This window comes from Amycolatopsis kentuckyensis, assembly GCF_041679295.1.
In the GTDB taxonomy this organism is placed as follows: Bacteria; Actinomycetota; Actinomycetes; order Mycobacteriales; family Pseudonocardiaceae; genus Amycolatopsis; species Amycolatopsis kentuckyensis_A.
In genome coordinates this window covers 55,430-112,210 of record NZ_JBGDMD010000018.1, presented here as the reverse complement: position 1 = coordinate 112,210, position 56,781 = coordinate 55,430, and the positions used below count along the sequence as shown (strand labels likewise).

General features: G+C 72.8%; 51 protein-coding genes (2 of these 51 only partly in view). 23 read left to right on the top strand and 28 right to left on the bottom strand.

What is annotated here, in order from left to right; genetic code table 11:
- The 5 genes in view from ACERZO_RS47185 to ACERZO_RS47165 are tightly spaced (at most 59 nt apart) and all read right to left on the bottom strand, a layout consistent with a single transcriptional unit that may run on beyond the window.
- Positions 1–146, bottom strand: the beginning of a protein-coding gene (locus ACERZO_RS47185; RefSeq protein ID WP_372672529.1) for a fatty acyl-AMP ligase. It extends 1,495 nt beyond the left edge of the window; the window shows 146 of its 1,641 coding nt (coding positions 1–146); the start codon lies at positions 144–146; its stop codon lies off the left edge, out of view.
- A 59-nt stretch (positions 147–205) separates the two neighbouring features.
- Positions 206–1,636 (bottom strand): MFS transporter, encoded by a 1,431-nt coding sequence (locus ACERZO_RS47180; protein ID WP_372672528.1) that lies wholly within the window; start codon positions 1,634–1,636, stop codon positions 206–208.
- A complete protein-coding gene (locus ACERZO_RS47175) occupies positions 1,633–2,070 on the bottom strand; it encodes a MarR family winged helix-turn-helix transcriptional regulator (RefSeq protein WP_372672527.1) in 438 nt (145 codons plus the stop codon). The genes ACERZO_RS47180 and ACERZO_RS47175 overlap by 4 nt, the downstream gene beginning before the upstream one ends.
- 48 nt (positions 2,071–2,118) lie before the next feature.
- On the bottom strand, positions 2,119–3,060 hold the full coding sequence (locus ACERZO_RS47170) for a sigma-70 family RNA polymerase sigma factor (RefSeq protein WP_372672526.1): 942 nt from the start codon (positions 3,058–3,060) through the stop codon (positions 2,119–2,121).
- 35 nt (positions 3,061–3,095) lie between these two features.
- Complete coding sequence (locus ACERZO_RS47165) at positions 3,096–3,611, bottom strand: bifunctional nuclease family protein (RefSeq protein WP_086683989.1); 516 nt, start codon at positions 3,609–3,611, stop codon at positions 3,096–3,098.
- A gap of 162 nt (positions 3,612–3,773) precedes the next feature.
- Between ACERZO_RS47165 and ACERZO_RS47160 the strand changes: the two genes are divergently transcribed.
- Entirely contained in the window at positions 3,774–4,244 is a 471-nt protein-coding gene (locus tag ACERZO_RS47160; protein WP_372672525.1) for an SRPBCC family protein, read from the top strand.
- 96 nt (positions 4,245–4,340) lie between these two features.
- Positions 4,341–5,774, top strand: a complete 1,434-nt coding sequence (locus ACERZO_RS47155; RefSeq protein ID WP_372672524.1) for an MFS transporter — start codon at positions 4,341–4,343, stop codon at positions 5,772–5,774.
- On the opposite strand, the gene pdxR is transcribed toward ACERZO_RS47155, so the two are convergent.
- Positions 5,702–7,105 carry a MocR-like pyridoxine biosynthesis transcription factor PdxR gene (pdxR, locus tag ACERZO_RS47150; protein ID WP_372672523.1) on the bottom strand — a complete coding sequence of 468 codons (1,404 nt, stop codon included), beginning with the start codon at positions 7,103–7,105 and terminating at the stop codon, positions 5,702–5,704. The genes ACERZO_RS47155 and pdxR overlap by 73 nt on opposite strands.
- Before the next feature lie 80 nt (positions 7,106–7,185).
- Between pdxR and ACERZO_RS47145 the strand changes: the two genes are divergently transcribed.
- Complete coding sequence (locus tag ACERZO_RS47145; RefSeq protein WP_372672522.1) at positions 7,186–8,394, top strand: MFS transporter; 1,209 nt, start codon at positions 7,186–7,188, stop codon at positions 8,392–8,394.
- Between the two features lie 160 nt (positions 8,395–8,554).
- Here ACERZO_RS47145 and ACERZO_RS47140 read toward each other — a convergent pair whose 3' ends face one another.
- Complete coding sequence (locus ACERZO_RS47140; RefSeq protein ID WP_372672521.1) at positions 8,555–10,003, bottom strand: helix-turn-helix domain-containing protein; 1,449 nt, start codon at positions 10,001–10,003, stop codon at positions 8,555–8,557.
- A 163-nt stretch (positions 10,004–10,166) separates the two neighbouring features.
- On the opposite strand from ACERZO_RS47140, the gene ACERZO_RS47135 reads away from it, so the two are divergent.
- From ACERZO_RS47135 to ACERZO_RS47125, 3 genes are read left to right on the top strand one after another with little or no spacing between them, the layout of a single operon-like run.
- Positions 10,167–11,180 carry an amidohydrolase family protein gene (locus ACERZO_RS47135; protein ID WP_372672520.1) on the top strand — a complete coding sequence of 338 codons (1,014 nt, stop codon included), beginning with the start codon at positions 10,167–10,169 and terminating at the stop codon, positions 11,178–11,180.
- A gap of 1 nt (position 11,181) precedes the next feature.
- A complete protein-coding gene (locus tag ACERZO_RS47130; RefSeq protein ID WP_372672519.1) occupies positions 11,182–11,856 on the top strand; it encodes an iron-sulfur cluster assembly protein in 675 nt (224 codons plus the stop codon).
- Entirely contained in the window at positions 11,853–12,878 is a 1,026-nt protein-coding gene (locus tag ACERZO_RS47125) for an NAD(P)-dependent alcohol dehydrogenase (RefSeq protein ID WP_372672518.1), read from the top strand. Before ACERZO_RS47130 ends, ACERZO_RS47125 begins: the two co-directional genes overlap by 4 nt.
- A 71-nt stretch (positions 12,879–12,949) precedes the next feature.
- Here the strand turns inward: ACERZO_RS47125 and ACERZO_RS47120 are convergent, their stop codons facing one another.
- The 3 genes from ACERZO_RS47120 to ACERZO_RS47110 all read right to left on the bottom strand — a co-directional run bounded on the left by ACERZO_RS47120 (position 12,950) and on the right by ACERZO_RS47110 (position 15,735).
- Positions 12,950–13,738: a hypothetical protein gene (locus ACERZO_RS47120; RefSeq protein ID WP_444843247.1), complete on the bottom strand. Its 789-nt coding sequence runs from the start codon at positions 13,736–13,738 to the stop codon at positions 12,950–12,952.
- Between the two features lie 90 nt (positions 13,739–13,828).
- A complete protein-coding gene (locus tag ACERZO_RS47115) occupies positions 13,829–15,331 on the bottom strand; it encodes a CehA/McbA family metallohydrolase (RefSeq protein ID WP_372672517.1) in 1,503 nt (500 codons plus the stop codon).
- Between the two features lie 86 nt (positions 15,332–15,417).
- Complete coding sequence (locus ACERZO_RS47110) at positions 15,418–15,735, bottom strand: hypothetical protein (RefSeq protein ID WP_372672516.1); 318 nt, start codon at positions 15,733–15,735, stop codon at positions 15,418–15,420.
- A 111-nt stretch (positions 15,736–15,846) separates the two neighbouring features.
- On the opposite strand from ACERZO_RS47110, the gene ACERZO_RS47105 reads away from it, so the two are divergent.
- Positions 15,847–16,086: a hypothetical protein gene (locus ACERZO_RS47105; RefSeq protein WP_372672515.1), complete on the top strand. Its 240-nt coding sequence runs from the start codon at positions 15,847–15,849 to the stop codon at positions 16,084–16,086.
- Between the two features lie 273 nt (positions 16,087–16,359).
- Complete coding sequence (locus tag ACERZO_RS47100) at positions 16,360–21,837, top strand: ATP-binding protein (protein ID WP_372672514.1); 5,478 nt, start codon at positions 16,360–16,362, stop codon at positions 21,835–21,837.
- Between the two features lie 23 nt (positions 21,838–21,860).
- Here the strand turns inward: ACERZO_RS47100 and ACERZO_RS47095 are convergent, their stop codons facing one another.
- Positions 21,861–22,322 (bottom strand): hypothetical protein, encoded by a 462-nt coding sequence (locus tag ACERZO_RS47095; protein WP_372672513.1) that lies wholly within the window; start codon positions 22,320–22,322, stop codon positions 21,861–21,863.
- A gap of 171 nt (positions 22,323–22,493) precedes the next feature.
- Here ACERZO_RS47095 and ACERZO_RS47090 point away from each other — a divergent pair, with 171 nt between their 5' ends.
- Positions 22,494–23,813 carry a M14 family zinc carboxypeptidase gene (locus tag ACERZO_RS47090; protein ID WP_372672512.1) on the top strand — a complete coding sequence of 440 codons (1,320 nt, stop codon included), beginning with the start codon at positions 22,494–22,496 and terminating at the stop codon, positions 23,811–23,813.
- A gap of 1 nt (position 23,814) precedes the next feature.
- On the opposite strand, the gene ACERZO_RS47085 is transcribed toward ACERZO_RS47090, so the two are convergent.
- From ACERZO_RS47085 to ACERZO_RS47075, 3 genes are all read right to left on the bottom strand, one after another.
- Positions 23,815–24,846: a class I SAM-dependent methyltransferase gene (locus ACERZO_RS47085; protein ID WP_372672511.1), complete on the bottom strand. Its 1,032-nt coding sequence runs from the start codon at positions 24,844–24,846 to the stop codon at positions 23,815–23,817.
- 156 nt (positions 24,847–25,002) lie between these two features.
- Complete coding sequence (locus ACERZO_RS47080) at positions 25,003–25,782, bottom strand: PadR family transcriptional regulator (RefSeq protein WP_372672510.1); 780 nt, start codon at positions 25,780–25,782, stop codon at positions 25,003–25,005.
- Between the two features lie 195 nt (positions 25,783–25,977).
- Positions 25,978–26,880 carry a LysR family transcriptional regulator gene (locus tag ACERZO_RS47075; protein ID WP_372672509.1) on the bottom strand — a complete coding sequence of 301 codons (903 nt, stop codon included), beginning with the start codon at positions 26,878–26,880 and terminating at the stop codon, positions 25,978–25,980.
- Between the two features lie 70 nt (positions 26,881–26,950).
- Between ACERZO_RS47075 and ACERZO_RS47070 the strand changes: the two genes are divergently transcribed.
- The 3 genes from ACERZO_RS47070 to ACERZO_RS47060 all read left to right on the top strand — a co-directional run bounded on the left by ACERZO_RS47070 (position 26,951) and on the right by ACERZO_RS47060 (position 30,188).
- Positions 26,951–27,919 carry a YeiH family protein gene (locus ACERZO_RS47070; RefSeq protein ID WP_372672508.1) on the top strand — a complete coding sequence of 323 codons (969 nt, stop codon included), beginning with the start codon at positions 26,951–26,953 and terminating at the stop codon, positions 27,917–27,919.
- Between the two features lie 120 nt (positions 27,920–28,039).
- Positions 28,040–29,536, top strand: coding sequence for a sialidase family protein (locus tag ACERZO_RS47065; RefSeq protein ID WP_372672507.1), 1,497 nt, complete (start codon positions 28,040–28,042; stop codon positions 29,534–29,536).
- A 130-nt stretch (positions 29,537–29,666) separates the two neighbouring features.
- The gene (locus ACERZO_RS47060; RefSeq protein WP_372672506.1) at positions 29,667–30,188 is read left to right on the top strand and encodes an STAS domain-containing protein; all 522 of its coding nucleotides are present in this window, start codon (positions 29,667–29,669) and stop codon (positions 30,186–30,188) included.
- A gap of 49 nt (positions 30,189–30,237) precedes the next feature.
- Here ACERZO_RS47060 and ACERZO_RS47055 read toward each other — a convergent pair whose 3' ends face one another.
- From ACERZO_RS47055 to ACERZO_RS47045, 3 genes are all read right to left on the bottom strand, one after another.
- The gene (locus ACERZO_RS47055) at positions 30,238–31,533 is read right to left on the bottom strand and encodes an MFS transporter (RefSeq protein WP_372672505.1); all 1,296 of its coding nucleotides are present in this window, start codon (positions 31,531–31,533) and stop codon (positions 30,238–30,240) included.
- A gap of 79 nt (positions 31,534–31,612) precedes the next feature.
- Positions 31,613–32,119, bottom strand: coding sequence for a flavodoxin domain-containing protein (locus ACERZO_RS47050; protein ID WP_372672504.1), 507 nt, complete (start codon positions 32,117–32,119; stop codon positions 31,613–31,615).
- A 109-nt stretch (positions 32,120–32,228) separates the two neighbouring features.
- Positions 32,229–33,380: a nitric oxide synthase oxygenase gene (locus ACERZO_RS47045; protein ID WP_372672503.1), complete on the bottom strand. Its 1,152-nt coding sequence runs from the start codon at positions 33,378–33,380 to the stop codon at positions 32,229–32,231.
- Between the two features lie 418 nt (positions 33,381–33,798).
- On the opposite strand from ACERZO_RS47045, the gene ACERZO_RS47040 reads away from it, so the two are divergent.
- Positions 33,799–34,791, top strand: coding sequence for a CobW family GTP-binding protein (locus ACERZO_RS47040; RefSeq protein ID WP_372672502.1), 993 nt, complete (start codon positions 33,799–33,801; stop codon positions 34,789–34,791).
- A gap of 67 nt (positions 34,792–34,858) precedes the next feature.
- Positions 34,859–35,140 (top strand): hypothetical protein, encoded by a 282-nt coding sequence (locus ACERZO_RS47035; RefSeq protein WP_372672501.1) that lies wholly within the window; start codon positions 34,859–34,861, stop codon positions 35,138–35,140.
- Here the strand turns inward: ACERZO_RS47035 and ACERZO_RS47030 are convergent.
- On the bottom strand, positions 35,137–35,697 hold the full coding sequence (locus ACERZO_RS47030; protein WP_372672500.1) for a TetR/AcrR family transcriptional regulator: 561 nt from the start codon (positions 35,695–35,697) through the stop codon (positions 35,137–35,139). The two genes, ACERZO_RS47035 and ACERZO_RS47030, sit on opposite strands and share 4 nt — an antisense overlap.
- 88 nt (positions 35,698–35,785) lie before the next feature.
- Between ACERZO_RS47030 and ACERZO_RS47025 the strand changes: the two genes are divergently transcribed.
- Positions 35,786–36,919: an MFS transporter gene (locus ACERZO_RS47025; protein ID WP_372672499.1), complete on the top strand. Its 1,134-nt coding sequence runs from the start codon at positions 35,786–35,788 to the stop codon at positions 36,917–36,919.
- Positions 36,920–37,158: 239 nt separating this feature from the next.
- On the opposite strand, the gene ACERZO_RS47020 is transcribed toward ACERZO_RS47025, so the two are convergent.
- The 3 genes from ACERZO_RS47020 to ACERZO_RS47010 are packed head-to-tail and all read right to left on the bottom strand — an operon-like array spanning position 37,159 to position 39,687.
- Positions 37,159–37,605 carry a GNAT family N-acetyltransferase gene (locus ACERZO_RS47020; protein WP_372672498.1) on the bottom strand — a complete coding sequence of 149 codons (447 nt, stop codon included), beginning with the start codon at positions 37,603–37,605 and terminating at the stop codon, positions 37,159–37,161.
- A 1-nt stretch (position 37,606) separates the two neighbouring features.
- Entirely contained in the window at positions 37,607–38,611 is a 1,005-nt protein-coding gene (gene ligD, locus ACERZO_RS47015) for a non-homologous end-joining DNA ligase (RefSeq protein ID WP_372672497.1), read from the bottom strand.
- On the bottom strand, positions 38,608–39,687 hold the full coding sequence (locus tag ACERZO_RS47010) for an ATP-dependent DNA ligase (RefSeq protein ID WP_372672496.1): 1,080 nt from the start codon (positions 39,685–39,687) through the stop codon (positions 38,608–38,610). The genes ligD and ACERZO_RS47010 overlap by 4 nt, the downstream gene beginning before the upstream one ends.
- A gap of 71 nt (positions 39,688–39,758) precedes the next feature.
- Here ACERZO_RS47010 and ACERZO_RS47005 point away from each other — a divergent pair, with 71 nt between their 5' ends.
- Positions 39,759–40,265 carry a DinB family protein gene (locus tag ACERZO_RS47005; protein WP_372672495.1) on the top strand — a complete coding sequence of 169 codons (507 nt, stop codon included), beginning with the start codon at positions 39,759–39,761 and terminating at the stop codon, positions 40,263–40,265.
- Positions 40,265–41,197, top strand: coding sequence for a squalene cyclase (locus ACERZO_RS47000; protein ID WP_372672494.1), 933 nt, complete (start codon positions 40,265–40,267; stop codon positions 41,195–41,197). The genes ACERZO_RS47005 and ACERZO_RS47000 overlap by 1 nt, the downstream gene beginning before the upstream one ends.
- Before the next feature lie 839 nt (positions 41,198–42,036).
- Here the strand turns inward: ACERZO_RS47000 and ACERZO_RS46995 are convergent.
- Positions 42,037–43,197 (bottom strand): DUF1015 family protein, encoded by a 1,161-nt coding sequence (locus tag ACERZO_RS46995; protein ID WP_372672493.1) that lies wholly within the window; start codon positions 43,195–43,197, stop codon positions 42,037–42,039.
- Positions 43,198–43,322: 125 nt separating this feature from the next.
- Between ACERZO_RS46995 and ACERZO_RS46990 the strand changes: the two genes are divergently transcribed.
- Complete coding sequence (locus ACERZO_RS46990; RefSeq protein ID WP_372672492.1) at positions 43,323–44,837, top strand: MDR family MFS transporter; 1,515 nt, start codon at positions 43,323–43,325, stop codon at positions 44,835–44,837.
- Here the strand turns inward: ACERZO_RS46990 and ACERZO_RS46985 are convergent.
- The 3 genes from ACERZO_RS46985 to ACERZO_RS46975 all read right to left on the bottom strand — a co-directional run bounded on the left by ACERZO_RS46985 (position 44,834) and on the right by ACERZO_RS46975 (position 48,211).
- Positions 44,834–46,792, bottom strand: a complete 1,959-nt coding sequence (locus ACERZO_RS46985; protein ID WP_372672491.1) for a HelD family protein — start codon at positions 46,790–46,792, stop codon at positions 44,834–44,836. The genes ACERZO_RS46990 and ACERZO_RS46985 overlap by 4 nt on opposite strands.
- A gap of 64 nt (positions 46,793–46,856) precedes the next feature.
- Positions 46,857–47,738, bottom strand: a complete 882-nt coding sequence (locus ACERZO_RS46980; RefSeq protein WP_372672550.1) for a TIGR03854 family LLM class F420-dependent oxidoreductase — start codon at positions 47,736–47,738, stop codon at positions 46,857–46,859.
- A gap of 35 nt (positions 47,739–47,773) precedes the next feature.
- Positions 47,774–48,211 (bottom strand): MarR family winged helix-turn-helix transcriptional regulator, encoded by a 438-nt coding sequence (locus ACERZO_RS46975; RefSeq protein ID WP_372672490.1) that lies wholly within the window; start codon positions 48,209–48,211, stop codon positions 47,774–47,776.
- A gap of 64 nt (positions 48,212–48,275) precedes the next feature.
- Between ACERZO_RS46975 and ACERZO_RS46970 the strand changes: the two genes are divergently transcribed.
- A complete protein-coding gene (locus ACERZO_RS46970; protein WP_372672489.1) occupies positions 48,276–48,668 on the top strand; it encodes a DUF5313 domain-containing protein in 393 nt (130 codons plus the stop codon).
- Between the two features lie 16 nt (positions 48,669–48,684).
- A complete protein-coding gene (locus ACERZO_RS46965; protein WP_372672488.1) occupies positions 48,685–49,677 on the top strand; it encodes an RluA family pseudouridine synthase in 993 nt (330 codons plus the stop codon).
- Here ACERZO_RS46965 and ACERZO_RS46960 read toward each other — a convergent pair.
- The gene (locus tag ACERZO_RS46960; protein WP_372672487.1) at positions 49,640–50,485 is read right to left on the bottom strand and encodes an LLM class flavin-dependent oxidoreductase; all 846 of its coding nucleotides are present in this window, start codon (positions 50,483–50,485) and stop codon (positions 49,640–49,642) included. The genes ACERZO_RS46965 and ACERZO_RS46960 overlap by 38 nt on opposite strands.
- A gap of 92 nt (positions 50,486–50,577) precedes the next feature.
- Between ACERZO_RS46960 and ACERZO_RS46955 the strand changes: the two genes are divergently transcribed.
- Entirely contained in the window at positions 50,578–51,480 is a 903-nt protein-coding gene (locus ACERZO_RS46955; RefSeq protein WP_372672486.1) for a LysR family transcriptional regulator, read from the top strand.
- On the opposite strand, the gene ACERZO_RS46950 is transcribed toward ACERZO_RS46955, so the two are convergent.
- Positions 51,446–52,324: an alpha/beta fold hydrolase gene (locus ACERZO_RS46950; RefSeq protein ID WP_372672485.1), complete on the bottom strand. Its 879-nt coding sequence runs from the start codon at positions 52,322–52,324 to the stop codon at positions 51,446–51,448. The genes ACERZO_RS46955 and ACERZO_RS46950 overlap by 35 nt on opposite strands.
- Positions 52,325–52,435: 111 nt before the next feature.
- Between ACERZO_RS46950 and ACERZO_RS46945 the strand changes: the two genes are divergently transcribed.
- A complete protein-coding gene (locus ACERZO_RS46945; RefSeq protein WP_372672484.1) occupies positions 52,436–54,373 on the top strand; it encodes a BTAD domain-containing putative transcriptional regulator in 1,938 nt (645 codons plus the stop codon).
- A 68-nt stretch (positions 54,374–54,441) separates the two neighbouring features.
- On the opposite strand, the gene ACERZO_RS46940 is transcribed toward ACERZO_RS46945, so the two are convergent.
- Entirely contained in the window at positions 54,442–55,410 is a 969-nt protein-coding gene (locus tag ACERZO_RS46940; protein WP_372672483.1) for a helix-turn-helix transcriptional regulator, read from the bottom strand.
- Between the two features lie 173 nt (positions 55,411–55,583).
- On the opposite strand from ACERZO_RS46940, the gene ACERZO_RS46935 reads away from it, so the two are divergent.
- Positions 55,584–56,781: the beginning of a S8 family serine peptidase gene (locus ACERZO_RS46935; protein ID WP_372672482.1), read on the top strand. The gene runs 2,219 nt beyond the window's last position; the window shows 1,198 of its 3,417 coding nt (coding positions 1–1,198); it begins with the start codon at positions 55,584–55,586; its stop codon lies off the right edge, out of view.

Below are 56,781 nucleotides of genomic sequence, written 5' to 3'. Positions count from 1 at the left end.
AACTCGGCCCACGTCACCGTGTGCTCAGCGGCGTGGGAGTGGTCCTGGTGGGTGAACAGCGGGCGCTCGTCGTCCGCGCGGGCGAACAACCGCTCCACGATCGAGACGCGCAGCACCGCCTCGGGCACGGTCGCGGGACGGGGCACGCAGCGAACCTACTGGACGTCCCGGAGGTCGCCGAGCCCGGCCACGTCGGTCCATCGCCTCACGGACGGTGCTCAGCACTTGCGCACCCGGATGTCGTCGCGCGGAGGTCGGCGGAAGCGGCGATCGGGGCGGTGCTCTTCGCGAGGGAACGGTCGAACACGGTGACGGCGAGGAAGACCGCGCCGATGCCGAGCAGGAGCAGCGCGAGGTCGTGCAGGCCGCCGGTTTCGGCAGCCGGTCCGTAGAAAGCGCCTTGCAGCGCGGAAGAGACGATCGCGCCGAGGTAGCCGGACGTGCGCAGCAGCCCGGCGGACGCGCCGATGTCGGCGGGATTCGCCTGGCGGTACACGGAGTTCTGCAGCGCGAGGCTGTTGAGCCCCTGCGGGATCCCGGCGACGAGCGCGACCACGACGAGCAGCCAGACCGCGGCGGAGGAGTCCAGCGTCAGCAGCAGCGCGCAGCCGGCGAGCTGCCCGAGCGCGGCGACGACCAGCTTGCCGCGCACCTGTTCGCGGCGCCCGCTGACCAGTGACACGAGGATCCCGGTGGCGAACAGCGGCAGCGTGGCGAGCCCGGCTTCGGCCGCCGACAACCCGCGCCCGTGCTCGAGCCACTGCGTGTAGCCGTAGAGGAAGCTGTACGCCACGACGTAGGCCAGCAACGAGCGGCCGTACGTCCGCAGCAGCGGGCCGTTGCGGCCGAGCAGCCGCAGGTCGATGAACGGGTGGGCGCAGGTCAGCTCGCGCACGGCGAAGCCCGCCGCACCCGCGACGGCGACGACCGCCAGGTACCAGTCCCCTGCGCCGGGGTGCATCAGGAACAGCAGCAGCGCGACGAGCGAGCCCGCGAACAGCGCCATGCCGGGCAGGTCGAGGTCGAACTTGCCCTCCGACGCCGGCTTGGGCGTCTTGGGGAAGCGGAGCGCGCCGAGGACGAACGCGGCCAGCGCGATCGGGATGTTCAGGGCGAAGGTCGCGCGCCAGCCGCCGACCCCGATCAGCAGGCCGCCCAGCGCCGGGCCGATCACCGAGATCGTCTGGGTCGAGATGGCCAGCACGGTGAGCACGGACGCGGGGCTGTCGCGGCCGGTGCGGTCGCTCTCGTCGCGGATCAGCCGCATCGCCGCCGGGTAGCCGGCGCACGTGCCGAAGCCGAGGACGACCCGGGCGGCGATCAGCCACCCCAGGTTCGGCGCGAGGGTGCCGAGCACGCCGGCGGCGCCGACCAGCGCGGTCGCCGGGAGGAACACCGGCCGCGGCCCGTAGCGGTCGATGAGCCGGCCGGCCACCGGCTGCCCGACGGCGGTGGCGAGGTAGAGCGCGGAGATCAGCCACGCGGTCGCCGACGCCGGCGCGCCGAACGCGACGCCGATCGGCACCAGCGCGACCGCGATGATGGTCGAGTTGACTGGGTTCAGCACCGCGCCCGAAACGAGCGGGGCCAGCAGCTTCCGGTCGAACCCGTCCCGCGTGCCCGGCCGGGCCGTCACGATTCGACGACCCGGCCGAGCAGGGCGACCGCCTCGGTCACCACCGCCAGCTCGTCCTCGGTGAGCCCCTCGGCGAGGGTCCGCGCCAGCCATTCGTGCCGGGACGCGCGGGCTCCTCGGGCGTACTCGCGTCCCTCGGCGGTCAGGAAGAGCAGCTGGCGGCGGCCGTCCTCCGGGTCGGCCTCGCGGCGGATCAGGCCGAGCTTCGCCAGCGCGGAAACGGTCGCGGCCATCGACTGCGGGCGCACCTTCTCGCCGCCGGCCAGCACGCTCGCCGTCGTCGGCTCGGTGATCGCGAGCCGGGCCAGCGCCGAAGCCTGCGCGGAGGTCAGGCCACCGACCGCCGTCGCGTCCATCATGCGCCGCCGCAACCGGCCGACGAGCACGCGCAGGTCCTGCGCGGCCGCCGCCGCGGCAGCCTTCTTCGAAGTCATATCGACAGGGTAGACTGATCAGGTAACCCTGTCGAATCTACTGTGGACTCAAGCCGGCCCGGCCGGGAAGTCGAACAGCGCCAGCACCGCGGGATCGGCGAACACGACGTTGTGCGCCACCCGCCCGCCGACCACGGTGAACACCTGCAGGGTGTGCAGCCGGTACACGCCGGTGTCGTCGCGGCAGTAGGCCACCAGCGCGGGCTGGCCGTTCGCGGCCGCGCGCGTCATGCGCCAGTCGCGGCCGCGCATCGCGAACAGTCGCTCCAGGAATCGGCCGTAGCCGTCCGGCCCGAGGTACCACAGCGGCACCGGCGGCATCTCCAGCACGACGTCGCCGGTCAGCAGCCCGACCAGGCCGGCGACGTCGGCGGCCTCGAACGCGCGGACGTACCGGTCCAGGACCGCTTCCACCGCCGAGTCGTCCGGCTCGGGCACTTCGTCCGCGGTCAGGCCGCCGAGACCCGCGCGGGCGCGCTGCAGGGCGCTGTTGACCGCGGCCGGCGTCGTCTCCAGGAAGCCGGCCACCTCCGCCGCGGTGAACTCCAGGACGTCACGCAGGATCAGGACCGCGCGCTGCTTCGGCGGCAGCGTCTGCATCGCCGCGAGCAGCGCCAGGCGCAGGGTGCCGCGGCGGGCCACGCGCAGGCCGGGGTCGTCGAGGCGCGCGTCCGGGAACGGGTGCAGCCACGGGATCTCGAACGACGGCGTCAGCGGCGCGGCCGGGTCGTCACTCGGCCGGCCGAGCCCGGACGGCAGCGGCCGCCGGGCCCGGCCTTCGAGCGCCGTCAAGCAGGCGTTGGTCGCGATCCGGTAGAGCCAGGTGCGCACGGACGCGCGGGCCGGGTCGTAGCCGTCCCACGCCTTCCACGCGCGGACCAGCGTCTCCTGCACCAGGTCTTCGGCCTCGTGCACCGAGCCCAGCATGCGGTAGCAGTGCACCACGAGCTCACGCCGGTGCGGCTCGGTGCTCGTCGCGAAGTCCGGCATGGCTCTCCCGTCGCTGGGGTACGGGAGCCGATTCTCTACAGGTCGTCGAAGTCCTCGGGACGCAGCCCGTCGAGTTCGGCGCGGAACCGGGCGACCTCGGCTTCGGTGTCCAGCACGTCGGCGGCGGGGCCTTCGGCCTCCTGCTCGACCTCCAGCTGCACCGACGCGACGTCGAGCACCTCTTCGGCGACGCTGATCGGCGCGCCCTGGCGCAGGCCGAGCGCGACGGCGTCGCTCGGGCGGGCCGACACGCGCGTGCCGGATGCGAGCACGAGGTCGGCGTAGAAGATCCCGTCCCGCACCTCGGTGAGCTCGACCGCGGCGACGCCCTGGCCGAACGCCGCGAGCACGTCGCCGAGCAGCTCGATCGTGCCCGGGCGCGGCTGCGCGATCTGCTCGCGCGCCCGCACGAGGGCCTCGGCCTCGCCGTACCCGATCATGATCGCCAGCCAGCGGCGGGCCCCGTCCGGCTCGCGCAGCAACATCAGCGGCGCCTCGCCGGGCACCGGGACGGCCATTCCCACCACCTCGATCGGGATCACGCTGACCACCGCACCCTCCGCTCGGGGACACTCCTCCGCGCGCGAGATACCCACAACCCGCGGTCGGCAACCCGGTTCCGCGCGGAAGTTTTTTCACCGCCGACTCTCCTCCGCTGCGGAGTCCCCCGGAACCCCTTGCCGGGGACTCGGGGGCGCTGTCACCGTCGGGGCGTGGAACCGACGATTTCGCGCGCCATCGACGTCCCGGCCGACGCGGGCACGGTGTGGTCGTGGGTCACCGACCTGCCCCGGATGGGCGAGCTGAGCCCGGAGAACATCGGCGGCCGCTGGCTGGACGAGCCGGGCCCCGGCGCGCGCTTCCGCGGCCGCAACCGCAACGGCGACCTGCAGTGGTGGACGCGGGTTCGCGTCGTGGCGTTCGAGGAGGACCGCCGGTTCGCGTTCGACGTGCGGACGCCGATCGGGTCGCGGGTGTCGAGGTGGGAGTACGTGCTGACCCCGACGGCGACGGGCTGCCGGGTCACCGAGAACTGGTACCGGATCGGCAGCTGGGTGGTCCGGAAGTTCATGGGGCCGCGGGTGACCGGCCGCGCCGATCGGCCGGGCTACAACGTGCGGTCGATCGAGCACACCCTCGCGGCGCTCAAGGCGCGGGCGGAGGAGCGAGCCGCGGCGGCGTGAGCCGCCTCGGCGTGACCTCCGTCGCGCTCAATTGGTCAGTCTCTTGTTGAGACCCACCTCATCCGGCTAGGTTGCTTTTTCAAACCTAGGAGGACCATGACCGACACCGCGCCGAAGCCCGGACTCGTGCTGCTGGTCGTCTCGACGGCGGCGTTCCTCGCCAGCCTCGACACGTTCATCGTCACGATCGCGTTCCCCGGCATCCGGGCCGCCTTCCCCGGCGACGACCTCGCCACGCTGTCGTGGGTCCTCAACGGCTACACCGTGCTGTTCGCCGCCTGTCTCGCGCCCGCCGGGCGGCTCGCCGACCGGTACGGCCGGAAGCGGCTGTTCCTGCTCGGCGTCGCCGTCTTCACGCTCGCCTCCGCCGCCTGCGCCGCCGCGCCGTCCATCCCCCTCCTCATCGCCTTCCGCGCCGTGCAGGCGGTCGGTGCCGCGCTCGTCATGCCGACGTCGCTGGCCCTGCTGCTGACCGCGTTCCCGGCGCACCGGCGGCCGATGGCGGTCGGCGTCTGGGCGTCCGTCGGCGCCGCGGCCGCCGCGCTCGGGCCGCCCGTCGGCGGGCTGCTCGTCGAGGCGTCGTGGCGCTGGGTGTTCCTGGTGAACCTGCCGATCTGCGCGCTGACGCTGCTGGCCGGCCCGCGCGTGCTGCGGGAGTCGCGCGACACCACCACCGGCGTCCCGGACCTGCTCGGCGCCGCGGGCCTGCTCGCGGGCGTCGGCGCCCTCGCCTACGCGCTGGTCGAAGCACCCGACCACGGCTGGACGGCGGGGCCCGTCCTGCTCGCCTTCGCCATCGCCGTCGTCGCGCTGGCCTGGGTGCCGGTGCGCTCGGCCCGGCACGCCGTGCCGGTGCTGGACCTGCCGGCCCTGCGCGTCCCGACGCTGTGGCTGGCGTGCGTGACGACCGGCGTGTTCGCGGCCGGGTTCGCCGCGATGCTGTTCGGCAACGTCCTGTTCCTGACGTCCGTCTGGCACGACTCGATCCTGGTGGCCGGGCTGTCCCTGGCGCCGGGACCGCTGATGGTGGTGCCGGTGTCGATCCTGGGCGGCCGGTTCGTGCACCGCTTCGGCCCGGGCCCGGTGGTCGCCCTCGGCGGCGTCTCGTTCGGCGCGGGCGCGCTGATCTGGTTGCTGCGCATGGGATCGACGCCCGACTACGCCGCGTCGATGCTGCCCGGTCAGCTCCTCACGGGCATCGGGGTCGGCCTGATCCTGCCGAGCCTGTCGGGCGTGGTCGGCACGGTCCTGCCGCCGGCCCGCTGGGGCGCGGGCTCGTCGATGGTCAACACGACGCGCCAGATCGGCACGGTCCTGGGGACGGCGGTCCTGGTGGCGGTCTTCGCGGGCACGCCGGACCTGACGGACTTCCGCCACGGCTGGCTGCTGGTCCTGGCCACGGCGGTGGCGACGTCGGCCGGCGGGCTGCTCATCGCCGCGCGCCGCCGGGTCGACCACTACGTCGAGCCCCAGGCCGCGTCCAGTGCCGCCAGCCCGTCGTCGATCCGCTCCACCGGGATCGAGCCGTAGCCCAGCACCAGCCCCGGTGACGGCGATCCGCCGCACAGATCGGACAGCGTCTGCACCGCCACCCCCGCGACCGCCGCCCGCGCGGCGATCGGCTCCAGGTCGGCGTCGGCCAGCGCGCACAGGTGCAGCCCCGCCGCCGACGGCACCACCCGGAGCCGGCCCGCGAACACCCGGTCCACAGTGGACACCAGACGCTCGTGGCGTTCCGCGTACACCTTCGTCGCACGGCGGATGTGGCGGGCGAAGAGGCCTTCGTCGACGAACCGGGCCAGCGCCGCCTGGGCCGGGACGTCGCCGTGCCAGTCCGAGAGCCGGCGCGCGGTGCGCAAGGCGTCGCGCAACGACGCGGGAGCCACCAGAAAACCCAGGCGCAGCATGGGAAGCAGCGTCTTCGAGAACGACCCGACGTACGCCACGCGCCCGCCGCGGTCCAGGCTCTGCAACGGCTCCAGGGGCCGGTCGGAGAACCGGAACTCGCTGTCGTAGTCGTCCTCGACGACGACGGCGTCCGCCCGCTCGGCCCATGCCAGCAGCGCCGTGCGGCGGGCCAGGGACATCGGCGTGCCGAGCGGGAACTGGTGCGACGGCGTGACGTACACCAGCTTCGTCCGCGACGGCAGCGCGTCGACGTCGAGGCCTTCGCCGTCGACCGGCACCCCGACGACTTCGGCGCCGTGCGAGGCGAACAGCAGCCTCGCCTGCCGGTAGCCGGGGTCTTCGACGGCGACGCGGTCGCCCGGCGAAAGCAGCACGCGGCACAGCAGGTCCAGGGCCTGCTGCGCGCCTTGGGTGACGAGCACGTCGTCCGCGTCGGCGCGCACCGAGCGGGAAACGCCGATGTGGCGGGCGATCGCCGCGCGCAAACCCCCGTGGCCACCCGGGTCGGCGTAGTGCGCGAAGCCGGTCCGCAGTTCGCGCCCGAGCAGCCGTCGCCAGGTCTCGAGCGGGAACAACGCCGGGTCGGGGACGCCGACGCGGAAGTCGAACTCCGGCTCCCCCGCCACCGCGGCGGCCGGCGGCGGCAGCGAGCGCCAGATCGCCTTCGGCCGCGGCCCGTGCGGCGAAGGGGCCTTGCGCGGCTTGGGCGCGGGCAGCGAACCGCTGACGTACGTCCCGGCGCCGACGCGGCCGGTGAGGAACCCGTCGGCGGTCAGCCGGTCGTAGGCGACCGCGACGGTGTTGCGCGAGACGGCCAGCCGCCGCGCCAGCTCCCGCGTCGGCGGCAGCCGCTCCCCCGCCCGCAGCCGGCCGTCGAGCACCGCGTCCCGCAGCTGGCGGTAGATCCGGACGGACAGGTCGCCGCGCCCCGCCAGGCTGACGTGGAAGTCCATCCGGCGACCCTACATTGGCCCAATCCGATGCGGGAGAATTGGATCTGGGATCGGGCCAAGTAGCGATCTACGGTAGAGCCATGACGCTGACCCAGGACCGCCCCGCGCGGCTGCTCGCCGCCGCCCAGCTGGCCGGCTCGCTCGGCGACGGCGCCTTCCTGACCTGCTCGGTCCTGTTCTTCACGCGGGTCGCCGGGCTGACGCCGGCGCAGGTCGGGCTGGGCCTGACGCTCGGCTGGGCGGCAGGCTCGGTCGCGGGCGTGCCGCTCGGCCACCTCGCCGACCGCCACGGCGCCCGCGGCTGCGCGATCCTGCTGGCGCTGGCGACGAGCGCGTCGATCCTGGTGTTCCCGTTCGTGCGCACGCCGCTGCTGTTCGCGCTGGCCGCGTGCCTCTACGGCAGCTGCCAGACCGGCCTGGCCGCCGTCCGCCAAGCCCTGCTGGCGGCGCTCGCCGACCCGGACCGCCGGACGCGCATCCGGGCCCAGCTGCAGTCGGCGGGCAACGCGGGTCTGGCGATCGGCGCCGGCCTGGGCGGGCTCGCGCTTTCGGCCGACACGGCATCGGCGTACGTCACGGTCTTCGCGCTCGACGCCGCGGCCTTTGTCGTGACGGCGGTGCTCATGGTCGCGCTCCCGCCCGTGGCGGCGTCGGTGCCGCGCGCGGGCGAGCCGAAGCTGGCCGTGCTGCGCGACCGGCCGTACGCGCTGGTCACGCTGCTGAACGCGGTCCTGCTGCTGCGGATGCCCCTGCTGAGCGTCGCGATCCCGCTGTGGATCGTCGAGCGGACCGCCGCGCCGGGTTGGACGGTGTCCGCGCTGTTCGTGCTCAACACGGTCGTGGTGGTGCTGCTGCAGGTCCGCGTGGCGGGGCGGCTCGCGAGCATCGGCTCGGCGGCGCGGATGGTCCGCCGGTCGGGCGTGCTGCTCCTGGCGTCCTGCGTGGCTTTCGCGCTGGCGGCGGCCGGGACGTCGCCGTGGACGGCGTTCGCGGTGCTGGTCGTGGGCGCGGTGGTGCAGGTGTTCGGCGAGATGCTGCAGTCGGCGGGCACGTGGGAGATCGGCTTCGCGCTGGCCCCGGCGGACCGGCAGGGGCAGTACCAGGGGTTCTTCGGCACGGGCGTGTCGGTGGCGCGCGCGGTCGGGCCGGTGCTGCTGAGCACGGTGGTGATCGGGTGGGGTCTGCCGGGGTGGCTGCTGCTGGGCGCGCTGTTCCTGGCCGCGGGCGCGGCGATGGGCCCGGCGGTCCGCTGGGCCCAGACGACCCGCACGACGGTCGGCGCGCACTGACCTCGGGCCGGCTTCGGCCACCGGTCAGACGACATCAATGAGTCATTCATGTCGCCTGGCGAAGTGAATGACTCATTCACTACATCCGCGGCGGGGCTACTCGGGCCGGGCTCGCCCGGCGCCGGTTCCGGCTGCCTCGAACCACTGGCAACGCGCGACACTAGGACTTCAGCTGCCGTGCGTTGAGGCCGTACTGCGCCATCTTCCGGTAGAGCGTCGCCCGGCCCATGCCGAGCTTCGCCGCCGCCTGCACGACCGTCGCGCCGGGCTCGGACAGGCACCGCACGATCTCGTCCCTTTCCAACGCCTGCAGCCGGCTCAACCGGTGGCCCACCGCGCTGAACACCTCGGCCGGCAGATGCCCCACATCGACCACGTCGGACCGCGAAGCCGCTTCGCGCACAACCCGACGTAGCTGCTTCGCGTTCTCCGGCCAGTCGTAAGCCGCCAACGCCCGCGAAGCCGCCGACGTGAACGTCACGTCCCGCCCGCGGTCGCGGCGGGCGAAGTGGTGGGCCAGCGGCAGGACGTCGTCCGGGCGGAAGCGCAACGCCGGGACCTCGACCACCCGGTCGACCAGCGGCCGCAGCGCCGCCGGCAGCGAACCGGCGTCCCCGGCGGTGAGCACGAACGGCGGCGGCCCCTCGCCGCGGACCTCGGCGAACCGCCGCGCCAGCTCCTCCGCCGCCCACGCCGGCAGCGCTTCCACGCCGGACACGATCACGCACGTGCCGTCCTTGGCCAGCTCCGGCGTCCACAGCGTCAGCCATGTGTCGACGTCGTCGGGCGCCGGCGGGCGCGCGTTCAGCACGCGCTCACGCGGTCGCGACTCCCGCCGCGCCAGGGACGCCAGCGCCGTCTTTCCCGCGCCCGGCTCGCCGACGACCGCGACGGCCCGGCCCGCCGCGAAGGCCGCCTGCGCCGAACCGACCGCGGTCGTCCAGGCGGGCGACAGCCGTGGCAGGTCACCGGGGTCGACGCGGTCGGCGTAGACGCGGAAGACCTCGCCGCGCGGGGTCGGCCGGGCGGTGCGGCCGGACGCGCGGGCCAGCATCAGCGCCGCGGTGTTGCCGGCGGCGGCCTGCGCGAGCGCCAGCAGCAGCTCCGACGACTGCTCCGACCACGTGGTCAGGTTGACGCTGCCGGCCAGCGACCCGGTGAGCGGGTCGAGCACCGGCACCGCCGCGCAGGTGTACCCGCGCAGGTCGGTGCAGTAGTGCTCGCTCGCCCGGACCAGTGACGGCGCCCGGTCGGCGAGCGCCAGCCCGAGCCCGTTGGTGCCCGCGTTGCTCTCGGCGAAGTAGAAGCCGGGCGCCAGGTGCACCTTGTCGAGCGAGCGGTTGATGGACGCGTCCGTGCACAGCCGGCTCAGCACCAGGCCTTCGCTGTCGGTGATCATCAGGCTGATCGGCTCGTTGGCCAGCGTCGCCTGCAGGCCGCGCAGCACCTCGGTGCCGCACTCGTAGAGCAGCGACCCGGTGTCGACCGCGCCGGAGAACACCGGCAGGACCTCGTCTTCGGGGACGCCGTAGCGCTCGCTGCGCTGCCAGGACGCTCGCAGCCGGGCCGCGTCGAACGACCGCGTGACGGACATCTGCGGGTTCTCCACTCGACCTCCTCCGGACGCGCCGCTGCGTCGGACTCCGTCCAGCCTACGTCCGCCGCCCGGGTGACGGCGGCCCGAGCTGTCTCATATCGAGACACCCGGCGGGTCCCTGACCAGCCCCGACGTCCCTACCGTCCCAGCAACACACGAAGACGTGGAGGACCGCATGTACAGCAAGGACGGCGAGACGTACTTCATCGTGGACGCGCACGTGGCGCTCTGGGACGCGCGCCCGGAGAACCAGCGGAACGTCCACGGCAAGCAGTTCATCGACTGCTTCTACGACTACCACCGCAACCTCAGCCCCGAGTCCGAGGTCTGGCCGTACGAGGACTACCTCTACCAGGGCGGCGAGCGGCTGATGCGCGACCTGTTCGAGAACGGGTACGTCGACCACGCGATCTTCCAGCCCGCCTACCTGGGCGCGTTCTACGAAAACGGCTTCGGGCAAACCGAAGAAGCCTTCACGCTCACGCAGAAGCACAAGGGCAAGCTGACCTACAACCACTTCTTCGACCCGCGCTTCGAGCAGGCCGGGATCGACCGGCTGCGCCGGGACGCCGAGCGCTTCAACCTCAAGGGCGTCAAGCTCTACACGGCCGAGTGGCAAGGCGATTCGCGCGGCTACAAGCTCGACGACAAGTGGACGTACAAGTACTTCGAAGCCTGCCAGGAACTCGGGATCAAGAACATCCACGTCCACAAGGGACCGACGATCCGGCCCCTCGACCGCGACGCCTTCGACGTCGCCGACGTCGACCACGCGGCGACCGACTTCACCGATCTCAACTTCGTCGTCGAGCACTGCGGCCTGCCGCGGCTGGAGGACTTCTGCTGGATCGCGACGCAGGAGCCGAACGTCCACGCGGGACTCGCGGTCGCCATCCCGTTCATCCACACGCGGCCGAAGTACTTCGCGCAGATCATCGGCGAGCTGCTGTACTGGCTGGACGAGGACCGCATCCAGTTCTCCAGCGACTACGCGCTCTGGACGCCTCGCTGGCTGATCGAGCGGTTCGTCGACTTCCAGATCCCGGAGGACCTGCCGGAGTACGCGCCGCTGACCGTCGACCAGAAGAAGAAGATCCTCGGCCTCAACGCGGCGGCGATGTACGACATCCCGGTCCCGTCGGAGCTCCAGCTCGCTCCGGTCGAGTCCCAGGCCGTCTCGGTGGCCTGACGTGGACGCCTACACCGCGCTGGACGCGGTCCTCGATCCGGAGCTGGACGAGCCCATCACGGACCTCGGTTTCGTCAAGTCCCTGTCCGTCGACGGCGGCCGGGTGACCGTCCACTTGCGACTCCCGACGTCGTTCTGCGCGCCGAACTTCGCCTACCTCATGGCGTCCGACGCGAAGGACGTCCTGACCGCGTTGCCGTGGACGACCGAAGTGGTGGTGGAACTGGACGACCACCACGATTCGGACCTCATCAACGCCGGTCTCGCCGCCGACGCGGGCTACCGGGGCACGTTCGGCCACGAAGCCGATCAGGACCTGGAAGAGCTGCGGGAGACGTTCCGCCGCAAGGCCCACCAGGCGGCGATGGAACGCGCCCTGACCGTCCTGCTGCGCGCCGACGAGGACGTCGACCTGCACGGCGTCACCCTCGCGGACCTCCCGGCCACTGCGCCTTCCCAGGCGTTGCTCCGACGGCGGGCGGCCCTCGGGCTGCCGGCCGACCCGGCGTCGCCCGTGCTGGTCGACCACGCCGGAACCCCGTTCCCCCGCGAAGAAATCCCGCTGCGGCTGCGGTTCGCGAAGTCCGTCCGGATTTCCCTCGAAGGCAACTCGCACTTCTGCCGCGGCCTGCTCCGCACCCGTTACCCCGAAGCTCCCGTGGAGGCAACAGCATGAAAGCGGTCCAGGTCGTCGGCTACGACTCGCCGTTGGAGATGACCGACGTCCCGTCGCCGGAGGTGACCGGGCCGTACGACGTGGTCGTCCGGATCGGCGGCGCCGGTGTCTGCCGCACCGACCTGCACATCCTGGAAGGGCAGTGGCGGGAGAAGTCGGGCGTCACGCTGCCCTACACGATCGGGCACGAGAACGCGGGCTGGGTGCACGCGGTCGGTAGCGCGGTCACCAATGTCGCCGAGGGCGACAAGGTGATCGTGCACCCGCTGATCACGTGCGGGCTGTGCCGGGCGTGCCGCTTCGGCGACGACGTCCACTGCGAGCAGTCGCAGTTCCCGGGCATCGACACCGCGGGCGGGTACGCGGAGTACCTCAAGACGTCGGCCCGCAGCGTCGTCAAGATCGACGACGCCCTGGAGCCGGCGGACGTCGCGGCGCTGGCCGACGCCGGGCTGACGGCGTACCACGCGGCGGCGAAGGCGGCGCGGCGGCTGCGCCCGGGCGACAGGTGCGTCGTGATCGGCGCGGGCGGGCTCGGGCACATCGGGATCCAGGTGCTCAAGGCGATCTCGGCGGCGGAGCTGATCGTCGTCGACCGCAACCCGGACGCGGTGAAGCTGGCGGTGTCGATCGGCGCGGACCACGGCGTCATCGGCGACGGCTCGCAGGTCACGCAGGTGCTCGACCTCACCGGCGGCCACGGCGCGGAGGCCGTGATCGACTTCGTCGGCGAGGGCGGGGCGACGCGCGACGGGATCGCGATGCTGCGCCGGGCGGGCGACTACCACGTCGTCGGCTACGGCGAGAACATCGACGTCCCGACGATCGACGTCATCTCGACGGAGATCAACCTGATCGGCAACCTGGTGGGGTCGTACAACGACCTGTGCGAGCTGATGGTGCTGGCGGCACAGGGCCGGGTGAAGCTGCACACGGCCCGGTACCGCCTGGAAGAGTTCCAGACGGCTCTCGACGACCTCGACGCCGGCCGCATCCGCGGCCGCGCGATCCTCATCCCCTGACCCCGGTCCCGCATGACGTGAATGACTCATTCATGTCGTCAGGCGACATGAATGAGTCATTCACGTCGTTTCTACTGGCTGGGCCGGGCCGCCGGGGCCTGGTGCAGCGAGAGATCCTGACCGGCGGCGGAGTCCTGGGCCCAGGCCCCGGACTCCGCCGTCCACGTCTGCCCGGCGAAGCTCACCTTGTCCACCCCCAGCGCCTCCGCGCGGCCGACCAGCCAGCTCGCGTACGCCCATCCCTGGGCCGCCGGGTGCGCGCCGCTCACCCGGGCCGTGCCCAGCTCAGCGGTGGCGGCCGCCGCCAGGTCGCCGGGCGCCGCCAGGGTCAGGTTGCGGCACGTCAACGCGGCCGGGAACTGGCCGTTGAACGCCGCCGCCATCGCGCGCGCCTGCGGCTCCCACTGCGCGTACGCGTCCGGGACGCCCGAGCGCTGGATCTCCTGGGCCGCCTCGGTGATCGGCAGCGTCTCCCAGCCCGGCAGCTTCTCGAGCTTCTCGTAGAACGCCGTCGCCGCGTAGACCGGGTCGCGCAGCTGCGCCACCGTGCCCCAGCCCTGGCTGGGCCGTTGCTGGAACAGCCCCACCGAGTCGCGGTCACCGCCCTCGAGGTTGCGCAGCTTCGACTCCTGCAGCGCCGTGGCCAGCGCGACCGTGGCCGCGTGCGGCGGGAGCCCGAGCTTCGTCCCGACACCCGCGATCGTCGCCGCGCTGTCCATCTGCTCGGGCGTGAAGGTGTACGACGTCTGCCCGGGCAGGGCCACCGTGCAACCCGGCGTCCGCACCGGGCTGCGCGTCAGCACCACCACGACGACGATCCCCGCGGTCAGCACGACGATCGCCCCCAGGAAGATCGCCACCTTCAGACCACACCCGCGCACCCTGCCCCGCTCTCACCCGTTCGCACCAGTCTGCCAAAGGCAGGACGCGGCGCACCGGGCGGAGGTTGGCTACTCCGCCCCGAGGAAGATCGGGTTCGACATCGCCACCATCGCGTTCGGCTGAGTGGTGTTCGGCCCTCCGGACGGGCGACGGACCTCGACGCGCACCCACCGCGAGTAGCGCGGATACGTCGTCCACGTGACCGTCGCCGCGCCGCCGTCGCCGATCGTCTCCGTGTGCTCCGGCCCCAGCTGGTCGAGGAACGTCACCGTCGTCCCCGGCACTCCGGCGACCACCGCGCGCACGGTCACCGGCGTCCCGGTGCCGGCCGGCAGCCGCTCGCCGATCCCCGCCGTGCGCCCGCTGCCGGACACCGTGAAGTCCAGCTGGACCGCCGACGACTCGGCCAGCCACGACCGGCCCGCCTTCAGCCCCTCGAGGAGTTCCTTGCGGCGCAGCCGGTCGGCGAGGACCACGGTGTGCGGCAGCGCGACGCGCTGGTCCGGGTTGTGCGCGTCGGAGTCGCCGATCGCCGGGATGAACCGGCCGCCGCGCAGGAGCCCGTCCCAGTGGATGACGCTCGCCTCGTCGTCCTGGGTCCACGGCCCGTTCCAGACCTCGACCAGGTCGGCGATCTCGTACGCGAACTCGTAGGTGCAGCCGAAGCAGTTGGCGAACGGGTGCGCGGCGGTGACCAGGCCGCCCGCGCGGTGCACCTGGTCGGTGAAGCGGCGGAAGTCCCGCGGGTCGGCGGCGCGGTAGCGCCAGTCGATCCACGTGCCGGCGGGCAGGCCGATCGCGGGCCAGTGCCCGGACCTCGTCGTCACCTCTTCGCCGTTGAGGATCAGCAGGTCGTCGGTGGCGTAGTTCCCCCAGACCAGCTGCGAGCTGGACGTGTTGTGGTCGGTCGAGACGATGAAGTCGAGACCCGCGGCGCGCGCGTCGGCGACCAGCTGGTCCGGGGTGCGGCGGCCGTCGGAGTGGACGGTGTGCAGGTGGCCGTCGCCGCGGTACCAGGCGCGGCCGCGCTCCCGGGCGGGCGCGGCCTCCGGCGCCGGCTTCGGCACGAACGGAGCAGCGTCGGGCCCGAAGGTGAGCGTGATGTCCACCTTGTAGTTCAGGCCCTGCGGCGCGACCGTGTACGGGCCGAGGATGACGTGCCAGCGGCCCGGCTTGATCGGACCGGCGAGGTAGCCCGGCGTGGCCTCGGACGCGCTGATCGAGAACCGGTCGCGGAAGCCGCCGGACCAGCCGCGGAAGCCGCGCGCGTTGCCCAGGTCGTGGCCCTCCGGGCCGAACATCCCGATGTCACAGGCGTTGCCGCGGGTCCCGGCGGGCACCGGCGGCTTGTCGTAGGAGTAGACGACGTCGATCTGCCGGACCCCGCGCGGGACGTCGACGGGCAGGTAGTACCAGTCCGGGACGTCCGGCTTCAGCGTGCCGGTGACCGTCCGGGTCTGGCTGCCGGTGCCGCCCGGCTGGTCGGCGAACGCGACGCCGGGAAGCAGCCCCGCTGCCGCCGCCACTCCACCCGCCAGCAGCGCGCGCCGGCCGAAGTCCCCAGAACTCATGCGTACCTCCGCATCGAAAGACAGCCTGACGCTAGGTGAGCGACGCGAACGCGGGCGCGAACCGGCGGTGAACTTCCGCCGTCGGGTCAGCGCCGCGAAAGGATCTTGGCGAGCGCGACGACGGTGACGGCGGCGGCCAGCCCGAGCCGCGTGCGGTCGACCGCGGGTACCCAGGTCACCGCGTCCCCGCGGACGACGAAGGCGCCGGCGGGCCGGGCGAACACCCCGAACCCGGCGCCTTCGCGCACGGGCAGCGCGCCGGTGTCGTCGCCACCGCCGCCCCCGCCACCGAAGACGGCCGCGGCCGGGATGACGACGGTCCCGTCGCGCTCCACCGGATCGCCGTAGACCAGCTTGGCGGTGAACAGGTCCCGCGCGGTCGCGGCCAGTTGCCCGAGTTCCATCAGGCCATGATGGCGGAGTTTTCACCACCATCGGGTGTAAACCCGAGGTATCCGGGGCATTAACTACCGACACCTCTTTCCAAGGGGTGTGCGTACCGAGGGGAGACCGCGATGACCTTCGATTTCGTCAGCCGTTGGCTGGGCAGGCATCGCGACCGGCCCGGGGTCAGCGTGGACCTGTCCTGCGGCGGCCGGGTGACCCTTCGCGAGATCGACGGACAGCCGGTGCTCGCCATCACGACGGCCCCGGGGCCGGACGGACGGTGCAGCGTTGCCGCGGTTCCGCTGTCGGAAGCCGAGCAGCGCGAGCTGAGCCAGGTGCTGGAGTCGGACGTCCTGCTCGCCTCCTGACCCACCCTTATCTTCGCTTCACCGGATGTTTCCCCAGCCGTCGCCGCCGTAAGCTGCGCAGCGTGCTTTGTGAGAGTCCTCGCGAGAAAAGCGGCCCCGGCGGTGTGGCGCGGGTCGCTTTTTGTGGGGTCTCCACAACGCAGCCGCCTCGGCATGCGCCATGGCGGACATTGGTCTACCCCTCGGTAATCCAGCAGGGTGTAGACAGGTGCAGGCGACGCCCCAGGACAGGTGCGTCGCCTTCTGTGCGTGGGTACTTGGGAGGCTCAGCCGGTGTTCAATCGTGTCGCCATCGTCAACCGCGGAGAGGCCGCGATGCGGCTCATCCACGCCGTCCGGGATCTGTCGGCGGAAACCGGCACGAAGATCGAGACGGTCGCCCTCTACACCGATGCCGATCGCACCGCCACCTTCGTCCGTGAGGCCGACCTGGCCTACGACCTGGGGCCCGCTTCCGCCCGCCCCTACCTCGACCTGGCGAAGCTCGAACGCGCCCTCGTCGAGACGAAGGCCGACGCCGCGTGGGTCGGCTGGGGCTTCGTGGCCGAAGACCCGGCCTTCGCGGAACTGTGCGAGAAGGTCGGCGTCACCTTCGTCGGGCCGAGCGCCGACGCGATGCGCAAGCTCGGCGACAAGATCGGCGCCAAGCTGATCGCCGAAGAGGTCGGCGTGCCGGTCGCGCCGTGGAGCCGCGGCGAGGTCGCCACCCTCGAGGACGCGCTGAAGGCCGGCGAGCAGATCGGCTACCCGCTGATGCTCAAGGCGACCGCGGGCGGCGGCGGGCGCGGCATCCGCATGGTCGCCTCCGGCGAGGACCTCGCCGACGCCTACGAGCGCACCAGCCAGGAAGCCCTGCGCGCCTTCGGGTCCGGCGTCGTGTTCCTCGAGCGCCTGGTCACCGGCGCCCGGCACGTCGAGGTCCAGGTGATCTCCGACGGCGGGACGGCGTGGGCGCTCGGCGTCCGCGACTGCTCGGTGCAGCGGCGCAACCAGAAGATCATCGAGGAGTCGGCCTCCCCCGTCCTCTCGCCCGAGCAGACCGCCGAGCTGAAGGCGTCGGCCGAGCGGCTCGCGGTCGCCGTCGGCTACCGCGGCGCGTGCACCGTCGAGTTCCTCTACCACCCCGGCGAGAAGCTGTTCGCCTTCCTCGAGGTCAACACCCGCCTGCAGGTCGAGCACCCGATCACGGAGATCACCACCGGCACCGACCTGGTCCGGCTGCAGCTGCACGTCGCCGGTGGCGGCAAGCTCGAAGGCACCCAGCCGGCCGAGCTCGGCCACGCCGTCGAAGCGCGCCTGAACGCCGAAGACCCGGACCGCGACTTCGCGCCCTCCCCCGGTCGCATCGCGCGGCTGGCGCTGCCCGCCGGCCCGGGCATCCGCGTCGACACCGGCGTCAGCGAGGGCGACACGATCCCCGCCGACTTCGACTCGATGATCGCCAAGATCATCGCCTACGGCCGCGATCGCGACGAGGCGCTCGGCCGCCTGCGCCGCGCGATGGCCGAGACCACCGTGATCATCGAGGGCGGCGCCACCAACAAGAGCTTCGTGCTCGAGCTGCTCGACCAGCCCGAGGTGATCGACGCGAGCGCCGACACCGGCTGGATCGACCGCGTCCGCGCCGAAGGCCGCCTGGTCACCCACCGGCACTCCGCGGTCGCGCTCGCCGCGGCCGCCATCGAGGCCTACGAGGACGAGGAAGAGGTTTCCGTCCAGCGGCTGCTGGCCACCGCGCACGGCGGCCGACCGCAGGTCCAGCACGAGACCGGCCGCCCGCTCGACCTCAAGCTCCGCGGCGTCGGCTACCGCGTCAGCGTCGCGCGCATCGGCCGGAAGCGTTTCCGCGTCGGCGTTTCGGCCGGGACGTCGGAGGTGCACCACGCCGACGTCGAGATCGACCGCTTCGACGCCCACAGCGGCCGGATCCGCGTCAACGGCCAGGCCTTCCGGCTGGTGGCGGCCACGCATGGGCCGATCCACCTCGTCGAGGTCGACGGCGTCACCCACCGCGTCAGCCGCGACGAAGGCGGCGTCGTCCGCTCCCCCGCGCCCGCGCTGGTCGTCGCGACCCCGTTGGCCGTCGGCGACGAGGTCGAGGCCAACGCGCCGATCCTCGTGCTGGAAAGCATGAAGATGGAAACGGTGCTGCGCGCGCCGTTCCGCGCCCGCGTCCGCGAATGCCCGGTGTCGGTGGGCAGCCAGGTCGAAACCGGCGCGCCGCTGATGCGCCTGGAGCCCTTGGCCGACGGCGCCGAGGACGAGGTCGCCGAGGAGACCGAGACCGTCGAGATCGACCTGCCGGCCGAGGCGGCGGACGTCTCCGCGGCCGACCGCGTCGAGCGCGGCCTGCAGGACCTGCGCAGCCTGCTGCTCGGCTTCGACGTCGACCCGGGCGAGCGCAAGCGCGTCCTGGCGGCGTACGTCGCGGCGCGGACCGAGCTGGGCGGCCGTCCGGTGGAAGGCGAACTGGAGCTGCTCACCGTCTTCGCCGACCTGTCCGAGCTGAGCCGCAACACCCCGGGCGGCGAGGACACCGTCCCGAACGGTGCCGTGCACAGCCCGCGCGAGTTCTTCCACAGCTACCTGCAGAGCCTCGACGTCGAGCGCGCCGGCGTCACCGAAGGCTTCCAGGCCAAGCTGACCAAGGTCGTCGGCCACTACGGCGTCACCGACCTGGAGCGCACGCCGGAGCTGGAGGCCGCGGTCTTCCGGATCTTCCTGGCGCAGCAACGGACTTCGGCCGACATCGCCGTCGTCTCCGAGCTGCTGCGGCAGTGGCTGACCGGGCCGCCGCCGGCGGAGGCGCTGAGCGACCGCGCCGGCCGGACGCTCGAGCACGTCGTCGAGGCCACGCAGGTCCGCTTCCCCGCGGTGTCCGACCTGGCCCGCGGCGTGGTCTTCCGCTGGTTCGCCCAGCCGCTGCTGCGCCGCCACCGCGCCGAGGTCTACGCCGCCGTCCGCACCGAGCTGCGCTACCTCGACCAGCACCCGGACGCCGCGGACCGCGCCGAGCGGATCCAGGCCATGATCACCGGCTCGCAGCCCCTGGTCCGGCTGATCGGGCAGCGGATCGGCCGCCCGGGCCGCGACCACGCGCCGCTGCTGGAAGTGCTGACCCGCCGCTACTACGGCAACCGCCGGCTGACCGGGGTCGCCGTCCGCGACGCCGGTGGCTCCCGCTGGCTGACCGCCGAGCTGAACACCCCCGACGGCGCGCTGCCGCTGGTCACCACGGCCGTCGACTTCGCCGCCCTGCCCGACGCGCTGCGCGCGCTCGGCGAGGTGGCCACCGACGGCGTCGTCGCCGACCTGTACCTGCGCTGGGAGGACCAGCCGGACGTCGACGCGACCGCCGAGCGGCTCGGCGCGCTGCTGGCCGAGCACGGGGTGCCCGCGAGCGTCCGCCGGATCGTGGTCACCGTCGCCGGCACCGGCGGCGCGGTGATGCACCACCACTTCACCTTCCGCCGCGACGACAGTGGCTCGACTGGCTTCGCCGAGGACCGGCTGATCCGCGGCCTGCACCCGCAGATCGCGAACCGCCTGCAGCTGCAGCGGCTGCACGAGTTCGACCTGACCCGGCTGCCGTCGGCGGACGAGGAGATCTACCTCTTCAAGGCCGTGGCGAAGAGCAACCCGGCCGACGAGCGGCTGATCGCGATGGGCCAGGTCCGCGACCTGACGCCGTTGCGCGAAGCCGACGGCCGGCTGGTGGCGCTGCCCGCGCTCGAGGACGCGGTCACCGCGTGCCTCGACGCGATCCGCAACATCCAGGCGCAGCGGCCGCAGAACAAGCGGTTCGACACCAACCGGATCATGATGTACATCTGGCCGCCGACGGACCTGACGACGGACGAGCTGAACACCCTCGTCCAGCGCATCCTGCCGACGTCGGTGGGCGCCGGGCTGGAGGAGGTCCAGTTCCTGGCCCGCCGGCGCACCGACGCGGGCAAGCTGGCCGAGCTCGCCGTCCGGATCACCTTCGACCCCGGCCACGGCGCGCGGCTGCACGTCGGGCCGCCGTCGACCGAGCCGGTCAAGCCCCTCGACGACTACCGCCTGAAGGTGCTGCGCGCGGCTCGGCGCGGCAACGTCTACCCGTACGAGCTGACCGACCTGCTCGCCGGCGCTGAGGGCACCTTCGCCGAGCACGACCTCGACTCCTCGGGTGTCCTCGTGCCGGTCGACCGGCCGAAGGGGCAGAACAGCGCGGCGATCGTCGCCGGCGTCGTCACGACCCCGACCGCGCGGCACCCCGAAGGCGTCACGCGGGTCGTGCTGCTCGGCGACCCGACCAAGTCGCTCGGGGCGCTGTCGGAGCCGGAGTGCTCGCGCGTCATCGCGGCGCTCGACCTCGCCGAGCGCATGCAGGTGCCGCTGGAGTGGTTCGCGCTGTCCTCGGGCGCGCGGATCTCGATGTCCTCGGGCACCGAGAACATGGACTGGGTCGCCGCGGCGCTCAAGCGGATCGTCACGTTCACCCAGGACGGCGGCGAGATCAACATCGTCGTCAACGGCATCAACGTCGGCGCCCAGCCGTACTGGAACGCCGAAGCCACGATGCTCATGCACACCAAGGGTGTCCTGGTGATGACGCCGGACTCGGCGATGGTCCTCACCGGCAAGCAGGCGCTCGACTTCTCCGGTGGCGTGTCGGCCGAGGACAACTTCGGCATCGGCGGCTACGACCGCGTGATGGGCCCGAACGGCCAGGCGCAGTACTGGGCGCCGAACCTGCCGGCCGCGCGCGAAGTGCTGATGGCGCACTACGACCACACGTACGTGGTGCCGGGTGAGACCGGGCCGCGCAAGGTCGGCACGAACGACCCGGTCGACCGCGACGTCTCGGCGTTCCCGCACGCGATCGTCGGCAGCGACTTCACGACGGTCGGGGAGATCTTCTCCGCCGAGCACAACCCGGACCGCAAGAAGCCGTTCGACATCCGCACGGTGATGCGCGCGCTGTCCGACCAGGACCACCCGGTGCTGGAGCGCTGGGCGGGCATGGCCGACGCGGAGACCGCGGCGGTGCAGGACGTGCACATCGGCGGCCGCCCGGTCTGCCTGGTCGGCATCGAGTCGCGGTCGGTCCCCCGCCGCGGCTTCCCGCCCACCGACGGCCCGGACACCTACACCGCGGGCACACTGTTCCCCCGCTCGTCGAAGAAGACGGCCCGGGCGATCAACGCGGCGTCCGGCAACCGGCCGCTGGTGGTACTGGCGAACCTGTCGGGCTTCGACGGCTCGCCGGAGTCGCTGCGCAAGCTGCAGCTGGAGTACGGCGCGGAGATCGGCCGGGCGATCGTCAACTTCGAGGGCCCGATCGTGTTCACCGTGATCTCGCGCTACCACGGTGGCGCGTTCGTGGTGTTCTCCAAGGCGTTGAACCCGAACATGACGGTGCTGGCGCTGGAGGGCTCGTTCGCCTCGGTGCTGGGCGGCGCCCCGGCGGCGGCGGTGGTGTTCGCCGGCGAGGTGGCCAAGCGCACGGCGAACGACCCCAGGGTGACGGAGCTGCAGGCCCGGGTAGCGGCGGCCGACGCGCCTTCCCGGGCGGCGTTGAGCGCCCAGCTGGCCGAGGCCCAGTCATCGGTCCGCGCGGAGAAGGTCAGCGAGATCGCGGCGGAGTTCGACAAGGTCCACAGCATCCAGCGAGCGGTGGAGGTCGGCTCGGTGGACGCGATCATCAGCACGGCCGAGCTGCGGCCGCGGATCATCGAAGCCATCGAGCACGGCTTGAAGCAGTAGGGAGTCGCTCGTGCCGGGGCCGGTCACCGAGGTGACCGGCCCCGGCTCGCGTACGGGATCTCCACGCCTTCCCAGGCCGGGAGGATCCGGCCGGGCGTGACTTCCGTTCCGGCGTCACCGATCTTCGTCGAGTAGGGCGCGCCGAGCGGATCGGTGTAGGAGAACCCGAACACGGCGACGCCGCGCCCGTACCCGGCCGGAAGGACTTCCTCGCCGCCGGCCGGAATCGGCGTCAGGTGCAGCGGATCCGCCCAGCCGCCGGACTTCCGGCCCGCGGCGAAAACGTTCGTCGCCGGTCCCCAGCCGACGTTGACCACCCGGATGGTCCCGTCCGGCTCGCGGAACGCCACGAGCACGGGCATCCGCTGCTGCCGGGCCCGGTCCCGCTCGGCCCGCCGCGCCATCCGGAAGAGAACGACGTTCAACACGACCGCGGCCAAGGCGATGCAGGCACTCGCGACCGCGGACACCGACGACCAGTTCATCGTTGCTCCTCACTACCGGTTCGCCTGTCGAGTCGTCCCGATCACCCGCTCCGTGACAACAGTCGCGACTTTCGGGGGTATGGCGGTTTTGTCCCCGCCGACACACTGTCCGTGCCGGTACGGTGACCACGGGTGCCGGCCTCCATCCGTGCGGCGTGAGGAGATCCCCCGATGGCGTCAAGGTCCCTGTCCCGGCTCGCCCTCGCGGCGACCGGTGTCCTGCTCACCACCCTGCTCGGGAGCCCGGCCACCGCGCAGCCCGCGGACACGCCGGTGTTCTGGCGCGTCCCGGCCACCGCCGCCCAGGCGCAGGCCCTGACGAACGCCGGCTTCGACGTCGAGGAAGGGGACGCCGGTGCCGTCTTCGTCGTCGGCGGGCAGGCCGTCGCGAACCAGTTGCGTGCCCGCGGTTTCCGGCCGTCCTACTACGACACCGTCTACAAAGAACTTCCCACGCAGGGGAATTCCCTGGCGGCGGACACCTACTACGGCGGGTACCGCACGGTCACCGCGCACGAGAACCACCTCACCGCCGTCGCCGCCGCGCACCCCGACCTGGCCACGAAGTACACCATCGGCCAGTCGTGGAAGAAGACGAAGGGCCAGGGCGGGCACGACATCCAGGCCCTCTGCCTCACCAAGAAGCAGTCCGGCGACTGCACGCTCTCGACGACGTCGCCGAAGCCGAAGTTCTTCCTGATGGCCCAGATCCACGCGCGCGAGCTGTCGACCGGCGAGCTCGCCTGGCGCTGGATCGACTACCTCGCCGACGGCTACGCCACCGACGCCACCGCGAAGTCCATTTTGGACACCACCGAGGTGTGGGTGGTGCCGATCGCCAACCCGGACGGCGTCGACATCGTCGCCTCCGGCGGCAACTCGCCGAAGCTGCAGCGCAAGAACGCGAACAACTCCCGCGGCAGCTGCACGGGCACGAACATCGGCGTCGACCTCAACCGCAACTCGACGTTCAAGTGGGGCGGCGACTCGAACTCCGCCTGCGCCGAGACCTACCAGGGCGTGAGCGCGGGCTCGGAACCCGAGGTGCAGGCGCTGGAGAAGCTGGCCCGCGCGATCTTCCCGGACCAGCGCGGCACCGGGAACAACGACCCCGCGCCGTCGACCGCCAAGGGCACGATGATCACGCTGCACAGCTACGGCAACGACATCATCATCCCGTGGGGCTTCACGCAGGCCACCTCGCCGAACGACGCGCAGTACCGGCGCCTGGGCGCGAAGTACTCGGCGTCGAACGGCTACCTCGTCGGCACCAACGAGGAGACCGTCGGCTACGACACGAGCGGCACCACCGACGACTTCACCTACGGCGAACTGGGCGTCGCGAGCGTGACGTTCGAGGTCGGCGGCTCCAGCGGGACGTGCGGCGGCTTCCTGCCGAGGTACACCTGCGTCGACAGCACGTTCTGGCCGAAGAACAAGGGCGCGCTGATCACCGCCGCGAAGGCCGCGGCGGCGCCGTACCAGCAGTGAGTCACGGCCGGCAGGCGTAGATGCAGTTCTGCGGACGCGGGGACTCGAGCACGCTCACGTGCCCGAACCCCGCGTCCGCGAGCATTTCCGTGGCTGTCTCGGTGCCCCACATGGCCCCGAGCGCGGCCCCGCCTTCCGCAAGCGACGTCGTGGTGCAGTACATCAGGCTGATCGAGTAGCACAGTGCGGCCATCGGGTTGCCGACGTTGTTCTCGACGTGGCTCGAGAAGTTGGTGTCCACCATGAAGAACAGGCCGTCTTCGTCCAGGGCGTCACGGATCCGGCGCAGCACGACGTCGGGCCGGTCCTGGTCGTGGACGGCGTCGAAGGCGGTGATCACGTCGTAGTCGCCGACCAGGTGCGCAGCGTCCCCGACGACGAATTCGGCGTTCGGCAGGTCTTTGGTGGCCTCCCGCGCCTGTTCGACGACGTTTTCGTTGATGTCGATGCCGGTGAACCGCGACGCGGGGAACGCACGCGCCGCGACGGCGATGGCGTTCCCCGTGCCGCAGCCCAGGTCGAGCACGCGCACCCCGGCCGTGAGCCGGTCTTTCAGGCCGGGGACCGCGCCGAAGAAGCCGTCGACGAGGTGCTCGCGGTAGATGTGCTTCCAGCTGTCGCCGGTCTTCGCGCCGAGTGTTTCGAGATGCGGCCCGTAGGCCGACCGCGGGACGCCGCCGCCTTCGGCGAAGCTGCGTTCGAGATCGGGCAGGATGCCGGTGAAGGCGCTCAGCGTGAGCAGCGACGGCATGAGGTTCGCCGCGGTCTCGCCGAGCAGGAACTTCGCGTGCTGCGGCGGGAAGGTGTACTTCCCGGCGTCGAGGGTGAAGATGCCCCCGGTGACCATGGCGCCGAGCCATTCGCGGACGTACCGTTCGTGGAGTCCGGCGCGGGCGGCCAGTTCGGGGCTGGTGGCCGGCCCGAGAGCGGCGGCGGCGAGCAGCCCGGTGCGGTGCCCGACGCCGAGCAGCATGGTCAGGGCGCTGCCGGTGAGGGTAGCCGTGAGGTGGGCCGCGAAGTCCTTTTCCTCCATGCGGCCTGAGTCTACCGGCCGGGCAGACCGTCCGAAGTGGACGATCCGCCCGGCGCGACTGCCTGCGCGGTCGGCCGTTTCGGCGACTTGGGCGCGCCGGCAGCCGGACTGCCCAGGGCAAGCTCAACCGCCGACCCGGCTCCGGGCCGGTTGCCGTCAGGCTTCCTCGTCCTCGAGGCCGGCGTCGGCGAGCACCGCGTAGACCCGGCGCCGCGCGTCGGCGAGGATCTTCTTCACCTCGGCCACCTGCGCTTCCGTGCCGCTGTGCCCCACCTGGGCGGCCGCGCCGGACAGCTCGCCCAGCGCGTGCCACAAGGCGGCGAAGCGGTCGGCGTTGGGCGCCTCCTCGGGCTCCTCCCACAGGGCGGCGAACTCGGCCTCCCGCCCGGCGACGTGCTCCCGCCCGGCATCGGTCAGCTCGGCCACGCGACGGCCGCCGGTCTCGGCCGTGTGCACCAGGCCTTCGTCCTCCAGCTGCTGCAGGATCGGGTAGACCGACCCGGGACTGGGCCGCCACCGCTCGTTGGTGCGGCGCCGGATCTCCTGCATGAGCTGGTAGCCGTGCATCGGCTGCTCGGCGAGCAGCGCGAGCACGGCCGGCCGCACCGGACGGCTCGGCCCCCGCCCGCGGAACTCCTGGACCCGCTGGAACGGACCCGCCCCGCCGAACCAGCCACCAGGCCCGCCGAAGGAGCCGGGACCACCGGGGAAGCCGGGAAAACCAGGCCCACCCGGCGCTCCGGGCGGCCCCGGCGGCCGAGGGGGCTGCGGCGGGTGGGGCGGGTGGGGCGGGAAGCCACCGCGGGCCAGGTGAGGGCCGGGGTCGAAGTCCTCGTGGCCGGTGAACCCGTGGTCGTGACCGGGGTGACCGTGCCCACCGAACAGCCCGCCCCCGAAACCCCCGAACATCCGGTTCGCGCCTGCGCTCATCTCCATGGTTGCCTCCTCAGTTCGCCGTATCGCCGACACTACGACGATATATCGCCGTCCGATCGACGGCAACCTCCGGCTCGAATCGAACGCACCACACCGGCGAACGCGGGCAGGTCGACCCGGCCACGACCTCCCACCACCGCGCGGTTCCGGCAGACCTCAGGCCGCGACCCACACATCCGCCCAGCCCAGCTGACCTCAAGCCGCCCCGGACTGCACCGCCAAGGTCAACAATTCCGCCGCCGGCCCCGTCAACCGCCGCCCCGCCGGCCACACCGCCCGCAGCACCCGGCCCAGCTCCACCCCCGCGACCGCCACCGGCACCAACCTCCGCCCCGCGACCTCACGCACGACATCCAGCTCACTGATCACCGCCGGCCCCGCCCCCGCGATCACCGCGTTCCGCACCGCCGATGCCGACCCCAGCTCCAGCAACGGCGTCACCGCCCCCGCTCCCGCCCGGCGCAACGCCGCCTCGACCGTGTCGCGCGTTCCCGATCCCGGCTCCCGCACCACCAACGGCGTCGCTGCCAGCTCCGCCGCCGTGAGCGGACGGCGGCGGCGCGCCCACCGGTGGCCCGCCGGGACCACGACCACCAGGCGGTCCGCCGCGACCCGGCGGGTCGCCAGGCCCGGCCACGGCCCCGGCGACTCGACAAACCCCAGGTCCACCTTCCCCCGCGCGACCAGATCCGCGACGTGCTCGGAGTTCACCACCTCGAGCCCGACGTACGTGTCCGGCCCGGTCCGCTTCACCTCGCCGATCCACGCGGGGACGAAGTGCTCGGCCAGCGTCATGCTCGCCGCCACCCGCAGCTTCGCGCCGCGCTGGGTGCGCAGCGCCTCCGCGCCCGTGCGCAAACCGTCCACTTCGGTCAGGACGCGGTGCGCCCAGCCCGCGATCACCCGGCCGTCCGGGGTCAGCGCGGAGCCGCGGCGCGTCCGGTCCACCAGGGACAGTCCCAATTGTCTCTCCAAAGTAGACAGACGCTTGCTCGCCGACGGCTGGGCGATGCCGAGCGCCGCGGCCGCCTGGCCGATGCTGCCGAGGTCGTCGACGAGCACCAGCAGGCGCAACGAGTCCAGATCCGGTCCGGTCATAGCCTCAGTCTATGACCTCCGGCCGGACTGACGGCTACCGCGCGCCCGCGAACCCGGCGACGCTGGCAGCATGGCCATGACGTCGGCGAAAACCTCCGGTCTCGCGATCACCGCACTCGGTGTCGCCGCGGCGTACGCACTGAGCTCGGTCTGGCCGGTCGCGGGCGCGCTCACCGTCGCCGTCGTGCTGGGCATCGTCGCCGGCAGCACGCCGTTGCTCACCGACGAGCACCGCAAAGCCGTCGCCCGCCTCACGAAACGCCTGTTGCGCGCCGGCGTCGTCCTGCTCGGGCTGCAGCTCGCCGTCCCCGCCGTGCTCGCGCTCGGCGCCGGCACGCTCGCCGCCGTCGTGGTGACGGTCACGGTCACCTTTTTCGGCACCCTCGCCCTCGGCCGGCTGGTCGGGGTGCGGCGCGGTCTCGCCCTGCTCGTCGCCACCGGGTTCTCGATCTGCGGCGCGTCGGCGATCGCGGCGATGGAGGGCGTCGTCGAGCGCGAGGACGAAGACGTCGCGACCGCCGTCGCGCTCGTCACCTGCTACGGCAGTCTCGCCCTCGGCGTGCTCCCCCTGCTCGCGCACGTCCTCGGCCTCGACGCGACCCGGACCGGCAGCTGGGCCGGGATCTCGGTGCACGAGGTCGCGCAGGTCGTCGCGGCGGCCGGGCCCGCGGGCGCCGCCGCGGTCACCGTCGCCATCGTGGTCAAGCTGAGCCGGGTCGTCCTGCTGGCGCCGGTGGTCGCGCTGGCCGGCGCCGCCGAACGCACCCGCCGCGGCGGGCACACCCCCTTGGTCCCGCTCTTCGTCCTCGGGTTCCTCGCGATGGTCGCCGTCCGCAGCACCGGGCTCGTTCCCGCGTTCGCGCTCGACGTCGCGAAGACGGCGTCGACGCTCTTGCTCGCCGGAGCGCTGTTCGGCCTCGGCTGCGCCGTCCGGCTCGGCGCATTGCTGCGCGGCGGCGGCCGGGCACTGCTCCTGGGTCTCCTGTCCACGCTTCTCGTGGCGGCGACCGGCTTCGGCACGCTGGCCGCGTTCACCTGATGTTTCCCACCCGGTCATGAATAGTTCGTTATACGCCGGGTTGTACGGGTCTTCTACGGGCCGCGTCGACGCTACCGCCGAGACGTAGGACGTAGAACGAATCCGTAGGGAGCTTTCACCGTGAAGATCACCCGACTCGCCCAGGGCCTCCTGGCCGGGCTGCTGGGGTGCGCCGCCGTCGCCGTCCCGGCGGCCGTCGGCGCCACCACCGCGTCGGCCGACGTGGCCAGCACATTGGTGTTCACCAAGAACACCGAGGGCCACGACTGCTACCGCATCCCGACCATCGTCAAGGGCAACAACGGCGACCTGCTCGCCTTCGCCGAGGGCCGCAACGGCGGCGCCGGCACCTGCGCCGACCTCGGCGAAATCGACCTCGTGCTGAAGCGTTCGAGCGACGGCGGCAAGACCTGGAGCGCGCTGCAGACCGTCATCAAGGCCAACGGCGACACCAAGGGCAACCCGGCGCCGATCGTCATCCCGGGCAGCAACCGGATCGTGCTGCTGTCGACCATGCAGTGCTACACCAACCCCTCCTGCGGCCGCATCCCGCGCGTGTCGATCAGCGAGGACAACGGGAAGACCTGGGGCGCCCCGAGAGTGTTGACCACCGAGCTCGGATTCGCGAGCGCGCCCGGCTGGCTGGCCACGGGCCCGTCGCACGGCATCGTGCTCACGCGCGGCGCGCACGCCGGGCGGATCGTCGCCGGGATGAGCTACACGATCAGCGGCAAGAACACCGGATCGCTCGTGTACAGCGACGACCAGGGCGCGACCTGGCACCGCGGCGCCACCGACACGTCCACATCGGACCTGATGAACCCGCAGGAGATCAGCGTCACCGAGCTGAAGGACGGCCGCGTCTACGCCGCGGCGCGCAACGACGCCAACAGCGACGACAAGTGCCTCTCGGACGGCACGCACAACCGCGCGTTCGCGATCAGCTCGGACGGCGGCGCGACGTTCAGCTCGAAGTTCGCCTTCGCGACCGACCTCGTCACCCCGACGGTCGAGGGCTCCACGGCCCGGATGAGCGCGACCGACACCGGCGGCAAGTACAACCGGATCGTCTTCGCCGCACCGTCCACTTGCGACCGTCGCAAGGAACTGCGCATCCACTCGTCGTTCGACGAAGGCGCCAACTGGACGGGCACGGCGGGCAGCCTGCTCGTCTGGGGCGACGACGCGGCGTACTCGGACATGGTGCAGCTGTCGCAGTCGTCGATCGGCGTGCTGTTCGAAGCGGGCCCGGAGTTCCACGCGAACGACACGATCCGCTACGCGGCGGTGTCGGAAGCCCAGCTGGGCGCCCCGGCGTGCGGCGGCGGGTACAGCGTGATCGACCAGGCCCCGCTCGGCACGGCGGGCACGGTGTACCTGTCGTACAACGCGTCGAACGGCAAGAACTGCGTGAGCGCGATGAAGAGCACGAACGCGGGAACGGCGACGCAGACGTCGGCGTACCTGGAGGTCCAGGGCTCGACGCGGGTGACGGACTCGGGAGCGTTCTCGTACTTCGCGGGCCCGGTGACGGCGGCCGCGGCGGACAAGTGCGTCAAGTGGGGCGGCGCGGTGGACGGTCAGGCCTACACCAGCGAGTTCGAGCACTGCAGCTGAGGTCCTCGGGGCGGCCGGGTTGCCGGCCGCCCCGGTCGGCACGGCGGCCGCCCGCCGCCGTAACACCGTCATTGGGCCGAGTGGGTGACCCCGATGTTGCGAATCGTGGCCCCGGAGCGATGTAACCGACATGGTCTGGCCCGAGGACGACGCCCGGCACCGCGAGGTGCTGGCGGCTCTCCGTGCCTGGGCCCGGGAGATCGACGCCGTGCCCTACCCCGCCGGCCTGGACATCGATGCGCTGATGACCCGCTACTACGACAGCCTGCGCCGTGACGCGGACCCCGGGATGGAGCTCGTCGTCACCACCACCGCCGAGGCCGCGGTGCTCTCCGCGCACGGCGACATCGACCTGGCCGGCAGCCTGCGCCTGCGGTCGCGGCTCACCGAGGAGCTCGACCTGGCCCCGCCGGTCCTCGTCCTGGACCTGGCCGGCGCCACCCACTGCTCCGCCCGGGGCGTCGCCGTGCTCCTCGAAGCGACCGCGGACGCCCGCAAGGCCGGCGTCCCCTTCGCGATCGCCGGGTGCACGCCGGTGGTCCGACGGGCGATCCAAGCGCTGGGGCTGGCCGAGGCGCTCCCGCTGCACCTCACGACGGCCGAGGCGATCGAGTGGCTGAAGATCCTGGCCCGGTTGACGACGCTTCGGTGACCGCCCGCTCCGGGCCGGTCACCTGCGCGAAAGCCGTCGCCGCCCGGGTCTACCGAGCCTCCGCCGGGGCCGTCGTCACCGCCGACTCGCCGAACCGGATTCCCTTGGCCTCCTTGCCGATCGCCGTCAGGACCGCGACCACCACCAGTCCCGGCACGACTGTCCACACGAGAGCCGAGGAGTACCCGTGGGACTCCGCGATCGCCTGCTGGATCGGCAGGTTCAGCGCCGCCAGCAGGTTGCCCAGCTGATAGGTCACGCCCGGGTAGAAGCCGCGGATCGCGTCCGGTGACATCTCCGTCAGGTGCGCCGGGATCACGCCCCACGCGCCCTGCACCATGATCTGCATCAGGAACGAGCCCAGCGCCAGCATCCCGGCGCCGTGGTCGAACGCGAAGATCGGGATCACCGGCAGGCCCAGCACCGCGGCCGTCACGATCGTGCGGCGGCGGCCCAGCCGCTCCGACAGCGTGCCGAAAGTCAGGCCGCCGATGATCGCGCCGACGTTGTACAGCACCGCGATCCACGTGCTCGTCGACGCGCTCAGCCCGGCGCCACCGTTGTCGTGGGCCTTCAGGAAACTCGGGTAGACGTCCTGGGTGCCGTGGCTCATCCAGTTGAACGCCGTCATCAGCAGGATCAGGTACCCGAAGCGGCGGATCACCTTCCCGTTCAGCAGCACGTCCTTGACCGACGTCCGCGTCACCTTCAGCTTCTCCCGGGTCGCTTCCCAGACCTCCGACTCGCGCACCCGCGCGCGGATCAGCAGCGTGATCAGCGCCGGGAAGATGCTCAGCACGAAGATCCAGCGCCACTCGAGGCCGAGCGCGGAGTGGAACAGCAGGTACGCGAGCGCGGCCAGCAGGTACCCGATCGAATAGCCGACCTGCAGCAGGCCCGAGAAGAACCCGCGCCGCTCGACCGGGATCTTCTCCATCGCCAGCGCCGCGCCGAGGCCCCACTCGCCGCCCATGCCGACGCCGTAGACGAACCGCAGGACCAGCAGCATCGTGAAGTTCGGCGCGAACGCGCAGAGCAGGCCGGCCACCGAGTACAGCAGGACGTCGGCGATCAGCGGGACGCGCCGGCCGACCCGGTCGGCCCACAGGCCGAAGAGGAGGGCGCCGACCGGGCGCATCACCAGGGTCGCCGTGGTGATGAACGCCAGCTGGGTCGCCGTCGCGCCGAACGACTTGTCCTTCGCGATGTCCGCGAGGACGAAGACGACGAGGAAGTAGTCGAACGAGTCCATGCTCCAGCCGAGCAGCGCCGCGAGGAACGCGTTGCGCTGATCGGATGTAAGCGCTTTCTTGCCTCCTGCGGGCGCCGCCTGCCGTTCCGTCACGTTTGCCCCGTCCCGTCGGTTCTTCACCGGAAGACCTCAGGGCTGGTCTAGCACCCACCGGCCCGCGCGGGCAAGAGGGTCAGAGCGTCACACGCGTCCGGACGCGCCGGCCGACGTCGCGGGCCCACGCCTTGATCCGGTCCCAGTCGCGGAAGTCGCCCGCGCGCTGCCCGGACGCCATCAGCCGCGGGATCAGCCCGCGCACGGTCGCCGGGTCCAGCCGGCCGCCGAAGGTCGCGGTGCGCTCCGCGTCGATGCGCGCGGCGAGCAGCGCCACGTTCGCCGGCAGGCTGACCTGGTGGGTGGCGGCCCCCGGGCCGCACGGTCCGCTGTGGAACAGCCACACCGGGCGTTCGGCGAGCGCCCGGGCGTTGCGCTCCAGCAGCCGGACGGCCTCGGGCCGCCAGCGGTGGTAGTACAGGGCGCTGCCGACGACGACCGCGGCGTAGTGGCCCACGGTGGCGACGTCGGCGGCGTCGCGCACGTCCACGCTCAGGCCGGCTTCGCCGAGTTCGGCGGCGATGACCTCGGCGATCTGCCGGGTTCCGCCGTGGCGCCCGGCGTAGGCGACGAGGACTGCGGTCATGCGTCCCATTGTCGGCCCTGTCGCGCCGTCCTGCGCCGCGGGCCGCCCACGATCCGCCATACGGGCGCTCCGGCGTTGCTCTCCGTGGCTCCCGGCCCGTCTCGGCAACTCAGTCCGGTGAGAGGAACGCGGGTCGCTCCTCGGGATCGGGCGGGTCGTAGTACCGGTGGAAGACCGGCGTCTGGCCGCCGGACAGCGGCGGGACGATCCAGCTCCAGTCGGCCGGGCACCGCCGGCCGGCCCGCTCCTCGCGGTCCAGGTGGGACAGGAACCGCCGCGATTCGGTGTGGTGGTCGGCCATCGTCACGCCGGCGGCGTCGAACGAGTGCTGCACGGCGAGCGTCAGCTCGACCAGCGCCCGGTCGCGCCACAGCGTCCGCTCCGACGCCGTGTCCAGGCCCATCAGCTCGGCGACGACCGGCAGCAGGTCGTAGCGCTGCTCGTCGGCGAGGTTCCGCGCGCCGATCTCACTGCCGACGTACCAGCCGTTGAACGGCGCGGCGGGGTAGGTGACGCCGCCGATCTCCAGCGGCATGTTGCTGATCGCCGGCACGGCGTGCCAGCGCAGGCCGAGCCCGGCGAACCAGCGGTGGTCGGGGTGGGTCAGCGGCACCTCCAGGACGGCGTCCGCGGGGAGCGTGAACAGCCGCGGCTCGCCCGGCTCGGCCTCGATCAGCAGCGGCAGGACGTCGAAGGAGCCTCTGCGTTCCGGCGGCCGCCACCCGAGTCTTCGCACCCGCTCGGTGAATTCGGCGTAGCGCGGGTCGCCGAGGACCGAACCGTCGTCCAGGCGGTACCCGGCGTACCGGATCAGCTGCTCGTTGTGGATGCGCGGCCCCGGCGTGGCGGGCGTGTCCGGGGCGAAGACGGTGATCGTCGGCCGGATCCGGCCGCCGCGGGTGGCCTGGCGCAGGTGGGCGACGCACTCGCCGGCGATCGCGGCGGCGCCGGTGACCCGGCGCCGGTCGCGGATCCGGAGGCTGTGCCAGTACAGCCGGCCGACGCAGCGGGCGGAGTTGCGCCACGCGACGCGCGCGCCGTACGCCAGCTCGGCCGCGGTGTGCCGGTAGGTGCCCGTTTCGGCGATTTCCGCGCGGACCTGGGCGAGCCGGGTCTCGAAGCGGTCGCCCTCGTCGGCGGCGCCTTCGGCGAACATCCGGTCCAGGAATTCCTCCGCCGCCGCGGAATTGACGTTCTGCTCCCCCGAGACGCGTTGGTAGATCGGCAGCGAGGGTGTCACCCGCTCGGGTGTAACCGTCATCGAGCTTCCCCACTCTCCGGAATCGTGTACTGCATCCCGACGGAAAGGTTCACCGTTCCTCCGATGGTCGCCGGCGACGAGGCAGGCCGGAAGCCGCTGCCACCGCAACGCCTCCGGCCAGGCCGGGGAGAGTACCCCACGTTCTCGCGGACGCAATCCACCGGACGTGAACGGCGTCCCGCCGCGTCCGCAGATTCCGTTCCCGCCAGCGAAAACGCCGGAAAAATAACTGCTACCAAGCGTTATCCGGACATGCCGGACCGCATTTATCGTGAATCGATCACTGTGGACGGTCGAACCGGCGTGATCCTTTGCCGACCGACCGGTTTCGTCTTTTCGAGGGTATTCGTCGAATGGCCTTCTCCGGTGCCGGTCCCCCGTGTACTCGCGTGCCCGCGCGCGGCGCTAGAGTCGTTTTGTGCGCAAGATCCCCGTGGTCCTCGTCGCCGGGTTCCTCGGCGCGGGCAAGACGACGCTGCTCAACCACCTGCTCGCCAACCGCGAGGGCGCCCGGGTCGGCGTCGTGGTCAACGACTTCGGCAGCGTGAACGTCGACGCGCTCGCCGTGGCCGGCCAGGTCGACACCATGGTCTCGCTCGGCAACGGGTGCCTGTGCTGCGCGGTCGACGCGAGCGGGCTCGATGCCATGCTGGGCCGGCTCTCGTCGGCCGAAGCGGGGATCGACGTCATCGTCGTCGAGGCCAGCGGCATCGCCGAGCCGCGCGACCTGATCCGGCTGATGATCGCCAGCGAGAACCCGGACATCCGCTACGGCGGGCTGGCGGAGGTGGTCGACGCCGCCGAGTTCGAATCCGCCCGCGAGCGCCACCCCGAGCTCGCCGACCACGTGCGGCTGGCCGACCTCGTGGTGCTGAACAAGGCCGACCGGGTGCCGGCGGAGGAGCTGGCGAAGGTCACCGCGACGGTCGAGGAGCTGGCACCGGGCCGGCCGCTGCTGGTCACCTCGCACGGGCGCGTCGACCCGCGGCTGTTCTTCGACCCCGAACCCCGCGGCGAGCGCGTCGGCCAGCTGTCGTTCGACGACCTGCGCGAGCACGACCACACCGAGCACCTGCACGCCGCGTACGAGACGGTGACGTTCACCGCGGAGACGCCGCTGGCGCCGAAGGCGTTCGTCGACTGGCTCGAGCGGCGCCCGGCCGGGCTGTACCGCATGAAGGGCCAGGCGGACTTCGGCGCCGACGCGCGCTTCCAGCTGCACACGGTGGGCGGGTTCGTGCAGCTGGAGCGGTCGGCGTGGCCCCCGCGCACGGAGCTGGTGCTGATCGGCGCGGGCATCGACGCCGACGCGGTGCTCACCGAGCTGGCGGCGTGCGTCGCGCCGGACCCGTCGGTGGTCGACGAGCGCGGGTTGCTGCACATCCTCCGGTACCTGCCCGACCAGGCCTGACGCCCCGCCACGCCGAAGATCGGCAAATGCGCCCCAGGCGCGGGAGCGGCGACGGAGACTGGCGGCCATGACGACCACCGCGGTGAGCGCGCCACGCTGGTACCGGGTCGGCGTGCTGCCCGAAGAAGTGCCGTTGGCGCACTTGATGACCCGCTCCGGCGACCTGCGTTACCGGCGTTCGGCGTGCGGTGAGCGGGAATCCCGCAGCTGGAAGCCGGTGGACCTGACGACGTCGGAGGTGGCGCCCTGCCCGGCGTGCGTGGCGACGCTGCCCGCGCCCCCGGCGGGCATCCGCGTCGCGCCGTCCGGCGATGACCTCGGCCAGCTCTCGCTGGACCTGGGGGTCTAGGCGGTCAAGGTCTCCGCGAGCCGCTTGGCCGTGCGGAACGGTTGCGCGTTCCGGGCGACCACGGCCGTGACCGCGGCGCCTTCGAGCAGCAGCATCAGCTCGTCCGCGAGCGTTCCGGCGTCGGCGCGGCCGCCGCGTTCGAGCTGGGCGCGCAGGAAGCCGTGCAGCGCGGTCTTGTGGTGGCGGACGACTTCGCGGACCGGGTCGTCGGGGTCGGGGAACTCCGAGGTCGCGTTGAGGAAGGCGCAGCCGCGGTAGTCGTCACGGGCCAGCCAGGCCTCGTAGGCGTCGAACACCGCCAGCACCCGGCCCCGCGGGTCGACGTGCGCCTCCGTGATCCGGTCGATCTCCTCCTGCCAGCGCCGGTCGCGCTCCCGCAGGTAGGCGACGACGAGCCGGGTCTTGGAACCGAAGTTGCCGTAGAGGGCCGCCTTCGTCACGCCCGCCTCGGCCGCCACCGTGTCGACGCCGACGGCGTGGATGCCGTCGCGGTAGAAGAGCGTCGACGCGGCTTCGAGCACTTTCGCTCGCGCGGCGCCGGGAGGGGTGCGACCCACGGATTCTCCCCACTGATCGGTATGCCTCTGGCCTGCACTGATCGTATCATCGATTGACAACAGACAGACCTGTCTGTTTGGTGACGGTATGGCTCTCGATACGGAACGGACGGCCGTGTGGTGGTCGACCGCCGCGGCCGGGGCGAGCGTGATCGCCCTTTGCTACGGCTTCGCGCGCTACGCGTATGGGCTGTTCGTGCCGCGGTTCAGTGAGACGTTCGGGCTCACGGCCGTCGGCGTCGGCGTCCTCGGCGGCTTGTCCACGGCGGGGTACGGCCTCGGGCTGCTGGTGTCGCCGGCCACGTCCCGCCGGTCGGCGCACGGCACGGTGGTCCTGGCCGGCGCGTCGGCGACGCTCGGCCTGGCGCTGATGGCGGCGGCCCCGGGGGTGGTGGTGTTCGGGGCGGGGATCGTCGTCGCGGGCGCCGGCGCGGGTCTCGTTTCGCCCGGCGTCGCCCAGCTGATCGGCCGCACGGTCGGCGCGAGCGTGCGCGACCGGGCGCAGACGTGGGCGAACACCGGGACCGGGCTCGGGCTGGCGGCGTCGGCGTTCACGCCGCTGCTGGCGTTCGGCTGGCCCGCGATCTGGGCCGCGTTCGCCGCCCTGGGCGTGGTGGTGACGCTGCTCGCTTGGCGGGTGCTGCCCCGGGCGCCGGCGGTGCTGCCGGATTCCGTCCCGGCGCGTGGGATGGCGCCGCTGGTGGTCAATTCGGTGCTGATCGGGGTGACGAGCGCGCCGTACTGGACGTTCTCGAGTTCGCGGCTGGTGGAGGCCGGTCTGAGCCCGGTTGCGGTCACGTGCTGCTGGTGCGTGATCGGCGTGGCGGGGTTGTTCGGCGGCCTGTCCGGCCGGTTGGCCTCGCTGGTGGGCTTGCGGTCCGCGAACGTGATGGTGTGGACGTTGGCGGCCGTCGGGATCGGCTTGCTGGCCTTGCCCCGGCCGGGGTTGCCTGGGGCGTTGGTGTCGAGCGCGCTGTTCGGTTTGACGTACATGGCACTGACGGGGTTGTGCATCCTGTGGGCGGCGCGGCTGTTCCCCGAGCGGCCGGCGCGTGGGGTGACGTGGTCGTTCGCGGGACTGGGCGCCGGCCAGACGGCGGCGGCGCCGTTAGCCGGCGCGGCGGCTTCGGGGATGGGGCAGGCTGCGGTGTTCGGCGTGACGGCTTTGGTGGCGCTGGCCGCCTGGAGCCAGCTCTCGCCGCGGCTCGCACCGCCGGAGTGAGCCGATTGCCGGCCCACGGCCGCCTCGGTCGCCCGACCGGCTCGTGTCTTGTAGCGCTCTCGTGACCGAGCCAGACCCCAGCCGGACCGCCGCGGGGTTCTGCCGCGGTCTTGAATGAGTCATTCAAGACCTGGGAGGCCCTGAATGACTCATTCAAGACGCCGCAGCATCCATCGCCGCCACCGAGAATGCGCCGATCCGGCCTGCCCTCCCGACTTCGACCGGCCGCCGAGGCCCGGCTAAGCCAACTCCTTCTCGTAACAGACCGACTCCGGATCCCCCTCGTGCGGCGGGAAATTCGGCACCCGCCGGTACCCCGCCCGCTCGTACAACCTCATCGCCGCCGGCTGGCGGACCCCCGTCTCGAGGCGGATCCGCACCCCTCCCCCGCTGCGGGCCAGGCGCTCGGACTCCGCCACCAGCGCCGTCGACACCCCTGTCCCCCGCGCGTCCGGCGCGACGAACATCCGTTTCAGCTCGTACACGCCCGGCGAAACCGGCTCCACCGCGCAGCAGCCGATCGCGCGGGAACCGTCGCGGGCCAACAGGAAACGGCTCGCCGGGGCCAGTGGCCGGGGGCGTGCGTCCGGGGGCAGGTCGTACGCCACCACCAGCTCGGCCGTCATCGCCGTCAGCAGGGCCAGCAGGAACCCGTCGTCGGCCGGGCACTCCGCGACCGTGGCCACCTCACGCCTTCTTCGCCCGGCTCGGCGCCACCCGCGGTGGCTCGTTCGGCATCTTCGGGTACACCGGCGGCCACGGCGCGTCCATCAGCCCGTTCGCCATGTCTACTTCGGACATCTCCAGCAGCGGCTCGATCGACTGCGGCCGCTCCCCCGCTCCGGCCCACGGGTCGCCGCGCTCGGCCACGCGCGCCGGCACCGTGCTCAGCGTGAACGCGTCCGGTTCGACGCCGTCCAGTTCGTCCCACGCGATCGGCGTCGACACCTGGCCACCCACCCGGGGCCGCACGCACCACGTGCCGAAGACGGTCTTGTGCGGCGCGTTCTGGTTGAAGTCGACGAACACGCGCGAGCCGCGTTCCTCCTTCCACCACTGCGCGGTGATCTTCTCCGGGTGCCGCCGCTCCAGCGCCCGCGCGAGCGCGACGGCCGCGGCCCGCACCTGGAAGCTGTCCCAGCGCGGCTCGAGCATCACGTACAGGTGCAGCCCCCGCGACCCGGACGTCTTCAGGTGCCCTTCGATGCCGTGCTCGGCCAGGAACTCCCGGGTCAGCAGCGCGGCCTCGCGCAGCTCGTCGAACCCGATGCCCGGCGACGGGTCCAGGTCGACGCGCAGCTCGTCGGTCACCTCCGACGTGTCGGCCCGGTACGGCCACACGTGGAAGCCGAGACACCCCAGGTTCACCGCCCACAGGATGTGGGCCAGGTCCTTGGCCACCAAGGCGTCGCTCGTCGTGCCGTTCGGTGTCGAGACGACCGTGGTGCTCAGCCACGGCGGCGCGCCCTTGGGCACGCGCTTCTGGAACCAGTTCTTGCCGCCCGCGCCGTCCGGGTAGCGCTCCAGCAGCAGCGGACGGCCGCCGAGCCGGGCCAGCAGCGGCCCCGAGATCGCCCGGTAGTAGTCGACGAGGTCGAGCTTCGTCTGGCCGCGCTCCGGGAAGTAGACCTTGTCCGGGCTGCTGATCTTGACCTCGACGCCGTCGACGTCGAGCAGCATCGCCTCGCTCATCTCGCCTCCCCGAACAGCTTCGCGAGCTCGGCGGGCGGTGCCTCGTCGAGCTGGGCGTACGTGCACGACTCCGGCGTGCGGTCGGGCCGGAATCGGACCAGCCGCCCGCCGTGGCGGAACCGGCCGCCCTGCAGGTGCTCGTAGCGGACCTCCGCCACCCACTCGGGGCGCAACGCCTCCCAGGACAGGTCCTTCTGCGGCGCCCACCGGCTGTTCGCGCCCGGCTGGCGCCCGGCCGGCGGCTCGTACTCGGCCCACGACCGCCACGGGTGCCCCTCGAGCGCGTTCTCCCGCAACGGCGCCAGTTCCTCGACCAGCTCGGCCCGCCGCGCCTTCGTGAAACTGCTCGCCACGCCGACGTGGTGCAGCACGCCCTCCTCGTCGAACAGCCCGAGCAGCAGCGAACCGACGCCGACGCCGTCCTTGTGCCAGCGGAAGCCCGTCACCACGCAGTCGGCCGTGCGCTCGTGCTTGACCTTCAGCATCACGCGCTTGTCCTGCTCGTACGGCAGGTCGCCGGGCTTGGCCATGACGCCGTCGAAGCCCGCGCCCTCGAACCGGGTGAACCAGTCCTCGGCCTGGGCGGGGTCGTCGCTCAACGGCGTCAGGTGGACGCGCTGGAGACCTTCGGCGTCGGTGCGCAGGATGCTTTCCAGCTGCTTGCGCCGCTCGCGGAAGGGCGCCTCGGTGAGGTCGGTGTCGCCGAGGGCGAGCAGGTCGAAGGCGATGAAGCTGGCCGGCGTCTCCTCGGCCAGCTTGCGCACGCGCGAAGCCGCCGGGTGCAGCCGCAGCTGCAACGTCTCGAAGTCGAGCCCGGCCGGGGTGACCAGCACGATCTCGCCGTCCACGACGCAGCGCGGCGGCAGCGCGGCCGCCAGCAGCTCCACCAGCTCCGGGAAGTAGCGGGTCAGCGGGCGGTCGTTGCGGGAGCCGAGCTCGATCTCGTCGCCGTCGCGGAACACGACGCAGCGGAAGCCGTCCCACTTCGGCTCGTACAGCAGCCCCGGGTCACGAGGCACCTCGTGCACGGCTTTCGCGAGCATCGGCCGCACGGGCGGCATCACGGGCAAGTCCACCGCGCGAGCTTAAAACACGGGTACGACAATTCCTTGAGAAAGACAGAGCCAGGCGTGATACACACTCCTTCGTGACCACCGAACGACCCGAACCGCCGCTGACCGGGGGCGAGCGCGAGATGCTGCGCAGGTTCCTCGACTTCCACCGCGCCACCCTCGCCATGAAGTGCGACGGGCTGTCCGACGAGGACCTCCGCCGAGCGTCGAGCCCGCCGTCGACGCTGTCGCTGCTCGGTCTGGTGCGGCACATGGCCGAAGTCGAGCGCACCTGGTTCCGGCGGGTGATCAACGCCGAGGACATCCCGCTGCGGTGGTCCCCCGAAGGGGACTTCCAGGCCGCGTACGACGCGAGCACCTCGACGCGCGCGGAAGCGTTCGAAGCGTGGCAGGCCGAAGTGGAGCAATCCCGCAAGATCGAAGAAGCGGCCGAGTCCCTGGACGTCACCGGGCACCAGGCGCGCTGGGGCGAGGACGTCTCGCTGCGGCTGGTGATGCTGCACATGATCCACGAGTACGCGCGGCACAACGGCCACGCCGACTTCCTGCGCGAAGCCATCGACGGGGTCACGGGGGCCTGATGGACCTGCTCGCCTGGTTGCGTGACTCCGATCCGGCCCTGCGCTGGCAGGTCGAGCGCGACCTGGCGGGCGAACCACCCGAAGTCTGGGAGGCGACGCGGGCCCGGGTCGCCGCGGACGGCTTCGGCGCGCGGCTGCTGGCGCTGCAGGACGCGGACGGCCAGTGGGCGGGCGGCGCGTTCTTCCCGGCGGGCTTCCGCGGCGACGAGGCCCAGCCGTGGACGGCGACGACGTGGACGCTGAATTCCCTGCGCGAATGGGGTCTGGACGCTGCAGCGTTGCGCGGAACCGCGGAGCTGCTGGCCGAGAACTCCCGGTGGGAGTACGAAAACCTGCCGTACTGGGACGGCGAGGTCGACTGCTGCATCAACGCCTGGACGCTGGCCAACGGAGTCTGGCTCGGCGCGGACGTCGCGGGGATCGCGGAGTGGTTCGTGACGCACCGGCTGCCGGACGGCGGCTGGAACTGCGAGTGGGTCGAGGGATCGACGCGCTCGTCCGTCCACTCGACACTCAACTCGCTGAAGGGCCTCCTCGCCTGGGAAAGGGCCACCGGCGGCTCGGCCGCCACGCGTGCCGCCCGCCGAGGCGGCGAGGAGTACCTCCTGGAGCGCCACCTCCTGCGGCGGCTCTCGACCGGCGAGCCGATCTTGCCCGGTGCGGGTGAGTTCTCCTACCCGATGCGCTGGCGGTTCACCGCCCTGAACGCGGCTTCGTACTTCCGCGACGCGGACCGTCCCGACCCGCGCCTGACCGACGCGATCGAGCTGATCCGCGCGGCCCGGCAGCCGGACGGGACGTGGCTGCAGACCGAACGGCACCCCGGCCGGGTGTGGTTCGAAGTGGACGTGCCGCCGGGCGAGCCGTCGAAGTGGCTGACGCTGTTCGCGACCCGGGTCCTGAACTGGTGGGACGCCCGCTCACCGGCCTGATGCCAGGGTCCCGGCAAAGTCGGGTGGGGCGATGCTCCGCCCGGCACCACTGCCCGCGGGGCGCCGGGCCGAAGAGGCGCTTCGGCGGGACGCCGAGCTTCGGTGGTCGTGAACGACTCGTTCATCGCATCTGGCGAGGTGAACGACTCGTTCATGACGTTGCCGGCCCCCGGACCGGCCGCACCGATCCGACTATGCCGGGACCCCGGCGTCGGACGCGACGAACGACCCGTTCATGCCAACCGCCGCCTGAACGACTGACTGCCCACCGCCTCGCCACAAAGGCCGACGCCAAAGGCGAGAGGCCCCCGAGAACGTGCACCGACGAGGACCCAGACTCCCCCGCACCCCGATCCGAAGCCAGAACACGGCCGGCGGCGCCGGGTCAAGGCATCTTTCCCGCCTTGACGCGGTGTTGCCGGCCGTAGTCACCATGACAGCTTCGGGGTGCCGGAAGGGCTTTGACAGGACAGCTGCCCCCACCCCACCTCACGCGACCCGAATGCACGTCCCCAAGCCCCACCCCAAACGCCATGACCCATTCCAGTCACCTGACACCAGGGCTCCAGCAAAGCCGGCCGGGGCGACGCTCCGCCCAGCACCACCGCCCACGGAACGCTGGACCGAAAAGGCGCTTCGACAGGATGCCGAGCTTCGACGGTCATCAACGACTCGTTCATCACATCCGACGAGGTAAACGACCCGGTCATGACGTCACCGGCCGCCAGACCGGCCGCACCGATCCGACTTCGCCGGAACCCTGGGCCTGATGCCATGAATGACTCATTCATGTCGCCTGACGTCATGAATGAGTCATTCACGTCATTTCGGGACGCCCGTCAAAGCTCCGCCAGCACCAGCCCACTGCGCGGCTTGGGCGTGAAGTACGTGGCCTTCCGGGGCATCCGCCGTCCCGCCGCGTGCACGGCGAGGACGTCCGCGAACGGCACCGGCGCCAGCAGGACCACCGCGTCCGCGTCGGCCGGCACCGGGCGGCCCGCCGGCAGCGGCCGGACGCCCGGCCCGTCCGGGTCCACCCCCAGCGCGTCGGCGAACAGCACCCGCTCGACGACCTCGTGGTCGATCACCGGCCGCGGCCAGTCCGGGACCGGGAGCGGGATCCGCAGCACCGCCGAACCCGCGCGGACCACCGCTTCGCCCGGGACCGGCACCGCGTGCTCGTCGTAGCGGACGTCGAGGCCGGCCGCGGACCAGCGCGTCACCAGGTCCTCCGGGCCGAGCCCGGTGCCCGTCAGCACCCGGTGGATCGCGCCGATCCGCAGCTGCGGACCCGCCGTGACCAGGGCCAGCAGCGCGCCGTGGCCGGCCGCCGCGGCGGCCGCGACCCGGTGGTTGCCGTCGGCGACCAGGAGGTCGGCCGCGGCGACCGCGGCCAGCAGCCGGTTCTGCAGCGGGCCCGGCGGCACCACCCACAGCTCGTGCCGCCGCCCGGCCGCGTCCGTGGTGGACAGATCGGGCAGGCCGAGCCCGGCGCAGGCGCGTTCGACCTGCTCGGTCAGCAGGTCGCCGCCCGAGGCCGGGACGAGCATCGCCGCGCTCGTCGCGCAGCCCAGCCCGGCCAGCACGGCGGCGCGCTCGGCCACGACGTCGGCGTAGACGTCCTCGGTGTGCCGGACCCGCGCGGCACCGTCGTCGGTGACGGCCGCCGGGTCGACCAGGCAGAGCAGGCCGAGCGCCACGCCGTCCGGCCCTTCGATCCGGTAGGGCGCGACGAACTCGCGCACCGGCCGGTAGGACCGCTTGCGGAGCCGTTCGAGCACGGCCCGGGCGACCGGGACCGCGTCGGCCAGGCCGAGCCCGCGCGCCAGCGCCGCCGGCGTCCGGGCCGGGTGCTGCACGGCCAGCAGGCTGTCGGCGGCGCCCGGCGCGGCCAGCGCGGCGACCACGCGGTCGGGTTCGGCGAACTCGTCGACGTCGGGGCCGGGCACCGCGTCGCGCACCACCCACCCCTGCCCGATCGGGCGGATCCAGTCGCTCATCCGACCCATCTTCCGGGATGCGGACTGTGACGGAAATTCACTGCGGTCCCGGGGACCCGGATGGAATGCTTAGGGCAGCAAAGTAGTTGACCCCGGTCATGACCACCCCGAGGAGCAGCCCGCCGATGACGACCGACGCCGCCACCAGCGTGAAAGGGGTGGGCTTCCGGTCGGACCGCGGCCCGGTGCTGATCGCGGTCATGCTCAGCACGGCGCTCGTCGCGCTGGACAGCACCATCATCGCGACCGCCGTCCCGTCGGTGGTGCGCGACCTCGGCGGGTTTTCGCAGTTCCCGTGGCTGTTCTCGATCTACCTGCTCACCCAGGCGGTCACCGTCCCGCTCTACGGCAAGTTCGCCGACGTCCTCGGCCGCCGTCCGGTGATGTTCTTCGGCATCGCGGCGTTCCTCGTCGGCTCGGTGCTGTGCGGCGCCGCGTGGAGCATGCCGGTGCTGATCGCGGCGCGCGCGGTGCAGGGCATCGGCGCCGGCGCGATCCAGCCGATGTCGATGACGATCATCGGCGACCTCTACACCGTGGAGGAACGCGCCCGGGTGCAGGGCTACGTCGCGAGCGTGTGGGGCATCGCGTCGGTCGTCGGCCCGACGCTCGGCGGGGTGTTCGCGGAGTACCTCGACTGGCGCTGGATCTTCTTCATCAACCTGCCGCTCGGCGCGATCGCCGCGCTGATGCTGCACCGCAACTTCGCCGAGAAGGTGGAGCGCAAGGCCCACAAGGTCGACTACACGGGTGCGGCGCTGCTGACGATCGGCTGCTCGCTGGTGATCCTGGGCCTGCTCGAAGGCGGCGTCGCGTGGGCGTGGGGGTCGGTGCCGAGCGTGGCGATCTTCGTCGCGGGCGCCGTGCTGCTCGTGGGGTTCGTGCTGGTGGAGAAGCGCGCCGCCGAGCCGGTGCTGCCGCTGTGGGTGTTCACCCGCCGGATCCTGGTGGGCGGCAACCTGCTGGCCGTGGTGGTCGGCGCGGTCCTGATGGGGCTGACGTCGTACCTGCCGACGTACGCCCAGGGCGTGCTCGGCGCGGGCGCGCTGGTCGCCGGGTTCGCGGTGGCCGCGCTGACGGTCGGCTGGCCGATCTCGGCGTCCCTGGCCGGCAAGGTCTACCTGCGCATCGGCTTCCGCGACACGGCCCTGATCGGCACGGTGTTCGTCGTCGGCGGCGGCGTCCTGGTGGCACTGCTGGACGCGTCGTCGTCGATCTGGGCGGCGGCGCTGGCGGCGTTCGTCCTGGGGCTGGGCCTGGGCATGACGTCGAGCCCGACGCTGGTGGCGGTCCAGTCGGTGGTCGGCTGGGACCGCCGCGGCGTGGTGACGGCGACGAACCTGTTCAGCCGGTCCCTGGGCAGCGCGGTCGGCGCGGCGGTGTTCGGGGCGATCGCCAACGCGACGCTGGCTTCGCGGTTCGCTTCGCCGCCGGCCGAGGTGGCGGGCAAGTTGCCGCCCTCGGTGGACGCGACGAGCCTGGTCCTGGGCAGTCATTCGGATTCGCCGGTGGCGACGTTCGTGCGCGGCGCCTTGGCGGAGGCGACGCACTACGTGTTCGTCGGATTGTTGATCGTCGCGGCGGTCTCGGTGGTCGCGCTACTGCTCATGCCGCGCAAGACCGAGCAACTGGAGTTCTAGGCGCTCCGGACGGCCAGCGAACGCAGCTCAGGCGGCACCGGGCCCGGGTGCACGACACCGAGTCCCCGGGTGGCCCGCGTCATCGCGACGTAGAGGTCGGCCGGACCGGCCGCGAGGATGGCCGCCGGGTCGGCGATCACGACCTCGTCGAACTCCAGGCCCTTGGCTTCCGCCGGCGTCAGCAGCACGACGTCGTCGGTGAGGTCCGGCGGCACCGGCAGTGCCAGCGCGGCCGCCAGTTCCGCCGTCCGCGGCGCGATGATCGCCAGCTTGCCCTCGGTGTGTGCGCCGGCCAGCGCGGCGAGCGTGCCCGGCACGTCCGTGGCTTCCACCCGCCACGGCACCTCCCCGCTCTCGCGCACCGACCGCGGCGGCCGCACCGCCGGGTGGTGCGCGGCGAGCAGCTCGGCCGCGACGGCCATGATCTCGGCCGGGGTGCGGTAGTTGACGGTCAGCTCGGCGAGCCGGTGCGGCCGCGGCACGCGGTCCCACGACGTCGCGCCCGCCGCGGTCCCGGTCTGCGCCAGGTCGCCGACGACCGTCATCGACCGGGACGGGCAGCGGCGCGCCAGCATCCGCCAGTCCATTTCGGACAGTTCCTGCGCCTCGTCGACCACCACGTGCCCGAACACCGGGACGCTCGCGCCGACCAAGGCGGCGACCTCGTCGAGCAACGGGACGTCCGCCGCGCTCCACGGCGCCGCGACGACGTCGGCGGGCGTCAGGGGCGGCCACAGCTCGTCGAGCGCGTCCTGGACGCCGGGGTCGCCGAGCAGCGCCGTCCGCACGGCTTCCCGGTCCACGTCGTCCAGCAGCAGGCGCGGGCCGTCGTCGTCCTCGAGGCCGAGCACGACGCCCGCGCCGGCCAGGGCCCGCAGGTCGGCTTCGCTCAGCCGGCCGTCGGCACTGCCGCCGTCGAGCGCTTCGCCGGTCTCGGTGAACACGACCGCCTCCATGCGGTCGACGAGCTCCCCGGCGAGCGTGCCCACGACCTCCCGGTGGAAGACCAGCCGCGCCGGGTTGTGCGGCAGCCCGGTCTCCCGCGCCTTCCGGACGGCCCGGCGGACCACGGCCGGCTCCAGGCGCAGCACCTGCTGCTCGAACTCGACGTCGACCGGCTCGTCGGGCACCCGGACCGTCGCGCGCACCCGCCCGGCCAGCTCGGCCGCCATGTCCGCGCGGCCCTTGCGGACGGCGTCCTCGGCCGAGTCCGCTTCGCTCACGACGGCGCCGGGGACGAGGTCGGGGACGGTCGCCGTGACCACGCGGTCCTCGCCGAGCCCGGGCAGCACCTGGCCGATGTAGTCGAGGAACACCCGGCTGGGGCCGAGGACGAGCACGCCGCGGGTCCGCAGGTGCTCGTGGGTGTAGAGCAGGTAGGCGACGCGGTGCAGGGCGACGGCCGTCTTGCCGGTGCCCGGTCCGCCCTGCACGACGAGCACACCGCGCGCGCCGTCGCGGACGATCCGGTCCTGCTCGGCCCGCAGGGTCGTGACTACGTCCCGCATGCGCCCGGTCCGCTCGGCCGTCACCGCGGCGAGCAGGGCCGCCTCGCCGACGAGGCCGTCGCCCGGGGCGTCGGGGTCGAGGAGCTCGTCGTCGAGGGCGACGACGGTCCGCCCGCGCGTGGTGATCCGCCGCCGGCGCACGACGTCGCCGGGTTCGGCGGCGGTGGCGGTGTAGAAGGGCCGGGCGGCGGGCGCGCGCCAGTCGACCAGCAGGGCCTCGTCGTCTTCGAACAGCCCGAGCCGTCCGATGTGGACCCGGCGGCCGCCGGTCAGGTCGAGCCGTCCGAAGCAGAGCCCGTCTTCGACGGCCGTCAGCCGCGCCAGCTCCGCCCGCCACACGTCGGCCGCGTGCCCGCGAGCGAGCGCGGCGGCCGCTTCCTCGCGCAGCGCGTCGAGGCGGGCGTAGAGGGTGTTCAGGTGGTCCTGCTCGGCGGCGAGTTCACGCATGCCGACGAGGGTGCCCGCGAACTAGCGAGAAGTGCAGTCTTGTTCTTCTTGACAGCCTCAGCCGTCAGTTCTGGAGCGGCACCAGCTCGGCCTGGAACTTCTCCAGGAAGTCCTCGAAGTCGCCGTGCCCGGGCCGGATCACGAACTTCGACAGGCCGGCCTCGATGTACGCCTCCACCAGCCTCCGCGCCTCGGCCCAGCTCGTCGCCACGAGGTCGGTCACCGGTGCGTCCGGGTTGCGCCGGGCCGCCGCGGCCACCAGCTCGGCGGGCAGGCCGTGCTCGGCCACCGCCAAGCTGAGCCCGAAGTGGTCTTCTTCGATCTCGCGGCCCGCCCCGGCCGCGGCCTCCTGGATCGCCAGACGAGCGTCGCGCGCCTGGGCCGGGGTGAGGAAGCTGCCCAGCCAGCCGTCCGCCAAGCGGCCCGTCCGCCGGAGCGCCGCCGGAGCGGACCCGCCCAGCCAGACGTCCAGGCGCTTGGCCGGACGCGGGCCCAGTTCGACCTCGGACACCTGGAAGAACTCGCCGTCGAAGGACACTTCGTCCTCTTCGAGGAGCAGGCGCAGCAACGCCAGGGATTCGTCGAACACCGCCGCGCGACGGCCCGGCGGCACCGGGAACAGGTCGTGCTCCGCCGCGCGGGCCGGGCGCAGCCCGAACACCGGCAGTACCCGCTTCGGCGCCAGCCCGGCCAGCGTCAGCAGCTGCTTCGCCACCAGCACCGGGTGCCGGCCGGGCAGGATCGCGACGCCGGTGCCGACCTTGAGCTTCGACGTCCGCGCGAGCGCGTGGGTCATGCCGATCATCGGGTCGACTTCGGGCGAGTACACCAGCTCGGACAGCCACAGCGAGTCGACGCCGGCGTCCTCCAGCCGTTGCGCCAGCCCGGCGAACTCCGCCGGCCCGGTCCCCGCCGCCGGCGCGACACCCAGCCTGATCTTCAGCACACTGGGCACAACCCGGCTCGGTACCGGGGCATTCCTCAGGCCGTGGCGTCGATGACCCGGGTCAGCACGCCGTGGAGCGCTTCGAGCTCGGCGACGTCCATCCCGAGCGTCTCGACCACCTTGTACGGGATCTTCTCGGCCTCGGCGCGCAGCGCGCGGCCCTTCCCGGTCAGCTCGACCGTCAGCTGCCGCTCGTCCTCCCGGCTCCGGCTGCGCGTGACGTACCCGAGCGCCTCGACCCGCTTGAGCAGCGGCGACAGCGTCGCCGGCTCGTGGCGCAGCGTCGTGCCGAGGTCCTTCACCGACCGCGGCGAGCGCTCCCACAGCGCGAGCATCACCAGGTACTGCGGGTGGGTCAGGCCGTAGGGCTCCAGCAGCGGCCGGTAGATCGCGATCACGCTGCGCGAAGCCACCGACAGCGCGAAGCACACTTGCCGGTCCAGCTTCAGCGGGTCTTCACCCAGGTCGATCATGGCGCGATCCTAACGTGGCCCACGAGACAATTAGTACACTAACTATTAGTGTACTGTAGTCCTCATGGAACGACCTGGTGCACTCCGCTGGCTCGGCTACGCGGTCGGCGTCAAGCTGCCGGCCCGCTTCAACGACTGGGCCCTGCACGACGCGACGTCGAAGCACTGGCGGGCCCGGTACGTGCTGCAGCGGTCGGTCGGCATCGTGCCGCTGTGCACGGTGTGGCTGCTGCTGCCCGGCTCGATCTGGCTGCGGCTTTCGCTGGTCCTCATGGCCGCGCTCGTGGCGTACTTCTACTCCTGCGCGTACATGGAGGAGAGCGTCGAGCACCGGCTCGGCCGGCAGGGCTTCCCGCACCACACCGGCCGCCGCATCCGCGCCGAGGCAGCCGAAGCGAAGAACGCCGAGGCGACCGCCCGCTACCTCGCGCGCTACCGGACGCCGTCGGAGGGTTAGCTACAGTCGGGAGACGATGAGACGCAAGCTCCGGCCCCCGATCCCGCCCCGCCACGGGCTCGAGCCCGCCCGGCTGAAACTGCCCGACGGCGAGTGGCCGACGCTGCTGGCGCACCTCGTCGACCGGCTGCCGCGGGTGACGCCGGGCCGCATCGAGCAGATGCTGCGCGAAGAGCGGATCCACGGCTCCGACGGCCCGCTCGGCGTCGACACGCCGTACGCGCCCGGCTCGTTCATCTGGTTCCACCGCGACCTGCCGGACGAGGTGCCGGTGCCGTTCGAGATCCGCGTCGTGCACCGCGACGAGCACCTGCTGGTCGTCGACAAGCCGCACTTCCTGGCGACGATCCCGCGCGGGCAGCACATCCTCGAGACGGCGCTCGTGCGGCTGCGCCGGGACCTCGACCTGCCGCACCTCTCCCCCGCCCACCGCCTCGACCGCGTCACCGCCGGGCTGGTGATGTTCGTGATCACGCCGGAGCTGCGCGGGAAGTACCAGACGCTCTTCCGCGACCGGAAGGTCCACAAGGAGTACGAGGCGATCGCGCCGTTCGACGCCGCTTTGGCGCTGCCGCGGACCGTGCGCAGCCGGATCGTCAAGGAACGCGGGGTGCTGGCGGCTCAGGAGGTGCCGGGCGAGCCGAACGCCGAGACGTACGTGGAGCTGGCCGAGCACCGCGACGGCCTGGGCCGCTACCGGCTGGTGCCCTCGACCGGCCGGACGCACCAGCTGCGCGTGCACCTGAGCGGACTGGGCATCCCGATCCTCGGCGACGACTTCTACCCGACGCTGCGCGAAAAGCCCTTGGGGGACTTCACGAAACCCCTGCAGCTGCTGGCGCGGGCGGTGGCGTTCGACGACCCGGTGACCGGGACGCCCCGCCGGTTCACCAGCGGGCTGCGCTTGACCGCCTGGGACGACCTCACCGCGTGGGCGGCGCCCCCGGCGTTACCCGGGGACGCCGCGGGACTCAGGTCACGAGGTCGAGGGTCGCGCTCCGCTCGTTGAGGGGGCTGACCACCAGGTCGGTCACGCCGGCGTCCTCGTAGCGCTTGAGCGCGTCGGTGATCGCCGTCTCGTCCCCGATGACGACCGTGTCGGCCGGGCCGGCCAATCCGGCGCGGCCCAGCGAAGCGCGGTAGGCGGGCAGTTGCCCCACCGCGGTGAGCCGCTCGGCCAGCTCCGCTCGCGCGCGGTCGGGATCCGGGCTCAGCAAGGTGATCAGCTGCGCCACGACGCGCGCTCCGGGAGCGGTGCGCGGGGTGATCGACTCGGCGATCATCCGCGGCGTCGCCCAGGTGACGACCACCCCGTCGGCGAGCTCGGCGGCCAGTTCGAGCATGCGGGGCCCCAGCGCCGACAGCAGCAGGTCGGGGGCCGGGGCGGTGATGTCCAGCCGGGTGTCGACGGTGAAGAACTCGCCCCCGAACCGGACCGGCTCGCCGCGCAGGAGGGCCCGCAGGATCGTCAGGTACTCGCGGGTGTGCCGCAGCGGGGAGGTGTAGCCGAGGCCGAGCTGCTCGCGGACGTACCAGGCGTGGCTCGGGCCGACGCCCAGGACCACCCCGCCCGCGGCGGCTTGGAGGGTGAGGGCCTCGGCCGCGGTGGTGACCGGGTGGCGGGGATAGGTGGCGACGATCGCCGTCCCGATCTCCGGCGGGCGACGGCGCAGGGAAGCGAGCAGGGTGAGCGGATCCCAGCCCCCGGGCAGCTGGTTGGTCCAGAAACCGGTGAAGCCGCGGTCGGCGGCGTCGGCCGCCGCGGCCGCCACCTCGGCGGGAGAGGAAGGCTCGATCAGAGCGGTACCGATGTGCATGGACCGATTCCAGCTGCCGGGACACCCGGGAACCAGACCCACCTAGACTGTTCAGCGATCACTTTTCGTCATCGTGAGGGCGAGGACCTGCCGTGGAGCTGCGCGCGTTGCGGTACTTCGTGACGGTCGCCGAGGAACTGCACTTCGGCCGGGCCGCCGAGCGGCTCGACATCGTCCAGCCCGCGGTGAGCCACCAGATCGCCCGGCTCGAGCGCGACCTCGGCACGCGGCTGCTCGACCGGTCGCCCCGGCACGTCCGGCTCACCCCGGCCGGCGAGCGGGTGCTCGCGGCGGCCCGGGACACGCTCGCCGCGGCGGCGCGCGTCCGCGTGGTCGCCGGCGAGCCCGCCGCCCGGGTGCGGATCGGCGTCACACCCGGGGTGACCGCACGGCTGGAACGGGCCGCGGAGCTCCTGCGCGAGGGCGAGCGACCGGCCGAAGCGTCGCTGGTGGACCTGCCGGTACCGGCACGGCTGGCGGCCGTCCGCGCCGGAGAGCTGGACCTCGCGCTGGTGCGCGGGCCGGTGGACCCGGCCGGGCTGCGCGTCGTGCGGGCGTGGTCGGAACCCCTGCCGGCCGTGGTGTCCGACGGGCACCCGCTGGCGGAGCGAACCGGCGTGACGCTCGACGAGCTCGAGAGCACCCCGCTGCGCTTGCCTGCCCGCGACGAGGACCCGGCCCTGCACGACGCGGTCATCTCGGCACTGCGGCAGGCGGGCAGCACGGCGAGGGCCCGCTCGGAGGGCTCGATCCTCACGATCCTCATCGAAATCGGCGCCGGGCAGAACGCGTGGACGCTGCTGCCCGCCGAGCAGCTCACGGGGTTCGCCGCGCGCCGGGTCCGCGCCGTGCCACTCGATCCGCCGCTGAGCGTCGACGGCCACATCGTCGCCTCGCTGAAGACGCCGGACGTCTGCGTGTCGTCGTTCGTGCGCGCCTTCGCCGACGCACCGCCGCGGCTCAGCGGGCCAGCAGGTCCCGGATCGCGGCCGTGATTTCGCCGGGCGCCTCCTCGGCCATGAAGTGCCCGGCCCCGGTCAGCCGGTGGTCCAGGTCGGGCGCCCACGCCTTCCAGACGCCGGCGGCGTCGTAGCCCAGCTGGGCGCCCCAGTCCTGCTGGACGACCGTCACCGGCATGGCCAGCTGCGAGCCGGCGTCGAGGTCGGCCTGGTCGTGTTCGACGTCGATGCCGGCCGAGGCGCGGTAGTCCGCGACGATCGACGGCACCGCGGCGGCGCTCGCCCGCAGGTACTCCGCGCGCACCTCGGCCGGGATCGCGGCCGGGTCGTCGGCCCAAGCGTCGAGGAACGAGCCGAAGAACGCGTCCGCGGCGGCCGCGATCATCGTCTCGGGCAGGCCCGGCGGCTGGGCCATCAGGAAGAGGTGGTAGCCGACCGCCGCCGGGACGCCGTGCAGGACGTTCCACATGTCGAGCGTCGGCACCACGTCGAGGATGCCCAGGTGGGTGACGGACTCCGGGTGGTCCAAGCCCGCCCGGAACGCGACCAGGGCACCCCGGTCGTGCCCGACGAGGGCGAAGCGCTCGTGGCCGAGCGCCGCCGCCAGCTGCACCACGTCGTCGGCCATGGTGCGCTTGGCGTACGTGCTCCGGTCGTCGGCGGGCGGCTTGTCGCTGGCGCCGTAGCCCCGCAGGTCGGGGCAGATCACCGTGTGGTCGCCGGCGAGGCGCTCGGCGACGTGCCGCCACATCAGGTGGGTCTGCGGGAAGCCGTGCAGCAGCACGACCGGGTCGCCGCTGCCGCCGACGGCGGCCGCGAGTTCGACGCCGCCGGCGCCGGGCAGGCGGAGGTGGTCGAACCCGGGGATGGAGAGTGTCATGGAGAGCCGTCCTTCTGCTGGGGAACCCGACCCGCTCAGGCTGGCCGGCGCCGATCAGCAACCGATCAGCACGAGGAGCGTGGCCGGCGCCCGACCGGCGATGATGGGAACATGCGGATCGACGTGCTGGGCGCCGTGCGGGCGCTGCGCGACGACGGGAGTCCGGTGGACCTGGGCGGGCCCCGCCATCGCGAAGTGCTCGCCCGGCTCGTCGCGGCCGAGGGGCGGCTGGTCACCACCGACACGCTCGTCGGCGACCTGTGGGCCGACCCGCCCGCCCGGGCGGTGGGTGCGCTGCGCACGTTCGTCGCCGCCCTGCGCCGCGCGCTCGAACCCGGCCGGCCGCCGCGCACCCCGCCCCGGGTGATCGTCACCGAAGGCCCCGGCTACGCGCTGCGGCTGCCGCGCGAGGACGTGGACGTCCACCGGTTCGAGGACGCCCTGGAACGAACGCGGCGGGCTCCCGGCGCCGTGACCGACCTCAGCGCGGAACTCGCGGCTTGGCGGGGAACCGCTTACGCCGATGTGCCGGACTCCGCCTGGGCCCAGCGCGAGCGGACCCGGCTGGAAGAACTGAGGCTGACGGCCGTGGAGCTGCGCGCCCGCGTGCTGCTCGACGCGGGCGAGGGCGGTGACCTCGTGGCCGGACTCGGCGCCCACGTCGCGGAACACCCGTGGCGCGAGCCGGCCTGGGGGCTGCTGGCCCGCGCCCTGCACCGCGCCGGACGCCAGGCCGACGCGCTGGCGACCCTCCGCCGCGCTCGCGCGATGCTCGTCGACCAGCTCGGGCTCGACCCCGGGGCCGAGCTCCGGCGGCTGGAGACCGAAATCCTGACCGGCACCGAAACCGGAGCGGGGAACGGGACCGCCTGGCCGGCTGCCGGGGCCCGGTTCGGCCCGCGCACCACCGTGGATCTGGCGCGCACGCTCGCCCTCGCGGGAGGCGACGCCCTCGTCCACTCGCGACGCGACCGCCTCACCGCGATCCAGGCGGCCGAACGCACCGGCGATCTCCTCCTGACCGCGCGGATCATCGGCGCCTACGACGTGCCCGCGATCTGGAGCCGGGCCGACGACCGCGAACAGGCACGCGCCGTCGTGGCGGCCGCCGAGCGCACGCTCGACGCCCTCGGCCCCGCCGGCCCGCCCGACCTGAAAGCCCGGCTCCTGGCGACGATCGCCGTCGAGAGCCGCAGTGGCGACCTCACCGCTGCCGGGCGCGAACGCGCACGGCAGGCCGCCGGGGAGGCCGAAGCACTGGCCCGCGCTCTCGGCGATCCCGCGCTGCTGGCGTTCGCGCTCAACGGGGTGTTCCTGCAGTCCTTCCACCGTCCCGGGCTGGCGGTGGTCCGGGACCGGATCGGCGCCGAGATCCTCGACGTGGCCACGCGGCACGAACTGCCGGCCTTCGCCGTCCTCGGCCGGCTCGTCCGCCTGCAGTCCGCTTCGGCTCGCGGCGACCTCGGCACCGCGGCCGCGCACGCCACCGCGGCCGACCGGCTCGCCGCGACCGCCGAGTCGCCGTTGGTCCCGGTCCTCACCGCGTGGTTCCGGGCCAGGGAGACGGCCGCCCGCGGCTCGGAAGCCGGCGGCCCGGCCCCCGCCACGGCCGCAGCCCTGTACCGCGCCGCCGAGGACGCCCTCCGGACGGCGGGGATGCCGGGCCTGCACCGCGGCCTGTTCCCGTTGGCACTGCTCGGTTTGCGCCTGCTGCACGACCGGGCCGCACCGACCGACCCGCACCTCGACTGGGGTCCGTACCACCCGTGGACCCGGCCCCACGTGCTGCTCGCCCGAGGGGAACGGGAAGCGGCCCGCGTCGCCCTCGCCGACGCGCCCGAACCTCCGCGCGACCACCTGCAGGAGGCGATGTGGTGCCTGACCGCCCGCGCCGCGGTCCGCGTCGGCGAGCGCGACATCGCGGCCACCGCCGCGGAAGCCCTGCGCGACGCGGCGGCGGAACACGCCGGCGCGGCGAGCGGGATGCTGACCCTGGGACCGGTGGCGCGGTACCTGGCCGAAGCGGCCGCGTTCGCCGGAGCGAGCTGAGCGCCGGTGGCCTGACCGCGTTCCTGCCGCGGCGGAACGACCGGCCGCTCACCGCGGCAGAGAGGCCCTCAGATCCAGCCGCGCCGGGTGGCCTCCATCGCGATCTGGAACCGGGTTTGCGCCCCGACCCGGGTCATGAGCTTGGTGACGTGGCGCTGGACGGTCCGCTCGCTCCAGCCCAGCGCCCGCCCGGCGGCCTTGTCGGTCGCGCCGGAGGCCAGCAGCATCAGCAGCTTCGCTTCCTCGGTGGACAGCTCTCCGGGCTCGGCGGAGCCGAACCGCACCGGCACGCTGCGGGTCCACACCGCTTCGAACAACGCGATCAGCGCGTCCAGCAGTGGAGACGGGTGGATGAGGTACGACGCGGTGAGCGCGGGGTCGCCGGGCCGCATGAGCGGGATGATCGCGAGCCGGTCGTCGGCGATCGCGAGCTTCATCGGGACGTCGCCGTCGATCCTGGCCTGCTCGCCGTGCCGCATCCCCAGCTCGATGTCGTCGATGCGCCCGGGCAGCTCGATCGCACTCTTGTCGTAGACCACCCGGCACTTCACCCCGCGTCCGAGCAGCCCCAGCTCGACCTCGTTCGAGTCCGAGGCGCCTCGTGGCGCGGCGTACGGCGGGCGGTCGAACCCGCGCATCTGCACCCGGATGTCCTGCTGCATCCGCGCCCAGCGCTCGTTGACCTCGTCCCGGCCGGTGATCACCTCGACCAGCTCGCCGGGGTGCGCGAACCGCGTGCTCGCGCGGTACATCTCCATGAGGGTGCCGATGTGGCGGCGCGTGTCGCGCAGCGCGGCCTCGCGTTCGCGCAGCACCGCCTCGATCGCCCGGTCCGGCGGGACGACGACGTAGCGCGTCGGCCGCCCGGCCGCCTCCGTCGCCAGGCCCAGCCCGACGAGCGTCCGCACCACGCGCCGTGTCACCGGCAGCGCACGGTGGGCGTCTTCGGCGAGTTCGGCAACCGTCGCCCGGGTGCGCCGGACCAGCGCGTCGTAGATCGCTTCTTCCGCGTCGGAAAGCCCGATCGGTTCCAGCACCCGCCGTCCCTCCCCTGTCGGGTTCCCGACACCTGGCGGGAATTCGCCGCCTCGGTGAGCTTGTCACGCGTTGATCACTCATGCACCGTTTGGACGTCGACGGCGCGCAACCTCACACGGGGCGCGCCGTCTCGCTTGTCCGCCGGAACCTGACGGAGCGAAGGAGTCTCCCCATGTCCCTGTCCGCCTCGCGGACCCGTGGCCGCCGGTTGGCCCTGGCGGTGCTCGTCGCCGCCGGCTCGCTCGGCGCCCTGCCGGCGGCAGCCGCCGCCGCCGCACCGCCGCCCCCGCCGGCCGCGCACCAGAAGATCGCCCAGGAGCTGCTCGACCGGATCGCCGGCGCCCGGTCCGGTCCGGGCACGCGCTTCGAGGCGGTCGTCGTGCTGAAGGACCGGGGCCTCGCACCGTCCTCCCCGGACGCCGCGCGCCGGACGCTCAGCGACTCGGCGAAGGCCATGCAGGCCCCGGTCACCGACCTGGTCGGCGCCCGCCGCGACCAGGTGGTGAACACGTTCTGGCTCAAGAACATGGTGCTCGTCCGCGCCACCCCGGCCACCCTGGACGCCGTCGCCGCGCTGCCGCTGGTCGACCGCGTCATCCCCAACTTCACGCTGAAGACGCCGACCGAGCCACAGCGCAAGCAGGCCAAGGCCCAGGCGAACGCGGCCGTCGCGTGGGGCGTGTCGAAGATCGGCGCCGACCGGGTCCAGGCCGGCGGCACCACCGGCGCCGGGGTGCGGGTGGCGATCCTCGACACCGGCATCGACACCGCCCACCCCGACCTCGCGGGCAAGCTCGTCAGCGCCGACCCGGCGAACCCGGAGCACCCCGGTGGCTGGCTCGAGTTCGCCGCCGACGGCTCGCCGGTGCACTCCACGCCCCACGACAGCTCCTACCACGGCACGCACGTGGCGGGCACCATCGCGGGCGGGCACAGCTCGGGCACGCAGATCGGCGTCGCCCCGGGCGCGGAGCTGATGGCCGGGCTCGTCATCCCGGGCGGCTCCGGCACGCTGGCGCAGGTGATCGCCGGCATGCAGTGGGCGATCGCGCCGTACGACGCCGACGGCAAGCCCGCGGGCAAACCGGCGAACGTCGTGAGCATGTCGCTCGGCGAAGAGGGTTACAGCAGCGAGATGGTCGAGCCCGCCCGCAACATCCACCTGGCCGGCGCGTTCCCGGCCTTCGCCATCGGCAACGACTGCGTCCCCGGCGGTTCGGCGGCGCCGGGCAACGTCTTCGAGTCGACCGGCGTCGGCGCGACGGACGACGGCGACAACGTGCCGGACTTCTCGTGCGGCGGCGTCGTGCGGAAGAAGGACTGGGTGGACGCCCCGTCGAACTGGCCGGACAGCTACGTCGTGCCCGACC

Coding starts and splice junctions, on each gene's coding strand:
- ACERZO_RS47175 (WP_372672527.1), bottom strand. CDS start 2,070: ATGACTTCGAAGAAGGCTGCCGCGGCGGCGGCCGCGCAGGACCTGCGC.
- ACERZO_RS47170 (WP_372672526.1), bottom strand. CDS start 3,060: ATGCCGGACTTCGCGACGAGCACCGAGCCGCACCGGCGTGAGCTCGTG.
- ACERZO_RS47155 (WP_372672524.1), top strand. CDS start 4,341: ATGACCGACACCGCGCCGAAGCCCGGACTCGTGCTGCTGGTCGTCTCG.
- pdxR (WP_372672523.1), bottom strand. CDS start 7,105: ATGGACTTCCACGTCAGCCTGGCGGGGCGCGGCGACCTGTCCGTCCGG.
- ACERZO_RS47145 (WP_372672522.1), top strand. CDS start 7,186: ATGACGCTGACCCAGGACCGCCCCGCGCGGCTGCTCGCCGCCGCCCAG.
- ACERZO_RS47135 (WP_372672520.1), top strand. CDS start 10,167: ATGTACAGCAAGGACGGCGAGACGTACTTCATCGTGGACGCGCACGTG.
- ACERZO_RS47125 (WP_372672518.1), top strand. CDS start 11,853: ATGAAAGCGGTCCAGGTCGTCGGCTACGACTCGCCGTTGGAGATGACC.
- ACERZO_RS47115 (WP_372672517.1), bottom strand. CDS start 15,331: ATGAGTTCTGGGGACTTCGGCCGGCGCGCGCTGCTGGCGGGTGGAGTG.
- ACERZO_RS47110 (WP_372672516.1), bottom strand. CDS start 15,735: ATGGAACTCGGGCAACTGGCCGCGACCGCGCGGGACCTGTTCACCGCC.
- ACERZO_RS47105 (WP_372672515.1), top strand. CDS start 15,847: ATGACCTTCGATTTCGTCAGCCGTTGGCTGGGCAGGCATCGCGACCGG.
- ACERZO_RS47095 (WP_372672513.1), bottom strand. CDS start 22,322: ATGAACTGGTCGTCGGTGTCCGCGGTCGCGAGTGCCTGCATCGCCTTG.
- ACERZO_RS47090 (WP_372672512.1), top strand. CDS start 22,494: ATGGCGTCAAGGTCCCTGTCCCGGCTCGCCCTCGCGGCGACCGGTGTC.
- ACERZO_RS47085 (WP_372672511.1), bottom strand. CDS start 24,846: ATGGAGGAAAAGGACTTCGCGGCCCACCTCACGGCTACCCTCACCGGC.
- ACERZO_RS47080 (WP_372672510.1), bottom strand. CDS start 25,782: ATGGAGATGAGCGCAGGCGCGAACCGGATGTTCGGGGGTTTCGGGGGC.
- ACERZO_RS47075 (WP_372672509.1), bottom strand. CDS start 26,880: ATGACCGGACCGGATCTGGACTCGTTGCGCCTGCTGGTGCTCGTCGAC.
- ACERZO_RS47070 (WP_372672508.1), top strand. CDS start 26,951: ATGGCCATGACGTCGGCGAAAACCTCCGGTCTCGCGATCACCGCACTC.
- ACERZO_RS47060 (WP_372672506.1), top strand. CDS start 29,667: ATGGTCTGGCCCGAGGACGACGCCCGGCACCGCGAGGTGCTGGCGGCT.
- ACERZO_RS47050 (WP_372672504.1), bottom strand. CDS start 32,119: ATGACCGCAGTCCTCGTCGCCTACGCCGGGCGCCACGGCGGAACCCGG.
- ACERZO_RS47045 (WP_372672503.1), bottom strand. CDS start 33,380: ATGACGGTTACACCCGAGCGGGTGACACCCTCGCTGCCGATCTACCAA.
- ACERZO_RS47035 (WP_372672501.1), top strand. CDS start 34,859: ATGACGACCACCGCGGTGAGCGCGCCACGCTGGTACCGGGTCGGCGTG.
- ACERZO_RS47025 (WP_372672499.1), top strand. CDS start 35,786: ATGGCTCTCGATACGGAACGGACGGCCGTGTGGTGGTCGACCGCCGCG.
- ligD (WP_372672497.1), bottom strand. CDS start 38,611: ATGAGCGAGGCGATGCTGCTCGACGTCGACGGCGTCGAGGTCAAGATC.
- ACERZO_RS47000 (WP_372672494.1), top strand. CDS start 40,265: ATGGACCTGCTCGCCTGGTTGCGTGACTCCGATCCGGCCCTGCGCTGG.
- ACERZO_RS46995 (WP_372672493.1), bottom strand. CDS start 43,197: ATGAGCGACTGGATCCGCCCGATCGGGCAGGGGTGGGTGGTGCGCGAC.
- ACERZO_RS46990 (WP_372672492.1), top strand. CDS start 43,323: ATGACGACCGACGCCGCCACCAGCGTGAAAGGGGTGGGCTTCCGGTCG.
- ACERZO_RS46985 (WP_372672491.1), bottom strand. CDS start 46,792: ATGCGTGAACTCGCCGCCGAGCAGGACCACCTGAACACCCTCTACGCC.
- ACERZO_RS46975 (WP_372672490.1), bottom strand. CDS start 48,211: ATGATCGACCTGGGTGAAGACCCGCTGAAGCTGGACCGGCAAGTGTGC.
- ACERZO_RS46970 (WP_372672489.1), top strand. CDS start 48,276: ATGGAACGACCTGGTGCACTCCGCTGGCTCGGCTACGCGGTCGGCGTC.
- ACERZO_RS46965 (WP_372672488.1), top strand. CDS start 48,685: ATGAGACGCAAGCTCCGGCCCCCGATCCCGCCCCGCCACGGGCTCGAG.
- ACERZO_RS46960 (WP_372672487.1), bottom strand. CDS start 50,485: ATGCACATCGGTACCGCTCTGATCGAGCCTTCCTCTCCCGCCGAGGTG.
- ACERZO_RS46950 (WP_372672485.1), bottom strand. CDS start 52,324: ATGACACTCTCCATCCCCGGGTTCGACCACCTCCGCCTGCCCGGCGCC.
- ACERZO_RS46945 (WP_372672484.1), top strand. CDS start 52,436: ATGCGGATCGACGTGCTGGGCGCCGTGCGGGCGCTGCGCGACGACGGG.